Here is a 57,671-nt window from a genome sequence, read left to right as displayed (position 1 = left end):
AATCATAAACTGCGTACAAAAATTGTAGACCGCGGGTTTTTGAATGAGCAGGAGCTAAAGCGGATGTCCGAACACGTTTTTGAGGTGCAGCGGCTAAATACAGTCAGGGATATTTTTTTATTCAGCTGCTATACAGGTCTTGCTTATGTTGATGTACACAAGTTGAAAAGGCAGGAGCTGGTCTCCGGTTCTGATGGAGCACTCTGGGTGCATACTAAAAGGCAGAAGACCGATACGCCAAGCAAAATCCCGTTACTTCTGCCTGCGATGCAACTGATCAATAAGTACAAGGATCACCCGGTTTGTGAGGCCACAGGAAAAGTATTCCCTGTTTCCAGTAACCAGAAAATAAATGCGTACTTGAAGGAGATTGCGGACCTGTGCAGGATTGACAAGACGCTCACCTATCATATCGCAAGGCATACATTCGCAACAACAGTTACGCTTTTGAATGGAATCCCTATTGAAAGCGTTTCAAAAATGCTTGGACATACCAATATCAAGACCACCCAGCATTATGCTAAAATCTTAGACGTTAAAGTCGCAGCGGATATGGCAGGTCTGGATGAAAAATTGCGTGACAAGGGGCTGATTAATGTGGAAGTTAATGTGGGGGATCAGGAAAATGACAAGCCAGCGGATTTGGTCACCTCACCAGATCCTGCTAGTGAACCAGAAGATAAACCGGAACCGAGGATTATCAGGTTGTACGCCTAGTTGAATATGCTAACTATTAAAAATCAAACCATGACAGATTCTGTATTACCAGAGAAAATTATTATAAATAACATCTATTCTATCAGGGGACTCAAAGTAATGTTTGGCGCTTATAGCTGAAACATCAGCAAGCAAATCAACAATATTTTTTGAGTCTAAGGAATTAGATAAAGATTCAACTGTTCGGAATTTCCGAACAGTTCGGCAGGAAGGTAGAAGAAGGTGTAAATGAGGGTGTAAATGAACCGGCATTTGTTAAGATGAGACACCTTTCCTGCTGGTGCTATTGCTACCAGAGAGGGTATAAAAGAGCTTGTAACTATTCTGGCCATTCGATAGATAGAAATAAATAAAAATCAATGATGCTATTTTAATAATATTAATGGTCATGATGTGGCGAGAGCATATAAATCTGTAAACCTTACTGAAAGCCAGCAAATATTTATCAAAGCATTGGATGAATATATGAAATTGATATATTTTCTATTYYCWWCMKWKMKWASTGATAGAACTGAAAGTTGATAACCTCAACGAAGTATTGGAGAATCTTGTTGACAAAAATCTTTTAACTCGAATTGAACGAGGAAAATATTGTCGATCTACTTTCAAAAGATGAAAATGTTATTGGTTGCCATCTCGTTTCTGATGGGACAGTGGTCTGGTCGGCAATGAATTTACACGGTCTGACAGAACAATTCCCCAATACAATAGTAATGCGTTTCTTAAGACGGTGATTCTTTCCATTTTTGCTTTCTTGCTTCTGTTTGTTGGAAATCCAATTACTATATTATTGGCCTGGCAAATGTGCTGTTGGTGTTCCTTTTAAGGCTTGATGAACCAATTGAGCCAGAAATTTTGCAAACATGGTGATATCCTGTTCGGCACTGGCAAGCTCTAAGGCTTTCATATATTCTTCTCTTGATTCAACAGGTATTACGGTCCATGGGTAGCCACCTGAAGCTAACATCACATTCATTAAGAATCTGCCTATCCGGCCGTTGCCATCCATGTATGGGTGAATGAAGACAAAAATAAAATGACCCAATACTGCTCTGACGGAAGCTTCTTCCTCTTGTTCCAGGAGTTCAAAAAGTACCGGCATTGCATCTCTCATCGCATCAACATTTAATGGAACATGTTTGGATCCTCCAATATAGACTTGGTGATTCCTGTAGCCAGCGAGATCCTGCGCCTTTATGAGTTCAGCCTCAACACTAGGTGCGAATAATTGCTGGTACCATGTGCTGTGATCCCTGTCAGCTGTAACTCCGGAATTGCCGCCTTTCAAGATGGTTTCGATACTCTGTTTGACACTTTGAAAGGCCAACCAGTATCCCCTTGCAGCCATTGCATCCCTATGTCTTTTGTCTTCTTCATTTCCTTTTTTATCCCATTGCCCACTGCGTACACGTTGGATTAATTCCGGGGTCACTCTATAGCGCTCTATGGATAGGGAATGATAAGCATCTGTAACATAAATTTCTTCAACCTTTGAAAGGTAGGTCTGGTGATCTGCTGATATGCCAGGCATTGCTGGGAATAAAGAAACGACAGTAGGCCTCATATCCTCCCACATCATTCTTAGCCTTACAACATATGGAGATCGTTCTCTAGGGAAAGCTACATCCAGTTTGTCCTCAAATGGATCGATTTCCCGAACATCATATTGAGCAGTTTTCATTGCTTTTAGGATGTCATCGGCAATTCTTTCCCTGCCGACATTTCTAAAAGCCCCCGCTAAACGTCCCGCAATGGAACTGTGTCCATTTTCCAATGTTATGGCTAAAATTTCTGAAGCATCTCTTATCATTAGTAATGCTGTGCGTACATCAATAGCATTATGTTTAAATAATCCAGGCGAACAAGAAACTAAACTGGCAGCAAGGTTATACATTCTTATGCCTCTCTCTTCTGTTAATAAGGTCGATGGCGGTAGTTCCCCCTTTAAATTGAATAATGAAGTATTATGGGGTAGTGATAATAAGGAATTCTTAGCTTTTGGTGATTTGACAATGAGTTGGGAAGGGACCGTCCAATTCCCTGAATGCCTAAGGACGGATTGATCCGCAGATATACACCATTGATTTCCATATTTTTCCTGTAGATATCCGGCACAGTACTCCCAGTACGACATGTACCACGGAGTGGTGTCCCCAGGTCTTTGGTCTGGCATCGTTGGGATATACCAACCACGGGATACCTCGGTTATAAATCCGTTTCTGATCAAAGTTTCCCTGATCTGCCTGGTGGGGATTTCCTGGCTTTTTATTGCGATTGTCCCATTTTCCTGTAGCTTGTGTAGTACTTCAAGTGCTGCCGCAAGCTTTTCTCGTGGTGTTGCCATAGCTTTTATTTTGCGCGATTGCAATAACTTGATGTTGTGCAGTCGCAATAAATTAATGCCGTGCAATTGCAATAAATTAGTGTTGTGCAATTGCAATAAATTAATGCAATGTATGGAGTTTTTTTCTGATCTAAGATAATGTGGTACAATTTTATCCCACGAATTCTATGATTTGTCCTAATATATGCTGCCCGGTTTCAGGCAATGTTTTTAAACAGACAGCTGAAACGATAGGGATGCGGAAATCCGGAGCGTTTCCATGGTGGTTTTATGTTTGGTAAAAATAAATCAACAATTTCAAGGCACCTTAGTAACATATACAAGGAAGAAGAATTGGATCAAGAAGCAACTGTTGCAAAAAAGGCAACAGTTCAAATAGAAGGAAATAGAAAGGTAGAAAGAGAAATTGAATATTATAATCTTGATGCAATAATTTCTGTTGATGATTGTACTTGTCAAGTATATCCAGTGCATATGCATAATCGGTTACTACTCTCAGTTGCCCAGTAGCTTCATCTGTATTTAATACCTTGCTTTCAAGTATATTGCTTAATAAGCTTACTGTTTCCTTGAGGTCTGTAAGTTGTTGCTGTTGACGTTTAGCCTGTTCATTGTTTATGGAATATCCCTTCAGTAAATATTCTTTTAACACTTGGTTTGCCCGGATTATAAACTGTGTACCTCTTTGTGATTTAACGCGGTAGCAAACGGAGATAATGACATCTAAGGAGTGAAAGTCCAGTTTCCTTTTGACTGTTCGGGTTCATTCTTTTTGAGCTGTCAAGGATTCCTTGACAGTTGCGGATTTAGCCAATTCATTTTCTTTGAAAATATTATTAACATGCAGGCTTATGTTCTGTTTAGTTAAATATGTCCTGCATTTGAGCTTTACACTGTGTGAAAAGAGTAGCCAAAAAACGTATAAAAGAAATTGCAAATTAATAATGCTTAGCATATATTTTAATTATTTTACCATCTAGAAGACTTGCGTATATTTAAGAGTAAGCGGCTATTTTACAGACTCCTATTATGACACGACATTTTATTGCAACAATACTGACCCTAATAACTTTGACAACGACAGCACAAAATAAAATGCGACCAGTTGACGAACTAATAAATAAGACCGACTCAGGTTGGACACTTGTAAAAGATTGGATTAAATCTGCCAAAAACAAAGTTGAAATTTTGGCGGTTGATACAGTAAAAGCAAAAGACGCTTTGTATAAAACGCAAGTGACAACACGTTCGCCAATGGGTGCAGTTGTTTATATGACAGGTGGGCTTTTAATTGATGATGGTTGGATTAGAATTCTTGGTTCGGGCAATGCAAAACTTGGTCGGACACTTCCAGATTGGAACAAAGGAAAATCATTTAAAGAGTTTGGAGAAATACCATCATTTTTGCTTATCGCTGACGACGCTGTTGGCGGACTTTACCTTTTGAACGGCGGTGGGCTTGGCAAAGACTTTGGAAAAATCTATTATTTTTCGCCTGACAATTTAGAGTATGAATCGCTTGACATTACATATACAGAATTTCTACAATTTTGTTTTAACAACGACTTAGACAAATTTTATAAAGGCAACCGGTGGACAAAATGGAGAGACGAAGTTTCAAAGTTAGACGGCGACAAAGTTTTTAGTTTTTATCCATTTCTTTGGACAAAGGAGGGTAAAGACATAAATAAAAATACACGAAAAGCAGTTTCGGTTGAAGAGCAATACAGTTTAAACCTTGATATGCGGAAACAACTTGGGCTTGATAAATAAAAACAGCCGCTTCATTAAAAAAGGCATATATTTCAAAAAGGCTGAATTTGTGTTAAGTTGTGGAGGGACTAATGGTTACCAACCCGACATCAGGTATGTTTATGACAGACATTCTAAAAGGTGGCAATATAAAAACGGACTAAATAAAACTACACCTAACAGCTTTAAGTTACGCCTGGGGCGATGTGAGACTTTGTTCTTCTGATACCACGACGTAGTAAAGTTTTATGTGGATGGCGACAATGAAATCTATTCGATGCCAACTGCGGATTTTAAGGAAATTGTAATTGGATGGAAAGATTTCCTATTAACTCAACCATTGAATGGAACACGGGTTTAAGTAAAATCGCTTTGTATTTATAATTACTAAGAATAAATAAGCCATGCCAACTACAAAAGCCGTAACCAAAAGATACTGTCCCGCTTTATCAGAAATGATCACAGTGGACGATTTGCCAGAGTTTTTACATTTTGCAGAGAATGGATTAAACTTCCTAGAATATTTCCTGATAAATAACAATATCAAAATTCTTTTTTGCTAAATTGAATTTACTTAGGTTAGTTGAACCACTTAAACATGCTTTGAAAAGGCATGTGGCCTAGGTAATTACCAGAGCAGATCGTCTTTTCTGTAGGCAATTTATCGATGTTTTTGTATTTTATCAGTAGTTATCCTTTTGAAGGAATATCAGCTCATTTCGATCTGATAAGATAAAAAGGTAATACAACTTAAAATTAAACTCCGTCTTGTTTCTGCGGTTGATTTTTTGCTTTTTCTGGATCGTAATTCAGGCCTGGCGATAGCCAATATAAAAGAATTATCCTCGAGTATCTATAATTAAATGGTGAAAATAGGAGGACGCCAACCATTAATATGATCACATAATACCATAAATTTTCATAGGTCAAAGGCAGACCAAGAACATATGCCGCAACACTGATTGAAATCATCTGTGCGACATTCATCGCATAGCTAACAAACATTGCGACATAAAAGTAGCCGGGTTCACGTTCAAATTTTAAATTACAATGGGGACAACGTTCATGCATTTTTTGGATCTTAAATCCGTATGCTGGTCCGGAAAAGACCTTTCCTACACGACACCTTGGGCACCTCGAGTGAGTTACGCCATACCATTGGGTAACGTAAGGCGGTTGTTCTGATAAAGAATTATTGATATTCATAATTGAAGTGTTAAGAAATTATTATCTATAACATCCCGGAGTTTTAATTTATTTTTCCGGGCTATCTAAGGATTCAATAAACGAGATTGTTTGCTATCTCGTTTATTGAAAGTTCCAGCTAGAGACGACGATCATTCTGGCTGATTTCAACATCATTAATCTGGGCGAACCTTTTTTGCATTAAACCATGCTCATTGAATTCCCAGTTTTCATTGCCGTATGCCCTGAACCATTGCCCAGCTACATTGCGGTATTCATATTCAAACGTGACGGCGATACGATTGCCAGTAAATGCCCAAAGCTTCTTTTTTAACCTGTAGTCGAGCTCTCTATCCCATTTTCCTGATAGAAATTTAACCACATTTTCACGACCGTTAATAAATTCGGACCGATTACGCCATTCTGTGTCTATAGTGTAACCAAGGGAGACTCGCTGTGGATCCTGACTATTCCAGGCATCTTCCGCTAGTTGTACTTTTTGTATGGCGGTTTCTAATGTAAATGGTGGCAATGGTGGTTTTTGTTCCATGGTATTTTAATTTAAAAGTGAATTAACTATTGATTTGGCTGAATTAACGGGCCACTGATTTCTATAAAGTTTACTTTCTATCATAGCACTTTCAAATAGAAGATATAAGTGGTCTGGATGAAGATTGGTGCCTAGCAGGAGATCCTTAAACAAGGTACGAACCTCAATTTTATGGTCCATTATACAGCTCATTATCTTTTGGCTAACATAGTGAGTTTCAGATAATATATTTATAAAGGCACACCCGAGATAATTTTCCTTTTCATTCATATAATAAAGGAAATCAAAGAGTACCAATACTTTATTTTTTCGAGAGTTTGCAGACAAAATAAATGTTTTCAATTCATAAAACCAGTACTTGTGTCGTTCTTGGAGACATGTCGCCGCCAGTTCTTCCTTTGCGTGGAAATGTTGATATAAGCTTGATTTTGCAACGCCTGATTCCGCCACGATTTGGTTGATGCCGGTGGAGTGATATCCCTGCTTGTAAAATAATCTTGTTGCAGTTTCCAGTATCCTTTGTTTGGGTTTAATCTTATTGTGCTTCATTTCTCACAGAGTATAGACAGACAATTCTGTTTTTATTTCTTATACAAATTTAACGCTGGGATGTGGGTTATAATGGTATTAATCCTTGCTTTAATGGTATCAAATATTGTTAATGGAGAAAACTGGCTGGTTTTTTAAAAAAATAGAATTATTTTCACATTGATTTTACTTTTATGATTGAAGACATGCATTGCCCATGCTTGTCTATTAGTAAGATCTAAATTTATTTAATTATGGATAAGCACTCGAAATATATGGAACGGTGTATGGAACTTGCTGCAATATCGGCTGCAGAAGGTGAAAGCCCAGTCGGTAGTGTACTGGTTAAAGACGGGATCATTATAGGTGAGGCATCCGAAAAAAGTAAGCAACTCAATGATGTTACCCGCCATGCAGAAGTATTGGCAATTCTGGACGCGCTTCATAAACAAGAAAGCTGTGAAGGAGCAACTTTATACACTAATGTTGAACCCTGTATTCTTTGTTCTTATGTAATAAGACATCATAAGATTAGCGAGGTGGTATTTACAAAAAGCTGTGGTGAATTGGGTGGAACTGGAACACGGTTTAACTTATTATCTGCAAATGATATTTTAAGTTGGAAGGCCGCTCCTCTTGTGACCAGATATTCAATTAAAAAATAATGCATAACATGGAAATCTGTTTGTGGATATTGTTGTCAGTGAGATCAGTAGCTTTGATTTGAAAGAACCTGCCCAGTATTGTTGTTGGGACTTACTTGCATTATGTACTGACTATGATGGAGATCATTTTTACACACAGAACGATTACGTTTACCTCATACTCAGGGTGGTGGCCGGAGTTATTATCCTGCCGTATGGTTTACAGAAACTTTTTGGATGGTTTCCTCCATTAGGTGGTGGAATTGGAATTAGAGAAACTATAGCAGACTTTAAAGCAAAGAAACTTCCTAAATGTATTGCCTGGCTGGTAATCATTACACAAGCTTTCGGTAGTATAGGACTGATCATTGGCTGTCTTGGTCGGATTGCTGCGCTGGGTAACTTCATCATCTTTGCATTAGCAATTTTGATCCATGCCCCTGATGGATGGTCTATGAACTGGAACGGGAAGAAGAAGGGGGAGGGCATTGAATATTTTATATTGCTTTTGTCAATTTTGCTAATCATTATCCTAAAAGGAAGTGGGGCATGGTCGGTGGATTACTGGTTTTTCCATTGTATGCTCCCTTCAAAGAATTTCTGACTGAATGGATGAAATTAATCTTGGTTGTCCATTTTTTTACACCCCAAAAAAATGTGAATAAATACCATTATAACCTGATTTAGTACTATATCATAATATTCTTCCTGCGCTATCTTTGATAACATTAAGTGTGAATTTGATATATCTGCTATAATTAGTTAGTTTTTAAGTCATTACTTGGTCAGTATTCCGCATGCTTAATCTAGTTATGCCGATAAATTAATAAATAATGAAACTATTTGACGTATACCCTTTAAATGATATCACCATAGTTAAGGCCTTAGGGAGTAATGTATGGGATATAAATGGTCAGAAGTACCTTGATCTTTATGGCGGACATGCAGCAATTTCTATAGGACATACCCATCCTCATTATATTGAACGCTTAAATGAGCAGATAAAGAAGATAGGCTTTTATTCTAACTCAGTTAAAATCCCTTTACAGGTGATGCTTGCAGAGAAACTTGGAAGGCTTTCCCAGAAGCAGAATTATCAGTTGTTCCTGTGTAACTCAGGAGCTGAAGCGAATGAAAATGCATTTAAAATAGCCTCTTTTTACAATGGAAGAAAGAAAATAATTGCTTTTAAGGGCGCCTTTCATGGACGGACATCTTTAACTGTTGCAGCTACTGATAATCCGAAAATCATTGCGCCAGTAAATGAAACGGAGAATGTGATATTCCTTCCTTTTAATGATGAGACTGCTCTTCAGCAGGCTTTTATTGATTTTGAAAATGAAGTATGTGCCGTAATTGTAGAAGGTATCCAAGGAGTTGGTGGTATCAGGGAGGCCTCAATAAGTTTTCTTAAGCTTATTCGTGCACTGTGTGATCAATACAATGCAGTTTATATAGCAGACAGTGTTCAATGTGGATATGGTCGAACAGGGAAATTCTATGCTCATGATTGGGCAGAGGTAAACGCTGATATGTACACCATGGCCAAAGGAATGGGGAATGGATTTCCTGTTGCTGCCATATCTATCTCTCCTAAATTTAAGCCTTGGCATGCTATGCTCGGAACTACTTTTGGGGGCAATCATCTGGCTTGTGCAGCAGCTCTTTCAGTGCTGGAAATTATAGAAGAAGATAATCTGATGAAAAATGCATCAGATTTGGGTGAATATTTGATTACTGAATTAAGAAAGATTAGTGAAATTAAAGAAGTGAGAGGCCGTGGATTAATGATTGGTGTTGAGCTTCCAGATGGTTTACCCCATGCTAAAAAAGATTTGTTATTTAAACATTATATTTTTACGGGAGAGGCCAAACCTAATGTAATTAGATTGCTTCCTGCTCTTAATCTTAGCAAAGAACAGGCAGATCATTTTATAAATTGCCTTAAAGTTGTTTTAAGGCACCATTTTGGCTCCTCTAGCCAAAAATCCCGATAAATTTGTATGCTGATTTGTATATATAAATGATAGCAATGCATCTGGTTCTTCATTTAAATAGCTTTGTTCGGCCATATGTCAAGTTTTATGATTATTACTCCGGACTGGACCGTATCTAGGTTTATTTAATGACATTTTTTGTATAGCGTAACTATCGCTTGCTAAAAATCAGAATCTATTTTTTCTATATTCAATACTAATCAAACGAGGAAAAGTACCATTAAGGCTTTTCTAATCGGCATATTTTTGCGGATTATAATAAATGCGATTGCATTTATTTTTAAATGGTACTTAAATTAAATAATGGAAGAATATTTGCAATTCATCAATCAAAAAAATAATGTTGGCAGAAGTAGCTTTAAGGTAATTGATAATCAGCTTTGGTTTCATGGCATAAATCTCATGGAGATAATGGAAACCTACGGAACACCACTTAAATTTACATATCTTCCAGCAATTAGTGGGAAGATTAAGTCGATGCTTCGTTTGTTTCGCACGGCAATAGGTATCTCTAGTTACAGAGGGACCTATACTTATTGTTACGCTACAAAAAGCGCACACTTTAGTTACATTCTTGAGGAAGTCTTGAAGAATGAGATTGGATTGGAAATTTCATCTGCATTTGATGTTGCGGTCATACTTGCGCTGTCAGCCTCTGGTAAACTGAGTAATGGTACATTAATCGTCTGTAACGGTTTCAAAACAGATAGTTATAAAAATGGGATCGTTGAGCTGATTAATAAAGGATATAAGAATGTAATACCCATCCTAGATAATCGGGAGGAACTTAGGTATTATATTGATCATCTTCCACATGGTATTAGTATTGGGATAAGAGTGGCTTCTGAAGATAGACCCGAATCTGCATATTATACCTCAAGATTGGGGATTAGGAGAAATGATATCCTAGACTTTTATAAAAGCCATATTAAAGGCACAAAGATAAAGGTAACCATTTTGCACTTTTTTATAGATTCTGGCATCTCCGATAGTAGTTCGTATTGGATAGAATTTGAGAAAAACGTTGAATTGTACTGCCAGTTGGCGAGATTTAATCCGCACCTTCAAACCCTTGATATCGGTGGAGGTATGCCATTCAGGGATTCTTTTGAATTTAGCTTTGATTATAAAAGTTTTGTAAACCAGGTAATAAAAAGAATAAAGCGGATTTGCGCAAAATATCGAATTAAGGAACCTGATCTCATTACAGAATTCGGACGGTATACTGTGGCAGAATCCTCTGCAATCCTCTACAGAGTACTTGGAAGGAAACAACAGAATAATAAAGAAAAATGGCTGATGTTGGATGGCTCATTTATAACCAATCTTCCTGATACCTGGGCAAATAATCAAAAGTATCTTTTGATTCCCATTAATAATCTTGATGTGGCCCATGAACCTGTCTTTTTGGGGGGCATGACCTGTGACGGTGATGATTATTACGATTCAGGGTCTGAAATAGCAAGGTTGCCAAGGACACGAAAGACTCAATATCTGGGTTTTTTTCATACCGGTGCATATCAGGATGTGCTGAGTGGATATGGTGGAATCCATCATTGTCTTCTACCATCACCAAAGCAAATTGTTGTCGATAGAAATTTGGATGGAACATTGGATTTCAAAGTCTTCGCTGAGGAACAAAATAGCAAGCAGGCGCTTAAAATTTTGGGGTTCTAAGCATCTGGAAACCAGGAGTAGATTATTATACAATTTATACCATTATATCTAGAAATACTACCCTTTAGGAAATCGTTTAAGCTATAATTTTGATAATCAAATCAATAGCAGATGACTAACCTAACGGATGGGGATTTTGGCTCCAAAGCAACAATAACCGAAAATAAAGCTATCAGGCAAATCGTGGAAGCCGGTATTTTGCCACTATACTTTAATAAGGATATTGAGGTCATGAAATTTGTGCTTGATGTTTCCTATACTTCTGGAATTCGGGTATTTGAATTCATGAATAGAGGGGGAAATGCTTTAGACCTGTTTTCAAAACTGATAACTTATGTAAAATCGCACTTGCCGGGAATGTTGCTAGGAGTGGGGACGGTATGCGAAGCAGAATCTGCTGCCAAATATATCAATGCGGGAGCCCAGCTGATCATCGCTCCAAACCTTAATTTACAGGTAGGTGCGGTTTGCGAAATCTGTAATGTGCCCTGGATACCTGGGGTATTTACTCCGACAGAATTATATGAGGCGAAATCACACGGTGCTAAGATAGTTAAGTTGTTTCCCGCCAATCTCTCCTCTCCAGACTTTATTAAGTCTATGAAAGGGCCCTTTAGTGATATTGATTTTATCGCAACAGGTGGCATTACGCCCGATATTGAAAGTATTGGTGAATGGATTTCCGCAGGTGCCAGTGCTGTGGGAATTGGGAGCTCTTTATTTTCAGACAAAATACTATTAATGAAACAAAGTAATGATTTGGCTTCAATTATCATTTCATGCCTGGCCATGGTAAAAGTTGCGCGACAAAATATTAAATAACAATACATATATGGATACTAATAAGCAATTACGTTCGATCAAACATAACTTCGGGGCTGGCCCATGTTTACTCCCACCTGAAGTTTTCGCTGAGGCATCACAGGCCGTTTTGGATTTTAATGATACCGGACTGTCTATTCTGGAGATTTCCCATCGCTCAGAGGAATTTGAAGCGGTGATAGAGGAAGCTGAAGCTTTAGTACGTAGTTTACTTGACATCCCTAATGATTATTCGGTCATGTTCCTTCAAGGCGGAGGAAGTCAACAGTTTGCAATGATTCCATTGAATCTGTTAGCTGAGGATAAAACTGCTGCATACCTTGATACTGGGATTTGGGCGAAAAAAGCGATTCAGGAAGCGGCGAAAATAGGACATGCTGAGGTAATTGCTTCATCGGCAGGGGCAAGTTATAGCTATATTCCAAAGGACTTTATTGTTCCAACTGATGCAGCTTATTTACATTACACAAGTAACAATACTGTGTATGGTACAGAATGGTTTGAAACGCCTAAATCTTCTGTTCCCCTGGTGGCTGATATGTCTTCAGATATCATGAGTAAGCAAATTGATGTATCCGATTTTGGCTTGATATACGCCGGCGCGCAGAAAAATCTTGGTCCAGCTGGTGTAACGGTTGTGATCATGAAAAATGAGTTAGTTGGCTTATCCGGTAGAAGCATACCTAAGATTTTCGATTATAATGAACATATAAAAGCGAAATCACTTTATCATACACCACCTGTCTTTGCAATATACGTAATGTTATTAAACTTAAGATGGCTTAAACGGCTTGGAGGGATTGCTTATATCTCAAATAAAAATGCAATCAAAGCTGAAATGTTGTATGATGAAATAGATCAAAATCCATTGTTTATCGGGACATCTGCCAGGGAGGATCGCTCAAGAATGAACATTACCTTTTTAATGCGGGATAAAATGGGAGGAAGTGCATTTCTAAAGAAGGCCGATGATAAAAGCAGATTTTTGAAGTTGGTGGAAGACAATGGTATTGTTGGAATAAACGGGCATCGTAGTGCCGGAGGCTTTCGGGTATCCAATTACAATGCTTTACCGATATCGAGCATGAAGGTGCTGGTTGAGGTGATGCAAGAGTTTGCAAGGAAATATTAGTGAAATAAACATACTTATATGAAAACAGTATTAAGACTAAGTGACAGAATCAATGTTCTTGAGGAATCTGCAACTATAGCGATGTCAAAACTTTCAAGGGAACTGTTGGCTGGGGGTGAAGAAGTGATTAATCTCAGTCTTGGGGAACCTGATTTTGATACGCCTCAGTTCATCAAGGATACTGCTGTCAAGGCTTTAAAAGAGAACTTTACCCACTATAGTCCTGTTGCCGGATTTACGGATCTGAGGGAAGCAGTCGCTGATAAACTAAAAAGAGAGAATGGCCTGACTTACCATTCTTCCCAGATAATTGTTTCTACTGGAGCAAAGCAATCTTTGATGAATGCTATATTTTGTGTAGTAAATCCTGGAGATGAAGTACTTGTGCCTACACCATACTGGGGTTCCTATTCCGAAATGATAAAGCTTGCTGGGGGAATCCCGGTATTTATTCCGGGTGCGATGGAAAATAATTTTAAAATTACGGCTGAACAGCTAGAGTGTAAAATCACGGAGAGGACCAAGCTTTTCATGTTTTCATCGCCCAATAATCCAACAGGTAGTGTTTATACTAAAGAAGAATTAGCAGCTTTAGTTGTTGTATTTGAAAAATACCCGGCTATTTATATCCTGTCAGATGAAATTTACGAACACATCAATTATATTGGAAAGCACCATTCTATAGCACAATTTGAACAGGTAAAAGAACGTGTGCTGTTAATTAATGGCTTTTCCAAAGCTTATGCAATGACCGGATGGAGACTTGGATATATGGCTGCAAGTAGTATAGTGGTGGCTGCCGCGGAAAAATTGCAGGGACAAACTACCTCAGGGACTTCCTCAATTACGCAGAAAGCCGGCCTTGCTGCTTATTCTATGACCCAGAATAGTGTTCATGAAATGAGTCAGATATTTAAGAAACGACGAGATCTGGTCTATAGTTTATTATCTGAGATACCTGGATTGAAAACGAACAAACCAGAAGGGGCGTTTTATTTCTTCCCTGATGTAAGCGCATACTTTGGAAAGAAGACCATACACGGAAATGTAATAAACAATGCCAAAGATCTCGCTTATTATTTGCTGTTTATAGGGAATGTCGCTACGGTTTCTGGCGACTCATTTGGCAACGCAAATCACCTTAGAATATCTTATGCGGCTTCGGAACCAGATTTAGTAAACGGTTTAATCCAGATTAAAAGAGCTTTGCTAATTTTAATATAACGATCATGGAAAGTCCTATTCGATGGCTGACTATTTTTATTCCATTTCTTGTATTTGGTAAATTGATGATTCATAAATATTTTCGATTTACGGTGACTGCAAGAAAAAATCGGTCAGATGTGAGTCCGGGAAGTTTTACCAAACCATCACTAAGTTTTGGTAAAGTACTGGAATCAAGGATTTCAAGCCATTTTCGAGATGCATTGAATTACAAAGTAGTGGTGACTTCGAAAAACCAAACTCTGGAAGGTTATTTTAAACTATCTTCTGATGGGCATTTCATGTTCTACGGGGAAGATGATGTTAAGGTTGTAGAGCTTAAAAAGGATAAACTAGGATGGTCCCTGGTCAGAATTTGGGATGGTGATAACGGAAATCGGGAATTTATAATGCCACTGATCTTACATCTTGAAGCAAAGCTATTTAATTAGGCATAAAAAAGATGATCATATAATTAGTACAAATTAATCATTGAAAACCACCATACGTAGACATTATGTCTTTTTTATTTTTGAATTATGAATATTACGAATATAATACCAGCCGAACTTGAGCTAAAAGAGCATATAGACGATAAGGCAGTAAAAGATATACTTGAACTTAATCATAAAATTCAGCTCTTCCAATCAGGTAAACTCGACGGCGAAAGTTTCCGGGCATTTCGTCTGGCCCGTGGCGTTTATGGACAAAGACAGGATGGCGTTAATATGATCCGGATCAAACTCCCGTTTGGGAGAGTGACCCCAGAACAACTCTTGCGCATTGCTGACATCTCTGATCAATATGCAAGCAGTAATCTTCATGCAACGACAAGACAGGATATTCAGATACACTATGTAAAACTTGAGGACGCACCAAAGGTATGGGCAGATCTTGAAGAGAAGGGAATAACGCTTAGAGAAGCGTGCGGGAACACCATCAGGAACCTGACAGCGTCCCCATATGCAGGAATTGACCCAGACGAACTTTTCGATGTATCCCCATATGCAAATGCAATGTTCAAATACTTTTTAAGAAATCCTATTTGCCAAAATCTGGGTCGTAAATTTAAAATTGCATTTTCATCATCTGACAATGATGCAGCACTTACCTTTATTCATGATTTGGGTTTTATTCCCCGGATTAAAAATGAGAATGGTAAAAAAAATCGGGGTTTCAAAATTCTTTTGGCTGGTGGTCTTGGTGCACAACCCTTTGTTGCTCATCCAATTTTTGATTTTATGGAAGAAAATCAAATTATTCCATTTACAGAAGCCTGCTTAAGAATTTTTGATCGTTATGGTGAAAGAGCCAAGCGACATAAAGCGAGGCTAAAGTACCTAATCAATGATATAGGGGTTACTGAGTTTCTAAGACTGGTAGAGATCGAGCGCAAAGCAATTAGCTTACAGACTTACAATATCAATTTAAATGATTTTGAGAAATCTGAGATTCCCAGCCAATTTGAGCTAAAGGAACCCATTCCATGTGATGAAGTAAAATATAAAGCTTGGGTGAGTAAAAATGTTTTTCTTCAGAAACAGCAAGACTTTGTAGCAGTACGTATCAAACTGTCAACTGGAAACTTACATTCCCTTACTGCAAGAAAGCTCGCAGAGATCGCGAAAAAGTATGCTTCAGAGGATATGCGTATAACCATAAATCAAGGTATCTTACTAAAGTATATTCGACCTAACTTATTAAGCTCAGTATTTAATGAACTTGATGATGCAGGGCTTGCTGAACCCGGTTTTAACTCCCTTCATGACATCACTGCCTGTCCGGGAACAGATACCTGCAACCTTGGAATTGCAAGCTCGGTGGGCTTGGCAAAAGAATTGGAACGCGTGCTAGAAGGTGAATATAAAGATGTCATATATGATAATCTGATTCGCATAAAGATTTCCGGATGTATGAATGGATGCGCGCATCATGCGGTAGCTAATATTGGTTTTCATGGCATGTCAATGAAAATTGGTGGTTATATCCTGCCGGCAATGCAAGTACTTTTAGGAGGGGGAAGCAACGGAGCCGGAAATGGTTCTATGGCTGAGAAGGTCATTAAGTTACCCTCAAAAGTAATTCCTGATGCAGTAAGACTGTTGTTAAATTGTTTTGAAAATTCAGCTTTAGACGGCGAATATTTTAATGATTTCTATATCAGGCTGGGTAAAAATTACTTTTACAATTTGTTAAAACCCCTCGGTGAAATCGAGGATATATCTCAAGATTATCTGCTGGATTGGGGACAAGATCTTCAATACCAAACCAATATAGGGGTAGGTGAGTGTGCCGTTCCTATGATTGACATGGTGGGGGTTGTTTTTGAAGAAGTTTTAGAGACCATTGGAAAGGCTTCGGAGGCATTCGAAGCTGAACAATGGGTTGAATCAATATATTATAGCTATAGCGTGTATATCAATACGGCCAGGGCGCTGCTGTTAACGAAAGAGGTGCCATGCAATACACATAGTAGTGTTTTGAAGAATTTTGACACACATTTTATAACAAATAGTGATATTTCATTTGACGGTTCGTACAGTGATAAAGTGTTACAGATTAATAAAAATGAACCTTTAGAAGAGTTTGCTGCATCTTATAAAGCTGATGCTGAACAATTCTATATTAGGGCTACGGCACTTAGAAACGAACAATTTCAACAAAGCGCTAACTAGTTTATAGCCTTTTACTAGTATAAAGTTAATCACATCACGTAAGGTTAACTTTATACTTAATATGATTATATTGCATGTAGATTTTTTGATTTGTACAATTAGAATGTGTCTGGTTGTTTGTTCAGTAAAACTCGAATTCAGCCCATGCAAAAACTGATCCCTGTCCTTGATAGTTGTTCGCTTTCTGATCGAAAAGAAGACAAATTACTGGTCGATCATTTTGCTGAATATCTGAAAAAGCACAATTCACTTGTTTTTCCACATCGGCATAATTTCTACCATTTGGTTTTGTTTACAAGTGGGGGTGGGAAACATACCATTGACTTTAATCAGTTTGAGGTTAAACCCTGGCAAATGTACTTCATGACTCCAGGACAGGTCCATACATGGGCCTTTGACGATGATGTAGATGGTTATGTAATGAATTTCAGTAAGGATTTTTTTCAGTCTTTATTGTTAAGAACCGATTTTTTAGATTCATTTTCCTTTTTTGGCGGGCAACCTGATGAGGGTGTTATTGAATTACCTGAAGCCATCCGACAAGAGGCATTAGTGTTATTTGAGAAACTCTATCTAAAAGTAGCATCTGGGCAAGCCATACAATGGGATGCTGTTCGCATTACACTTTTATATTTACTTGTCCTGGTAGATCAAAATGCAGTTATTCAAAAGAAAAATTCAATTCCGGTGTATAACTATACAATTCTTCGCAATTTTCAAAATTTAATCGAAAAACACTACAGTACGGTCAGATTGCCTAAGGACTATGCGGACCTTTTATATATTACCCCAAATCATCTAAATGCTCTGTGTAAAGAGTATCTGGGAATGCAGGCTGGGGAGGTGATTAGAAACCGAGTGCTCCTGGAGGCAAAACGATTACTTGTAAGCCAGGATATGAGTATTTCTGAGATCGCATACGAGCTCAATTTTAATGACAATTCCTATTTCACAAAGTTTTTCAAAAAACTAGTTGGCGTTACGCCAGAGGAATTTAAAAAGAAAATAATAAAAGTAAATTCAGATCCATTCTAGACCTTACTTAGTATTTTTTGTTTTCTCACGAAACTGCAATCTATACCAATAATTCCTTTATCAGTACCATTTCAAACTTCCTAAATAGCTGATTTTTGTATCTGTAATGTAGATTTTTATAAGGCTTGTATGCGAGTAGGAATCATTAAGGAATCATTGAAATTTATGGAAAACACAGTTTCTTCGGCTCATGTTGAAAGTCATGAGCACAAACAATCTTTTTTAACAAAGTATATTTTTAGTACAGATCATAAGATGATCGCTAAGCAATTTTTAATTACGGCTATTGTAATGGCAGTGATTGCAATGGGAATGTCTGTGTTGTTTCGTTTGCAACTTGCCTGGCCAGATAAAGAATTTCCAATCTTAGAAGTTTTATTGGGAAAGTGGGCAGAAGGAGGAAGAATAAAGCCAGATTTTTACCTGGCAATGGTAACCATACATGGTACCATTATGATTTTCTTCGTATTAACGAGTGGACTGAGTGGGACTTTTAGTAATCTTTTAATTCCCTTACAAATCGGCGCAAGAGATATGGCTTCTCCACTACTGAATATGTTATCATACTGGTTTTTTCTTGTCGCTTCTTTAGTAATGTTGGGCTCGTGTTTTGTCGAAACTGGACCGGCAAGCGCGGGATGGACTGTCTACCCGCCATTATCTGCGTTACCTAAGGCAATGGCAGGTTCAGGATTAGGAATGACACTTTGGTTAATCAGTATTGTGATCTTCATCGCTTCAGGTGTGATGGGGAACATTAATTATATCAGTACAGTTTTAAATATGCGGACTAAAGGGATGACTATGTGGCGATTGCCACTAACCGTGTGGGCGTTGTTTCTTACAGCTGTGATGGCATTATTGGCCTTTCCGGTATTAACCGGAGCTGTGATTTTATTGATTTTTGATAGGAGTATGGGGACGAGTTTCTACTTGTCGGACATAGTGATTGGTACGCAAATACTGCCAAACGAAGGCGGATCGCCTATCATATGGCAACATTTGTTTTGGTTTCTTGGACACCCGGAGGTTTATATTGTGGTAATGCCGGCGTTAGGGATAACTTCAGAAGTTATCTCTAATCGTTCAAGAAAACCAATTTTTGGTTACCATGCAATGGTTTATTCCTTAATTGGGATAGTTGCATTGTCCTTCATAGTATGGGGACACCATATGTTCGTAACCGGGATGAATCCTTTCCTAGGTGGCGTATTTATGGTGACCACTTTAATTATAGCTGTCCCGTCGGCTGTTAAAACTTTTAATTTCTTAGCTACGCTATGGAGAGGAAACATTCACTTTACACCTGCAATGATGTTTGCAATAGGTTTAGTGTCATTTTTTATTTCAGGTGGTTTGACAGGTATTTACTTAGGTAACGCAGTTTTAGATATTAACCTGCACGATACCTATTTTGTTGTGGGGCACTTTCACCTTGTGATGGGATCTGCATCAGTTTTTGGCATGCTTGCTGGTGTGTACCATTGGTTTCCCAAGCTGTTCGGGCGAATGATGAATGAGAAACTTGGCTATTTACATTTCTGGATCACTTTCACATGTGCATACCTAGTATTTTTTCCGATGTATTTTCTAGGATTAGATGGCGTACCCAGACGCTACTATGCATTTACGGAATTCGAATTTATGCAAAAATGGGCTTCGGTAAATGTACTGATTACCTGGGCGGCTATAACTGCTGCAGTTGGCCAGGTCTCTTTTTTGTTTAATTTCTTTTATTCCATTTTTAAAGGAAAGCGGGCGACTCAAAATCCATGGAGTTCAAATACGTTGGAATGGACGACTCCGGTAGAACATCTGCATGGGAATTGGCCAGGCGAATTACCCGTGGTACATAGATGGGCTTATGATTATAGTAAGCCGGGCCATCATGAGGATTTTATTATGCAAACTGTTCCTTTTTCGGACACAATGGAGTCTAATCAGCACCACGATTTGAACGATGATCTTGAGCTCCTGGAGATTCAAATGAAATACGATGCTGATAGACAAAAGACAAATGATATAAATAACTGATTATGGCATTCGGAAAAATAAAAGTTGGTGTAGTMYAANCCACNTMCTSCWKNTMTTNNTGMTNTCKWKRWMNCARTKRNNGMATWRTWWKANAKCKRGAWWAAAAAGGCTCAGGAAGCTGGTTGCGAGTTATTATTGTTTCCTGAATCTTTTATTCCATGTTACCCCAGGGGACTGTCATTTGATGCAGTAATTGGACAAAGAAGCATTAAGAGCAGGAGTATGTGGTTAGACTACTGGAACAATAGTCTGGTAGAGGATTCTGAGTATACAGCACTTATTGGTGCTGCAATAAAAGAAGCTAATATGTTTGTAGCATTGGGCGTCACTGAAAAAGAAGCTGCAGGGGGTTCTCTTTTTTGTTCTTTATTTTACTTTAACTGCCGTGGACACCTAATTGGCAAGCACCGTAAACTTAAGCCCACAGGGTTAGAACGTTATATATGGGCAGAAGGTGGGAGCGATTCTCTTTTAACTTTTAACACTGATATTGGAAGAATAGGAGGGCTGATTTGCTGGGAGAATTACATGCCTCTGGCAAGAACAGCAATGTACCAAAAAGGTATTGAGATTTATCTTGCGCCTACTGCTGATACCCGCGCTTCTTGGCAGTCAACTATTCAGCATATTGCCTTGGAAGGCAGATGTTTTGTTCTGTCTGCTAACCAATATGTGACTAAAAGTGACTATCCTTCACGTTATCACGATGATGTGCAAAATCAACCGGAAATACTGAGCTCCGGAGGAAGTGTCATTGTAGGCCCTGATGGAGAAATATTGGCAGGTCCTTTGTGGAATGAAGAAGGGTTATTAACAGCGGAATTGGATTTTCAGGTGTTGTATAAATTCAAACTTGATTTTGATGTGGTTGGTCATTACTCCAGATCTGATATCTTCAAATTTAATGTCCCCGGACAACCGGATATATCAAAGGGATAGTGGATGCTGGATCGTTAAATTGTTACTTACATGATGCGGTGATATTAAATCAAGCGTTGATAAAAGATATAACACCGTTTACATAACGATAGGTTATAAAATTGTTTGTATTAAGTTTCAGTTTAATAGATGCTATTTTAGTAAGTAAACTTTTCATTTTTTGTCACTATTCAAGTGATATGCTATTCATAGATTATGAGTATATAGCACTTATTGGTGATGCAAGAATTTCCATCGCTTGCTTGCCGATATCTTTCACTATCCGTACATATGCCATCTCATAATCGTAAAAGCTTTTTATCTTATTCAACTCCTCTATCTCTAAGCAAACCAGTATACTTTTTTTAAGCACAAAGGAATAGAATGCTGGAGTTTAAAAAAGGAATAATGAGGGATATCCCTGAAATAAAATTAAAATCTAAGACAGCTTCGTATTGAAATTTTGATATTAGAAATCCCAATAATGACTACCTATAATAGGGAGAAATTAGTAAATAAACAATTACTCCTGTTAAGCTTACATATAACCAAATGGGCATTGTCCATCGTGTAATTCTTTTATGCAAATTTATTTCCATATTTAGACCTCGGCCGATTGATATCAACGCTAAAGGAACTGTAATAGTTGCAAAAATAATATGAGTAATTAAGATGAAAAAATAAATATATCTAATAATTCTAACCCTCCATACTTAGTTGAAGGCGTAGTAAAATGATAAAGTAAATAAGAAAATAAAAATATTGATGTATATACAAAAGCTGACAAAATGAAATTACGATGTCTTTTGATATTTTTATCCTTGATCGCAAAAAGAGCCAACAAGAGAAAAATAAAGGTAGAGCCGGTCAGTATTGCGTTTAATAGTGGTAAAAAAGAAAAGTCATACCCGATATGATTCTTTWTTTSRRAWAAAGAATGCGAAGAAAATGAGCCCACTTATTCCTAAAGTTAAAGCCCATATTAATGGTTTGTAATTTTTCACTGTATTTTGTGTTTTTTGTTCAAACAAAGAATTTTCTTTATACTATACTTCGCTCGGGATGGATTTGTGCATTTAATAAACGAAAAAAGCATCTTTGTAAAACCGAACAAAAGATGCTTGCAACGAATCTGAATAAGAATGAGCTTGCAGAGTTAAATTACAAAAGACTTTATTTCCTTGTCCGATTGTTCAAAACTTTGATTACACAATGTCACTTTTTTCTGGCTGCAGGATTATTTATCGCACCGTCTTATGATGTTGTGAAATGCAGTGGTTTAGGTTACGCATCTTTATTGGCTTAATACAAGGGCTATGGAAGAACACAATTCGATTGTCTCAGTTTTATTTCACAGGTTTAGGCTTTCAGTAGCGTCCAATTTTCTTCAAAAAATTGGAGCAAGCGGAAATTGGGCAGTACCCCTATTTTACCTTCCCAAGTTGTCACCAGGAGGGATTTGCTAATCTGGAAGGCAGAAAAGAAGAAATGACTGCTTTACAAGTCTCATCGACTGCTATTGTAAAAATGGAAGAAATGATGCGCCAGGGAGCGCCCTTGTTTCATGTCAATGAAACGCGTGAAGCGAACAGGGGGCGCATAATGGTATTTGTATAGATGTATTTTGTGGCGCTGGAGGGTTAAGCCTAGGGCTAGAGTGGGCTGGTATCATCAGTCAAAGGGAAGGCTAGATGAAAAAATCAAAGAGAAATTTTAGAAGAACTTTTATTTATCCCATATGGGATATATAGTGTTTTCGGCGCAGGAATTTTGTATTAACAAATTCAAAAAGAACAGTAGAGAACCAGATTACCAGTGCCCTGAAGCATTTAAGAGCAACATACCCTCAATCCGCGTATTCCCTTGCCTGTGCTGTTTTTTTATATGCCCTGCTGAAGTGACATCAGATTAGTTTTGCAACCTGGTAAAAGGAAATTTAGGTTGTCCTTTAAGAAAGTTGCCAGTAAAATTATTCTGGAAGACAATATAACGGTATTGCCAGCGACTGTAGGTATTGATGCCAAAATTTTATGAAATTGACTTAATATATTTAACGGAGGATGACATTTGATCTCTAAGTAATTTTATTGATCTTTATTCGGTAATAAATTAATAATCTTTAACAGAGAAAAATATACGATCGTGAAGATCAAGGGCGAATTTACCCACATCAAAAAAGGTGTATGCGCCAATTGCGATTATAGCTGCTCCTAGGCTCCACGATTAAGCTAAATCGAAAAGGGCCAGTAATTCATTGTCAGAACAAGGGTCTATTAATTTATTCGCATCATAATCTGAAACCAGAATCAGATAACGGACGACAAGAATAACTCAGCTCTAACTTTGATGCAGTCTAATCCTTGGCACTAAAATGTCTAAATACCCAAGAGGTATTTACACTAGCACAAAATTGATGTTAACAATCACTTAACCAAGAGTTAATATGTACTTGCTTTTAGCCCGCTACTTTTGTTGCGGATAAAAGCAAGCCGTCAATTATGATATTTAAGGGATTACCAGATCGGACATTGATCGATCATTGTAAACAGGGCAATTACAGGGCATTCAACGAGCTTTTCCGGAGATACTTTAATAAGCTGTATCAATTTTCATTAAAATATGTGAGGGATGAATCTGTTGCGGAGGGCCTGGTATTAGATCTTCTGCTAAAGATCTGGCAAAAAAGTGATCAGATCATGACCAACAGTGAAATTGCCCCTTATCTTTTTAGCGCGATGAAAAATACCCTGTTTAATCATATTCGTAAAAGACAGGAGGTTACTGTGCCAATAGATTCAATTGCCGAATCTTTAATAGGGGTTTCTTCACCCCTGCAGGATTTGGAAGCAAAAGAACTTCAGTTAGCTTACAGTCAAACCCTTTCCCAATTGAGTCCGCAACGCAAAAAGGTTTTTGTCATGAGCCGAGAGATGAACATGAACCACAAAGAGATTGCTGCTGAGCTGCAATTGTCTGTCAATACCGTTGAAAATCACATCGGTGCTTCGATCAGATTTCTACGACGGGAACTTCAAAAACATACGGATATAGCACTTCTGATGTTGCTCATGCTTTTTTTGTAAAATAATTTCTTTTCCATTAGTGGTTGCCTTCAGAAAATGTGTATTAACATTTAGAAGCATCTTGATAACGAAATGGAGCAACAGGTAAATAAGCAAGTCATCCGAAAATATCTTAAAGGAGAGTGTTCTCCGTCCGAATTGCAGATCATGAAATTGTTTCTGCAAAGGGAAGATGCGGAGCAACTTATCGACCAGGTTTGGGTTGAGGAATGGGCAGCATTTGAAGAAGCAGAGATTTCTGATCAGGATATAGCGATTTGGAAGAACCGCTTCACGGAGGAGCGACTACAAGAGAATTCTTTACCGATGAGTAGCGGAAATAAATTCTTCTTGCTTCGGTATGCGGCTGTCTGGTTAACGCTCATACTTGGAGTAGGGATATGGTACGGCATTACCAATTTAAAAAGGCAGGAAACTAAGATCGCGGCTGTGACCATGTTTGAACGTGTTAATGCCAATGGGCAGCGTGTTCAGGTACGGTTATCGGACAGTTCTATTGTTTATCTGGCAGGAGGGAGTACGTTGAGGTATCCATCACGGTTTGTTGGTAATACAAGGGAGATTATCCTACATGGCGAGGCTTTTTTTGAGGTCGCCAAAAATCCGAAAAAACCTTTTATTATTCATACTGGAGAGATCAGGACCCTTGTTGTAGGAACATCATTCCGGATCAACGCTTTTAAAAACAAACCATTCTTAGTAGAGGTAGCTAGCGGAAAAGTCCGGATAGCTCATGAACAAGGAAATCATGAAACCCCACTTGCCGTATTGATTCCAGGACAAAGCTTATCCTGGAAAAACAATCAGGCCATACTAGGGCAAATAAATGCAGATGATGTGTCGGAGTGGAAAAACGGAAGATTGGTTTTTAATAAGGCTACATTAAGGGAAATGGCTACAGTATTTGAGCGCTGGTACAATGTAGACTTCATTTTTAAACATCAGACAAAGGGGCAGCAGCATATGACCATCACACTCAGCGCAAAGGTTCCGCTGTCTGATATTATGGAGGTGCTTGCCCCCACCGGTAAATTCAGCTACAAAATTCAGGGAAGACAAGTGATCATTAATTAACAGAGTACGAACTAACAAAAAAAATATGTAAAAGAGAGATACTAAAAAAAACCGCTCCTGAAGTCAGGAACGGATTTAGACAAACAAGCCGCAAGTTTTCGACGACCATTGGGCTTAATGAATGATAACAGATTTACCGCCATAGGCGGGCAGACCCATTATTTAACAAAAATATGAAAAAAGGTTCAATCCTTCACTCAACAGTAAGAAACAAACTTATCTTTCTCATGAAATGCTCCTTTATTTTATTGGTTGCACTCCTTACTCTAACCAGTATGCTATTTGCCAGTGAAGCGAATAGCCAGAATCTGGACAGATTGAAAATCTCCCTGCGTCTGGAAAGAGCGGGAATCAAAGAGGGTTTACTAGCAGTTCAAAAACAGTCAAAATTACGTTTCTCCATACCGGATGATCTGATTAGCAAGTATCCGAGGAACATTGAGATCAATTCGGATGAAATCAGTGTAAAAAACGCAATAGAGGCAATATTAAAGCATACCAATCTCCAGTACCGGATAGTAAATAATTTTATCCTGATTGAAACCAAGCCGGTTCCTCAGCAGCCAGGTAGAATTAGTGGAAAAATAACAGATACCAAAGGGGAACCGCTGCCTGGTGCCAGCATAAGGATCATAGAGCTGAACAGAAGCTTTTCTAATAATAATGACGGATCATATACTGTAGACGTGAAACCCGGTATATACAGTGTCGAGGTTAAATATATGTCTTTTGCTACCCAACTTAAAACAGCTATTGTGGTGGAAGAAGGTAAAATTGTTACTGTAGATTTTGTGTTAAAAGAGGACACTGGTGTGCTTAATGAAGTTGTGGTGACTGCCCTGGGAATTAAAAAAGAGGTGAAAAAACTAGGCTATGCCGTGCAGGAAATTAAAAGCGATGCCATTAGCAAGGTACCTACAAACAATTTTGCTACACAATTGAGTGGCAAAGTCGCAGGTTTAACTGTATTCAATTCTCCTAATCTGATGCAGCAAACAAAAATTGAACTCAGGGGCAGGGAACCATTAATGGTAATTGACGGAATTCCTGTGAATTCCAATACCTATGATATCAATGCGCTGGACATCGAAAACATTTCTGTTTTAAAAGGAGCTACTGCAGCAGCGCTTTATGGATCTAAGGGGCAAAATGGTGCGATTCAAATTACCACGAAATCAGCTGGAAAAGGAACTTCTGTAGAGCTGAGCCAAAGGTCAATATTCCGCACCGGCTGGATCGTTTTTCCGGAAACTCAGACCCAGTACGGAAACGGCGAACAGGGTAAGTATGCTTATTTCGATGGAATGGGTAACGGAACATTTGACAATGATTTCGTATGGGGCCCGAAAATGGATGTAAAAGATCCTTCTACTGCCAGTGGATATTGGGAAACTCCTCAATGGGACAGTCCTTTAGATGCAAATGGGAAACGGATACCAACTCCATTTATTTCAAGGGGTAGAAACAACTTGAAAAACTTTTTAGAAACAGGGAGTACCATCAGCAATTATGCATCTATATCTTCCTCAAATGAGAAGACGAGTATGCGCTTAGGTTTAGGATATGATTATACTAATGGAGAAGTTCCTTCTACTGAGCTGAAAAATTATAATGCAACCTTGAATGTAACCTCTCAGGCTACTGATCGCCTGAAATTGTCATCGACACTTCAATTCAATAAACAGGATTCACCAAACTTTCCTCGTCTCAATTATGGCAATACCAATATCTTGTACGGGATGCTGATATGGGCAGGCGCTGATGTGGATATGCGTGGGTTTAAAGACTACTGGAAACCGGGAAAGGAGAATTATGAACAGTTGTATTTCAATTATTCCTGGATCAATAATCCTTACTATATGGCTTATGAGCAAACCCAGTCTCTAAGCAGGAATAAGTTTTTCGGTGTTGCCAGTGCCGACTACCAGATCTCCAAATTCTTCAGCGCAACTTTAAGGCAAAGTGCTGAGGTGTCTGGAACAACTAATGAAATGAAATACCCGTACGGATACATCGGTGCGAATGCGATAAAGGGAAATTACGAACTTACCGATGCAAATGTGTCTGAGTACAATACTGATGCATTTATTAAATATGGTTCAACGTTAGGGAAATTCGGCATCAATGCTTTTGTTGGAGGAAGTGTCAATTTCAAGCAGAATACGCTTCACAATTCAAAAACACAAGGCCTTCAGGTTCCGCAAATTTATAACCTTTCCAATTCCATAGGTTCAGTTTTGTCAACTAACTCACTTACACAGTATGCAAGAAACAGCTTATTTGCCTCAGCCGATCTGAGTTATGACGATGCCTATTTCCTGTCTTTAACAGAGCGTGTTGATGTGTCTTCTGCACTTCCTGAAAGCAATAACCAATACAGCTATCCATCGGTTTCAGGTTCGGTGATCTTGTCCAAATTGCTTCATATGCCAAGCTCAAGCTTTCTTAAAGTGAGAGGATCATGGGCAATGGTACGTGCAGACCTGGCACCTTACCAATATGCGAGCTATTATAACCCGTCTATCATCTATGATGGAAACAACTCGGTAACTTATTCCCCGGTTTTAGGGAATGAGCAGCTCAGACCTCAAAAAACTACAGGCTATGAACTGGGCACAAATGCATCCTTCTTTGGAGGAAAGCTGACAGTTGACCTTACGGCTTACAGGTATGTGGATTCAGAATCTATTTATGACCAGAATGCCTCACTTGCTTCAGGTTTCACCAGATATAAGATCAACGGCAACAGATTCAATCGCTTTGGTTATGAAGCCATTTTGGGAACCAATCTGGAGATCAGTAACAATGTAGAACTGACCTCTACGATTAACTGGAGTTTAAATAGGAATAAGCTTGCTGAAATTTATGGCGGGGCAGACAACCTGGGAGGTATCAGAGTTGGTGACCGGATGGATTTGTATATGACCAGCAATACCATGCAGAAAGCTCCCGACGGACAGCTGATCATTGGACCTAACGGACTTCCGGTTAAGGATACCGAGCTAAAAACATTAGGTCATATCGGACCAGACTGGACCGCCAGCTGGTTTAATAATTTTAAGCTTTTTAAACAGTTTAACGTCAGCTTCTTACTGGAAGGTCGCGTAGGGGGAATAGACCAGGCAAACCTTAATCAGCAGCTGTGGTATTCGGGAGCCCATCCTGATGCAGTAGGACCAGATCGTGAAGCTTATACCCGCGGAGAACCTTATATCGCAAAAGGGGTAAACCTGGTAAACGGCCAGTATGTTCCAAATACCTATAAAACGACATATAAAGATTTTTCTGAACAATACTGGTACCGCATGAACGGTGAATCCAATGTGTTTGATCTGACTTTTCTTAAGCTTAGGGAAGTGTCCATCGGATATGATCTGCCAAAATCATTACTTGACAAGTTCAAATTGAACATTAAAGGTGCTTCCTTTAGTGTGGTAGGTTCAAATTTATTTATCGCTTCTGCTTTCCCGCTATCTGATCCAGATATCGGTAATGGTGGCAGCAACGGCAATTTACTTCAATTCCCTTCTGCAAGAAATGTTGGATTTAATTTAAACGTGAAATTTTAACACCTGAACAGATGACTAAGAAACTTATATACCTGATGGTAAGTGTGATCCTGATGCTTACCGCTTGCAAACAAGAAAAATACAACAAGGATCCTAACCGCCCTACAGAAGTAGGTGCACAGGCAATTCTGCCAAACGTCATATTTAACAGCTTTAAAAATCGTTATCCATGGCAACCCGGATTGGCTGTAAGACATGCGACAGCTACTTCCGACAGGCAGGCATATCAAACCTATGAATGGGCAAACGGAGACTGGGCAGAATTTAATATACTTCGTGATGTGACCAAGATGATGGAAAGTGCCGCAGGTGCAAAGGAATACCTGGCGATCGGAAAAATTTTAAGGGCCCATAATTTCTTCTTTCTGACCAGAATGTACGGCGCGGTTCCTTACAGCGAGGCCCTTAATGGACAACAGTCTAACAATTATCAGCCCAAGTATGATAGTCAGAAACAGGTTATGCTCGGCATACTCCAGGAACTGGAAGAGGCGAATCAATTATTGAGTACCCCTGGAGCTGCAATTACCGGAGATATTTTATACAACGGTGATCTTAAAAAGTGGCGTAAACTTGCAAATTCCTATAAATTAAGGGTATTGCTCATGCTCAGTAAAAAGGAAAGTGATACCGATTTACAAATAGCTAAAAGATTTAATGACATCGTCTCGAGTCCAACCTTATATCCAATCTTTGAGGGCGATGAGGATGAAGCAAAGATAAGTTACAGGGATTATGAAAACATACGATACCCACTTTATATGGATTTTAATGTCCGTAACAAACGTTTTATAGGGAAAACCCTTGCTGATATTTTAAAGAAGCTGGAAGATCCACGTCTGTTCTACTTCGCTACTCCATTTTTAAATGCTGCTGCACAAGGTAAGAGGGGTTTCGATGCTTATCAGGGGATCGATGCTTCAAAATCCCTTACTGCGGCTACTGAAGATGGAGCTTCAGGGAATTACAGCCGTGTCAACGGTCATAATTATACCGAACTCCCTATAGGAAAACCATCACTAGGATTTAGCTATGCTGAATTGATGTTAGCTATGGCTGAAGCAGCTGAAAGAGGATGGATACAGGCAAATGCAAGTACCTTTTACGAACATGCTGTTCAATCCTCGTTTAAGTTTTATGACCTCGCTGGATCAGACCAGGCTTACCTGGTCAGAAACCCTCTTTCATCGGTTAAAGAGATTGCTTTGAGCCAGATATATGAACAGCGTTATATTTTATTTAATGCTCAGTCGGATTTTGAGGTGTTCTTTCATTATCACCGTACAAACTTCCCTGTAATTGTTTCTGGCCAGGGGCAGGCTACCGCTGTTGTTCCATTCCGTTTCCTTTACCCTACTGATGAACAAAGAGTAAATGCAGCAAATTATCAGGATGCCCTTAAGACACAAGGCTTCACCTCTGATAATATCCTGATGAAACCATGGTTGTACCAATAATTTAATGTCATGAAAAGATTGATCTTAATTGTAATCGCATTAGTATGTCTGCAGGAATTGTCTAATGCTCAAAATAAAAAGCCAATCCCTGCCTGGAAGGCAGGCAACCTGGATATTATCATTTTTAAAACCGGGAGAGGAGATGCCATATTTACTATTATGCCCGACGGCACTACAATGCTGTCCGATCCGGGAGAGTTGGATCTGACAGATCCCAGAACAGAATCAGACCGTAATTCCAGGGCATATCCAAATGCCTCAAGATTTGCCGATGAATGGATTTCCACTTATATACGTCAGGTTAGTCCCTCAAAAAAGCCTTCATTTGTAGATTATGCATTTATTACGCACTTCCATGATGATCACTATGGACTGATTTATGAAGGTGCCAGAAAATCCAGGAACGGTGACTACTATCTTTCCGGCATGACAGGGGTGGGTGATCAGATTAGCTTTGGGAAAATTCTGGACCGGGGTTATCCAAACTACAATACACCTGTAGATATCAGAACACAGCTTAAAAAGAGAAATGAAATCAAGGAATACAATACCCTGTTAAATTACATTCGTTATGCCGAAGAGAAAAAAAAGAAGGATGGCACAAAGATCGAGCAATTCGAAGTGGGAAGTGATAAACAAATTGTGTTGAATAATAATCCTAAAGCTTATCCTAATTTTTCAGTCCGGAATATACAGGGGAATGGCTGGGTTTGGAATAAGGACACAGGAAAGAACTTCTACGTGTACCCGGATACTACAAAATATATTCCCTCAGAAAATGGTTTGAGCCTAGGTTACTTGATTACGTATGGTAATTTTAAATTTTATCATGGGGGCGATATTCCCGGGGTTGTTACTATCGGGAATCCTGAATATTATGATGTAGAATCCAAAATGGCATCCTCGATAGGGAGAGTGGATGTTGCAATTGCCAATCATCATGGCGGGCGTGATGTTTTGAATCCTTTATTTATTAAAACCCTGCAGCCCAGAGTTTGGTTTGAGGTGGTTTGGTCAAGCGACCAGCCATCCCACGAGACTTTAACGCGCATGCTCTCCAGATCTATTTATACAGGAGAGCGTGATTTGTTTGCAACAGATATCTTACCGGCAAACAAAGTGGTGATTGGGGATCTTATTGATAATTCTTATAAATCCACTAGTGGGCACATCTGGCTGCAGGTAAAACCCGATGGAAGCTATACGGTATCAACGCTTGAAACTGTGGACAATATGCTGCGCCTGAAAAATTCTTATGGCCCTTATTACAGTGAGAAAAAATAAAAGCCTTAATAAGCTGTACTAAATTTTAATTAACCACTAAATCATTATTGTGAGAAAATTAATTCTTCTTTTCGTCGCTGTCAGCATGTTTGGACAGCTGCGCGCACAAAATATCAAAACCAAAAATATAATCATTGTTACCCTTGATGGCTTTCGCTGGCAAGAGCTTTACCGTGGGGCCGACTCAGCCCTGATCAATTCAAAGTTTACTAAGGATAAAGAGGAAGTGACGAAAAAATTCTGGGGCCCGGATGTATCTACCCGTCGAAAGTTACTGCTGCCATTTTTTTGGAATGTGATGGCGGAAAAGGGACAGCTTTATGGTAACAGGGACGTGGGAAATAAAAGTGAAGTCGCCAACCCATATCATTTTTCCTACCCCGGATATAATGAAATCTTTACCGGTTTTCCGGATGTAAGGGTAAATTCTAACGATCCTGTTCCTAACCCCAATACAAACATTCTTGAATATTTAAATAAGCAAAAGGGGTTTGAAGGTAAGGTTGCTGCATTTACCTCATGGCACATCTTTCCTGCCATATTGAATGAAAAGCGCTCCGGGTTAAAGGTAAACCCGGGGTACTCCGACTTTAAAGATGCAAAAGCCAGTGAAAGACTGAAGTTTTTGAACGAAATTCAACACAAAGTGCCTGAGATCCTTGGGCCCGATATACGTCTTGACTTTTTGACCTTTGAGTTTGGCAAAGAATACCTTAAGCAATATAAACCACGTGTCTTATATCTGGGTTTTGCTGAAACAGATGATTTAGCACATGAAGGAAGTTATAAATACTATTTACAGTCGGCGAATAAAGAAGATGGTTTTTTGAAGGAACTGTGGCAATATCTGCAAACAGACCCACAGTATAAAGATAAAACCACCTTAATCATTACCAGTGATCACGGACGGGGAGAGGCACCCCTGGAAAAATGGATGGGTCATGGAACAGATACTCCCAATTCTGAGCAAAGCTGGGTTGCTGTAATAGGTCCTGATACACCACCAAAAGGTGTAATAAAAACCCAAACGAGCATTTATCATAAGCAACTGGCCCAGACTATCGCCAATTTACTTGGTCTTGATTTCAAAGCTGCTGCAGGACATGAAGTCGGTGATGCGATAAGCAGTATCACAGGTAAATAAACATTTCTAAATTATATCTTTTGCTAAGCCATGAATTTCAACTTTTTCAAGTTAAAGTTCATGGCTTGAATTCATTATCGATGGTAGAGCAATTTCCAAATCGCCATGCCATACAGTGTTCAAAATCATTAAGAGGGGAACCGTATGCAACCAATAGAAAGCTGCTTGGTTTGGTTTATTTCAGACCACTAGTTAACCATTTTAGGAAACGCATAATTACAAAGATTCAACATCTTCCATTAAGTCTTCGACGATAGCTTTACATGTTTTGATATCCCTGATCAGCCCCAGACTACTCGAAAACGTGTCGATGCCTAGTTCAGTATTGCCCTGCAGCATTCCATATTGTACCCTCCCCTGCGTAAGCCTTTCGATCAATCTCCTCACCCTTAGCTCCAGCCGCTTCTAGTGCCTTAAGTTCCAGCGCCAGTTTATTGGGTGTTGACCGCTGATAAGAATATGAGGTTAGATATAATACCAGGTTTTCAGTGCTATATCTGATCATTTCTTAGACACCTTCAGCCCCAAGCGCAAAAGCAGCATTCACCGTTCTTTTATCCACAATTCCTGCTGCCGCTACTACCGGAAGACCGACTGCATGAACAAGCATTCTAACGATAGTCATTGTTCCAACCTGATAACAGGAATGCGGCCTGGGAAACTAGTTCAGAGGCTTTTTTATGATCAGGATGCCGATCATGAATGGCATTGGCCAGAATGATTTTTGGTCTGTAACGCCGGATTAACCTAATGACTTCCATTTGGTTCTTCTGATTGTTCTCAAGATTTCCATCTCCTAAATCCAGCTGTACACGGTCTTGCAGGCCAAGTAGTTTAGCTGCAAGAGTTGATTCCCGCTCACGTGAATGCTGATCACCGAATGTTCCCAGTTCACCTCTGCTGAGGTCTGATATGACCACTTTTCCGCCAAGAGCGGTTGTACTAATCACTACTCCGCCAGCGGCACATTCTACATCATCAGGATGGGCTCCGAATGCGAGTATGTCAATGTTCATGTTCTTTCCTTGTTTGTGTTGTGCTTATTTGCTATACATGTATTATTTGCCGAACAGTTTTTCCTTTAGAGACTTAACTTCCTGTTCCAGGGTTTTGATATACTGTTTTTGCGGTTCAAACAGTTCCTGTATTTCCTCGATACTATATTTTGGCGTAATATGCTGGGGGCAGTTCCAGTCGTAAGCTTTTATGTGGAAGATCATCATTCTTTCAGGCTTGAACTTATAGTCCTGAGGGCGCAAATCCTCATAAAGCTCATGATTTTCGTCGATTTCTATAATTTCAGCCTCTGCATATATTTTCAATCTGGCACGAAGCGGGTAGGAGAGTAAAATAAGGGAAACTTTGGGATCCCTGGATATGTTACCTACGGAAATATACTGGCGGTTTCCCGTAAAATCAACGATGCCAATGGTCATTTTGTCGATGATTTTAATGAAACCTTTGGGACCACCCCGATGCTGGATGTAAGGGAACCCGTTTTCACCAAATGAAGACATGTAAAAACTATCCAGGTGACTTATGAATTCCGTTTCATTATCTGTTAATCCATCAACATAAGTCATTTTCTGCATCCGTTCATAGGCTGCCCGGCTGCCCAGTCTTTCCTGAATTTTTTTGATTGCATCGGTAAATGCCAGTTCTGAGTAGTTCATTACATTGCGTTTAGATTTTCACCATTGAAATAAGACTTATCATGAGGACTATAACGACTGAATTTGCCTGATCATCTGATTGGTAAATCCCCATTCATTGTCATACCATGCCATCACCTTTACCAGATCTCCATCAACTACCCGGGTCATCTCCAGGTCTACAACAGCAGCGAATGGACTTTTAATGATATCTGTTGATACCAAAGGTTCATCGGTTACCGCTATGACTTTATAATACCTTGCCGTCAGAGCCTCTTCTGTCAGCACTGCATTGATTTCTTCTGCACTAGTTGCACGTTCGGCGATAAAGGTGATGTCGGAAATTGAACCTACAGGTACAGGCACCCTGATGGCCACACCATCAAACTTGCCTGCGTATTGTGGTAAAGCTTTCGTGGTAGCTATTGCAGCGCCTGTAGCAGCAGGAGCAAGGTTAATCCCGGCAGCCCTCCCCATTCTTGGTTCCTTATTGGAGGGTGAATCTACCAGACTTTGTGAGGCGGTATAGGCATGTGTAGTATTGAGTATCGCTTTTTTGATGCCGATTCTGCGGCCTAATATTTCAATGATCGGACTGATGTTATTGGTCGTACAGCTTGCACATGAAAATACCGATACTTTACCGTCCTCAGTGTTCACGCCATGTACGACAGTGGGGGTATCTTTAGTCGGCCCTGAGATGACCACAAAGCGCGCGCCGGCCTGAAGATGTTTTTCAGCATCGTTCTTATTGGTGAATACGCCAGTACTCTCCACAACTACATCTACCTCAAGTGCTTTCCAGGGCAGATCAGTCAACTCTCTGATCGCAGTATATCTTATCGCTTTACCATCGATATAAATCAGATCGCCCTGGTAGCTTACACTTTTTTCATAGCCACCGTAAATACTATCATGCTTTAATAAATACACTGCATTTTCGATGGTCATTAAATCGTTTATCCCTACCACTTCCAGATCTTGGGTTTGTAAGATGATTTTCAAGGTTGCCCTGCCTATCCTGCCAAATCCGTTGATTGCTATTCTTTTCATTTTCTTTAGTTTAAAAACTGTGATTTTAAAACAGAAATACCTGCTGCAAGAGAAATTGTAGCAAGTATCACTTTAAGTATTATTTTACTACTTTTCTGGCAAGGAAGTCGCCGATTAATGTTGCGATTTCTGTTCCATGGCTCTCCAAAGCGAAGTGTCCGGTTTCAAAAAGATGGAACTCCAGATTTTTCAAATCTTTTTTGAATGCTTCGGCGCCTGATCCGGGAAAGATGTAATCGTTTTTACCGTATACGATCAGGGTTTGTGGCTGATGATCCCTGAAATATTGCTGCCATTTTGGGTACAGCGGCACATTGGTTTGATAGTCGTAGAACAACGCCAGCTGAATGTCACCATTTTCCGGTCTTTCCAGGTGTCTTAAGTCGATTTCCCAGTTGTCCGGTGAGATGGCCCTCACATCGGGTACGCTGTGTGTATATTGCCATTTTAATCCATTTTCATCATGGAATCCCCTTAAGCTGGTCTCCGCCTCTTTATCATTTATGTTTTTCCAGTAAGCTTTAATTGGATCCCAGAAGGCCTCTAATCCTTCTTCGTACGCACATCCGTTCTGAATGATCAGTGAATCTACTTTTTCGGGATTTGCACTGGCAATCCTGAACCCAACAGGAGCCCCGTAATCCATCAGGTATAGGCTGTATTTCTGGATATCAAGCTCAGCCAATAGGGTCGTAACGATTTTGGCATAGTTATCAAAGGTGTATTCAAATGAGGCAATGGGTGGCTGTTCGCTTCTGCCGTATCCGGGGTAATCCGGAGCGATTAAATGGTATTGGTCTGAGAGGTCATTAATTAGGTTCCTGTACATGTGTGATGAAGTAGGGTAGCCATGCAGCAGTACCAGTGTTGGTTTGTTTTTGTCGCCCGCTTCTCTGTAGAAAATTTCCACTCCCTGGATTTTTCTGGTATTGTAAGTTGTTTTCATAGAGGGTTTTTATTAATTTTTTTGAATTGGTGTAAGTTTTGGGAAATCGATGTCCGTTCCGGCGACGATATTCAGGTAATTAGTGTAAATACTTAGGGAGACTTTAGCTACGATTTCAACGATTTGTGTATCATTGTATCCGGCCGCTTTAATGTCCTCAAATGCAGTGTCTGAAACGTGACCCCTGCTATTCAGAATCGCTTTCACAAAGACAAGAGCTGCATTTATTTTCGGGTCGGCGGATGTCCCGGATCTGGCCTGCTCTATTGCCGCTGCATCAAGGCCAATTTTATCTCCGATGTAGCTATGGGCTGAATTGCAATAGTTACAGCCATTTTCACCAGCCACGGTTAGTGCAATCAGTTCTCCAAGCCTGCCGCCAATGGATGCACTGTTCAAAGCCGCATTGAATCCCAGGTAGGCATTCAGCGCTGCAGGAGAGTTTCCCATTGTCCTCATCATGTTTGGAACCATCCCCATTTTGCTATTGACCACATCAAATAGTTCTTTTGTTTTGCCGGTAGCTTCTTCCGGATTTAAAGCTTTTAAGCGTGCCATATCAGTTTTGATTAAATTTTAAAAAAATGTTTTTTATATTTTTGATACCCCAAAGTTGCAGGTTAAAAGCAGGCGCCTGATAGACACGTTTTCCCGAAGAGTTGGCATTTATTCCTGAAAAGCAAMWAAYTMNNTRTKRNTWTSCYYKCGNTGWNACNTAAANNAGGCATGGCATGGCCATGGAAAATTTAGTACACGCGGGGAAATAACAGGGAGTTAGTTCTGTAGTTGGCTGAATTTTTCCCGGTACTGGATAGGGGAGATACCTTCTTTGTTTTTAAAGAAACGGCTGAAGGTCTGGATATCTTCATAGCCCAATTCATAGGCGATTTCCTTGATGGAAAGATTGGTGTAGTTGATTTGCCGACGTGCGTGAACCATGATACGGTCATGAATGATGTTCAGCGGGGCACGTTCGGAAATGACCGAGAATAGATTGGAAAGTGTTTTAGGTGATTTGTTAAGCTTTGAGGCATAAAAAGCCACATCATGATGTTTGGAAAAATGGCCCTCTACCAGGTAATTAAATTCCCTGATAATGTCGGCCTGGCTTTTTTCGAGCTTATGCAGGTTGCTGGACTTTCTCAGTACCCTTACCGAAAGGATCAGCATTCTTTTCAGCATGGTCTGGAGCATGTCCCTTTGAAGTATATCGGTCTGACGCATTTCCGCGCAGAAAATCTCCCAGGAGATTTCGAAATCTCTGGCCATACTTTCGTCAATGCTCACGATTGGTACGCCTGTTGCCCCGAAAAACAGTAAGCCTTTACTTCCAACTTCATTGTCATGGTTGATGATACAGTAGAATGGTTGATTAAAACGGACCATTCTTGCCGAAGTCAAGTCAATGCAGTCGATTTTATGAAACTCGGTCAGGAAAATGATTTGGTTGTGTGATAGCTGATAAGGTACTTTATCTATCTTTATGGTCATTTGTGCTCCGGTATTCCAGATGAAGGTCATGTCCGTTTCACAAATCTCAAAAACGATGTCACTGTTTTCTTTGTTCAATTCGATTAAACTAAGGGTTTCTTTTGACTCGTTTTTAAAAATCATGTCTTATGTCAATAGCTAAGTTCAAATATACCTTTGTTTTAAGAAGTAAACAAGGAGGAGGTTATACAATTGGTTATCAATTTAGCGGTTGATTGTTGTTATACAGGTGGTTGCATATTTCCTTTACACTTTATTACACGGACATTACACTGGAGGACTCTGCGCTGCCGCAATATTTAAGTCAGATTAACCTTAATCTTTGTTGCGCAATTTTGCAGGCGGCACCTAAATTATCGAGTAAGTTGATAGCAGTGTGCCGAAATGCAATGCTTCCGGAATACCTGAAATACCATTTTGAAATTGACTGTGTCGGAGGAAATGCGTTGTTGGCGTCGTTTTGCAGGATATAATGAATGTTTAAATCAAGAATTAAATAAAGTTGTCGCCAGGATGGCAAGTAGCGGAAAGTTTTTCCAGCTTCACGATTTTCCTGACGACGCCACGCCGCGGGAGATGACTGTTTATCTTGATAGGACAAGCCGAATTGAAGTGTCATTCTTCCGGTTTCGTTAAGAAGTAGTGGATTGAAAGAAGTAATTTTTTCCAGAGCCAGAATTCGTTATAGAAACCTCAATCCTGCATTTATCTTTTATTCAGTAGCGGGGGACAATTTTGTAACGTTATTTTGTGCGATGGCCTAGTCAATCTTGAGGTTTTTTTTGTAATAGTTTAAATGATAGTGTGTTGTTACTGTTGGTGGTGGCGATTCTGGGCCATCTATTATCATCTATCTGGGTGACTAAACTGGCCCAATGATGTAATATCTTTGACTTAAATAAATCATAAAAATCATGGAAAATACATTTAAAATCCCTCAATTACTTTTAAGATTTGCATTAGGCATCACATTTTTAACACCTGTATTAGACAGGTTGGGTATCTTAGGTGAACCAGGAATTGGAAACATTGAATGGGGTAACTGGGAAAATTTCATTAAGTATACCACTACGCTGATGCCAATATTTGACAGACCAATGGTTAATATAATGGGGATGGTCGCGACCATTTCCGAGATGACGGTTGGCGTGTGTCTGATCTTAGGGCTTAAAACGAAATATTCAGCATTAGGTGCGGCACTTATTACCTTCACCTTTATTGTATTTATGACGATCTCACTCGGTATACAAAAGCCAATCAATTACGGGGTCTTCACTGCATCTGCTGCCAGCTTATTATTGTCCTTTGTTCCAAAGTACAGTTGGAGTCTGGATAATTTGCTAAATAAAAAAAAGGAGAATTAATTCAATATACTGTTGTTTCCCCTGAGTGATTTTACTCAGGGCTCGGTACCCTCATCAAGCCTCTTATCTCGACCTTGCCTGAGGGTGCAGTTTTGAAGGATACAAATAGTTAGCCACACCTGTACATTGTGAGCTCAGAACAGAAGTTGCAGCGGTTATGTGTTATAAATGCAGCTTCTAAATTCCCACCGTCCGAGATTGACTCATATTGATGAGCTAAGATGGCGGAACAGATTTCGCCTAAGCTCTGGACCATCCTTTCTTTCTCGTCTGGCGTGCAATCAGCATTCAGTCTTGTCATACTTTAGCAAAAAAATAAATTAGCATTTAATCGCATTTAAAAATGAATAAACAGTCAAATAACTCAACGCAGGATACGCTGAACCAATACTTTTTGTATGTTTCGGAAAACAACATTGATGGAATAATTAGTCTTCTAGCAGATGATATCGATTGGTACATCGCCAAATCAGAGCAGCTATCGTGGACCGGCAGGCTGGACAATAAATCAGAAATTGCAAAGGCGCTACAGATGATTTTTGATGCGCATGTGGAGCAAACAGCCCGTTTTGATGTGGACCATATCTTTATTGATGGCGGTGAAGCCGCAGTATTTGGGATGATCTCCAGGCAGGTAAAGGCAACAGGAAAGACATTCACTGCCAGCGTATGTCAGCGTTTCACCATAACCGAAGGCAAGATTACGCGGTTACTGATGCTTGAAGATGCATCCGAGATCTTAAAAGCGTTCTAACTGAAAAATTTCAAAAGTACTTTAGCTAAGATTACGATAATACCTCGTATAGGACGTGTTAACCATTCAATTAACTTCACAGGACTAACACTTCTCCAAGTACACTGTTCAGCTGCTTCACTTTAAATGAAGCAGCTTTTATTTTTATTTAAATGGTTTTTTCTGAAGTAGCTGGTGTTAATTTGTTGCCTATCTAGTCGCTGGAATTGCTTGGAGATTTCTGCTTATAGTCAGGACCTGCAACTAGGAGAGCTACATCTGCAGGCTAATTCCAATCATGGTTCTGGCTACTTTTTGCTCGTGGTCGTAAGCAGGCATGATCCAGATTGTTGTTGCCAATTTGGGCACGGTATACCTAAATTCGGGTCCCAGTCCATGGTAGCGCCAGTCCATGACCCCCAAACTAATCTTTTCAGAAAATTGATGAAAGATATTGACTTTGTAGAGATAATTCTGGTATCCGCTCCCCAACTCGCCTAGAGCTAAAAAGGTATTTGGCCCCCTTTTTAACCAAACACTTGCAGAGTATCTGGCTGAATGGGTGCCATGTTCTAAGCCCGCGCTGGCCGAGAAAGCCAAATTTGGTGTAGGCAGGTAGGAGGCTCCGATCAAAGCCTGGCTCCATTTCTGTCTTACCAATCCGAAAAAGATCACGGCAAATTTACTCCCTATCTTCTTGCTGCCATTGTAATTGATAACGGGCTCAACCGATCCGTCCTTATTAAATTTTCCGTACAGTTCCAGTTGCGCCTGCACTGATAAAGGCTTCATTAGCATCAGCATACCAGCAAGGCAAATACTTAATCTGATTAACATTATTTTTGTGTATCCGTTTGAGCGTATAGCGTTTTTCGTTTCCATTGATCTTTATCTATTTGGCCGATTCATTTAATTGAACCTAGTGTAAAATTAGGCTAGTTGAATCTCAATAGTCTCCCCCAGATTTGAGAAAAGGGATGTCCCAGCGTCTTGCAATGGGAATTATTATTCCATGTTGCACCTCTTTCGCGGACCTGGACTTATATTACGGCCCAAAGGATTCTTCCCCACTCATATCGTTGAAATCAGTAAGAAATTGATTGAAAAGGTGCTGTTATAGACTTTACATGAAGTCTTGTCTGCCGGATCAGATCAATGAGGTTATCTTTATCTTCCTGAATGGCTACCACTTTATAGCCCAGGAACTCAACCATTTTTTCGTCTTGCCCTATAACGATAATCCCGCCTCAGGCTCCAGTAGAATCTGAATTGGGCTTTAATTATTAAAGTTTTATATGGTTTGTTTACAGTGCTTTAGGTAGATTTGAATCTGTATTTCWWYKNTAKGAKTTAAAACTAAAATAACGATGAAAAGGGAGAAAATTTATTGCTGCGACGCTAGCTACCGCAGTACTCCCTTTAATTGGAAAATCTTTTGGTATGCTGAATCAGGCAGAAGTCGGCAAAGGGCTTAAAGTTAATAGAGGTGAAGGAAGGTTGCATGGTCATATTAAATTGAGAGGTGTAAATGCAAATGTCCTTGATGTTAAAGTCTCGGGAACTGACACTGGTGGAAATCTTGCTGTCTTTGAACAGACTAGTGTCTCACAAGGAAAAGGAACACCTTTACATATTCACCAACTACAGGACGAAATGTTTTATGTGTTAGAAGGTGAATATTTTTTCAAAGTGGGTGATGATAAATTTCATCTTGCCGCCGGAGACAGTATCTTCTTGCCAATGAGAGTTCCACATGCATGGACGCAAATATCAGAAAAAGGAAAAATGACCGTTATTTTTCAACCCGCAGGCAAGATGGAAAACTTCTTTGTTACCCTGGCAGGATTGGATCACACACCTGATCCTGAGGAACTGATTAGCATTTTCGCAGATCATGAAATGAAGGTAGTGGGGCCGCCATTGCAGCTTGAGTAGCTATGGAAACCAATGTAATTTTGGGGTATTCAATAACCCTGGTATGTTTCCATGTCGTCCTTGTGTTCCGCTAATCTCGTTGCTTTCTTCCTTTTGAATCCTTCAATGGAAGCAAGTCAATACCTTTCTGTGTAAGCTTATTCTTATCTACCCGATGAATTCCTGCAGTATGAATAACTGCATCGAAAATTCCCAGAAAAGTAACTTGGTACTTTACAAATAAACGAAGGTATTCGTGTAAGCCATCAATTAGTACCACTTGAACCGCTCTGTTTTTAAAATTTTGAGCCCATCCTTACCGGTATACGCCTGAAATACCTTAAAACTTTCCAGTTCAATGACCCGTGCCATAAGATTACATAGTTTTTTTTCGTCGTCTATGATCAGAACAGTGTCTTGCATTTGCAGGGCTGGTTTATCTTTCTGTGAAAGATTCGGGAATATGGATTTCAAAAGATTGATGTGCTTGATTTATACTATTTTGTAAATAAATAGAAATAAAAATGTAACTTAAACTATAATATAAATATATATGAAAAAGACTACGATCTCCATTAGTGCGGCCGTGCTTGGCCTTGCGTTTTCCTWRWRCCWRKCAAGCTGCAGCGAAGGAAAAAAAGAAGCGGCTGCTACCGATAGCACATCTGTAGAAACAGATACAATGATGATGGATTCTACTTCAGCACCGTCGTCTTCCCGTATGACTGATACTACCGATACAGGTGGCAGAAACTCCCAGGCTCCGCGACCAAAAAACTAAGTTGTTTCTTCTGGTTCGTCGATGGTTTTTTCTGGCGTTACTTTTTCCACCGCCTTTTGGTGGATCTGTGAATGATGTTCGTGGATCTTACTCAGCTTTTTGATTAGCCAAACTTCAATTTTATGATGTGTAGGTGTGAGCAGGGAAGCAATGATGACAAAGACGATGATCTCTATAATGGGAGAATGATGCGATTTTTCCGCTACAAAGGGGTGAATGAACAAAGTAAGGTATTCAAATAACATCAACAGTGAGATGATGCCTGAATACTCAATCACTTTTTTGTTCACTCTTTTCTGACTGAGGAAGATGCTGAAGAAAAACAGAATAGGAATTAAAATACCTATCGCGAGCAACTGCAGTTTTTGTGTTCTTTCTTCTGCTTCCCGATGCTGTTCTTCTGCTATTTCTTTTTGACGGAATTCTTCAGCGATCGTAATATTTTGCACTTCCTTCGCCCTTTCTTTACTGTCTACCGAATCCGTCAGCTTGATCAAAACTTCCTGATAGCGAAAGGCGCTGTCTATTTTACCCTGTTTCTTATATAGTTGAGCCAAAAACGCGCTGGCATCAGCGGCACGACTAAGGAATTCATTGCTACTGGCTCCATCGTATACCTTCTTAGCATAATATACAGCGGAATCTCTTTTCCCGTGGTGATCATATATTTTGGCCAGACCCAGATTGCATTCAGCTAAGGTATTGTAGTCTTCCATAGCTTCCAGGTAGGGTATACTCTTCGTAAAATAGGTATAGGCTGTTGCGTAATCTGCTTTTTTTAGATAGATATTTCCCAGATTATTTAACGACGTTCCGGTGATCAGATCGTCTTTCTGAACCAAGGACAATTCATAAGCCTGTTTAGTATAAGCCATTGCCTGGTTTAGCTGATTCGCCTTCTCATAAATATCGCCAATATTCAGTTTGCTGAACAAAGCCAGTTCGGGAAGTTTGTGTTCTTTTGCAATGTCATCTGCCTTAAAAGCATAAGACAGCGCCTTTTTTGTGTCACGCTCACTGTTATACACCAACGCAATATTTAAATAAGTACTGCCCATATTCTCTGGAATGCTGCGTTTTTCTTCAATTTTGAGTTGCTCTATAAAATATTCAATTGCTTTCGGATAGTTATGGAGTGCATGAAAGGCATTGGCCATACTGTTTAGCGCCCAGGATTCTCCTCTTAGAAATTTATTTTTTTTAGAAAGCTCATAGGCTTGCCTGCCCAAGATCAAAGCAGAATCCGGCTTGTATAGGTGATAATTATAACTCAGGTTATAAAGGATAATTGCCTTTCCAGTATCGGTTGTCTGACGCATCAGGTCTTTTCGCAGACTATCGATCACTTTATTTTGCGAATGAACGGAACAGCAAATAAAAAAGGCAGCAAAGGATAATGCTATAAGTTTCATTATTAATTATTTATATTTATAGTAAAGGGGAGGGATCATGTACAAAATGGCAATAATTTTGTTGTCTTTCATTTTTTATTTTCAAATAATACCTGGTAAGGCACAAAGTAAGTACGCCCTGCTGATAGGCGTAAATGAATATTATGAGAAGCCGGGCGTAACAGGCGGACATAGTTTAAAGGGATGTGTAAACGATGCCCTCAGCATGCAGTCTTTTTTGATGAACAGGTTTGGCTTTACCCCGACAAACATCACCACCTTGCTGAATGCTAGGGCTACGCAGGCAAACATGACCGTTGCGCTTCAAAACATTTTGCAAAAGGGTAAGGCAGGGGATGCCGTAGTATTCTATTTCTGCGGACATGGCATTTACATGAAAAACGCTGCTAATTTAAGTGATACGTTAAAGAAAGGCTACAATCAGGCACTATGCATGAGCAACCTATACGCACCAAATTTAGATTGCCTGGTGAAAGACAATACGCTTAAAAAATGGTTTAACCAGTTTGTAGGTAAAAAAATGATCCTGACGGCATTGTTCGATTGCTGCTTCAGCGGGCAATTGGCCATGTCGCCCAGTCAGGAATACCTGACATTCACTCCCCCGGCCACAACGGATAAGTCTATTGTTTTTGAAGCAGTGGACAGCGCCAGCCGTAGCTTTAACATGAGTGAGACACCGATCATCGCAGATTACTCCAGGATTCCAAGACCTTCAGAAACACCAAATTCAAAGTTCGCTTCCATATCGGCCTGTACTGACAACGAAATTGCCCTGGAGATCTATGATGAATCCGGGGTTCCTCATGGTGCATTCACCAAGACGCTCCTGAATATTTATGAAAAGAACAAATCGGACCTGCCGCTGGCTCAGGTACTACAAGAAATCACCCTGCAAATGAATTACGTACAACAGTATGTTCAAAAGCCAACCTACTATTACGATACACAAAGAACTCAAATGAACCTGATTGGATTGCCGGTGGGGACCGGGGCGGCTAAACCTTATGTGGCGACTTGCATTCGATATGCCAATAAAACGGTTACTTTAAATGCGGGCTGGAATGACGGACTTGCACGGGGAAATACGTTTAGTAATAAAGCTAAAAAATTAAGTTTCCGGTTGACCAGGGTATATGCTGATAGTGCCATTGGTGTGATCAAAGGCAATACAGTAGTCGGCAAGGGCGACCGTTTCGAGCTCATCGACCGCTACCGGAGTTCTGATCCTTTTGTAAAAATTTATGTTCCGGAGTTAAATATGAGCACTGAGGCTTTTTTGCCTGTTTTTAACAAACAAATTCTTCCCCTGACGAAATCAACGAAATACATTGATTACTACACCTCGGCATCTAAATCAGAGAGTTTCAATTATGTGTTTACCAATGAGCCGGATGAAGCAAAAGCGTTCTCAACGATACCAAAAGACTTACATTATTCGATTGTTTTCCCGCTGCCATCCGACATTGCCGTTGCGATCAGGAAAAAACTGGCAAAAGATCAAAACGTAAAGCTGGTGAATGCACCTGAAGCAGCAGACGTATTACTCTACCTTAATTATGCGGTAGCTTCTCCTTTTCATGAGCAGCCATCTTTTGTGTTTACCTACCGGCCTCCGTCCAACGGGCCTGTGATTGCTATTGGAGGTCCTACTTTTTTTATCCCTAACTTGAGTGTGGACAAATTGGAGATCAGCCAAAAAGCACTGAACACGTTGACTGCAGGCATCCAGGCGATTACTCGTGAACTAACGAGAGGCAAAACTACCTGGTGGCTAAACGGATATGCAAGGAAGTAGCATGAAGCTACTTTTCCAATACCAGAGCATCTGAACAACTTAGTTGAATCAAAGTTATAACTATGACAATATTCCTATTATTTCTAGATTATCTATCAATTTATCAACTAGTGCTACAGGGAAAGATATTGGAGCAGATAAGGAGTTATCGCAAACGAATTTCGTATGAAATATTATATCTTAGTAAATTGCAAACACCGTCCATGCGCTTGAAACAAAAATTACCTGTAACCTATCTGCTATTTACTTTTAACAGCCGTTTATCAAAAGGGACTTTTTGGATGGCTTCCTTCCCGATCAAACTTTCCTAACTTATCCAGAGTGGTTCTTGGTATTTAGCCCGGCTGAACAAGCGGACTATTTTAAAATTCGTACCTCAACCACTTTTCCGTATATGAAGCATGTTGATCAAATGTGGGGTGGTTATGAAGTTATATATGATCAGATAAAAGACAATTTTCCTTTTAACACAGGCTACCACTTAATGATCATGGTGATAGCTGGGAGCACCACCGTTGAATATAGTATTAAATCATTTTACGAAACTATTATTGGCCGGATAACAGATACAGATCCTAATGAAGAAATGACTTTCGAGGATAAATTTAACGCTGATTATGAGCATAACTACGTGAAATTTATTGAAGCCTTACCCTGGTATCAGTATGATTTTAACCATCAGCTTAAAACGCTATGGAGCAACAGCTCTTTATCTGGTCCGCATTTGCTTCGTAAACTAGAACGACGCTATTATTTGACTACTGAACTATTGGTTAAAAGCAGTTATGGTTGGCTGATTGGTCTCGCCACTAAATCAGCTTATGAGACAGCTTCATTACAAACGGCAGTTGTGATGGATAATCTGCCCGCTGGACTAGATACCTCCGGCTTTGTTTACAACCTTAAGGAATTGTCAAACGGTATGGTACTGGCCAACTTACCTCGTTATGCCGAATTCAATACTTCAGTTAATAAACTAGCGAAAGAAGGGGTTTGTTTTAAAGAAATTGCAGGTAATAAAGGAGCTATTATGCTCACTGTTTTAGCGAGTAAGCCTCCACTAAGTTTGAACGGAGATTTCAAAGTGTTGTTCGTTCAGCCTATTGTTACTAAAACTGGTTTAAATAGAATAGCGATAGTAACAACGGTAACCAATTTGGTTACCACTTTAAAAATGCTTTCATTCGATAACATTACCATTGAACACGTGTATGATTATTAATGTGAACTTCTTCTTACTAATATGTTAGAGGGGTTAAAGTTTATAATTCGCTACTAGTTCCCGGAAGTGCCAAACCCGCCAATAACCTCAAATCATGCAGAAAAAGGGTCGAAATAAGTACAGAAAAGACGGCTTCGCAGGACTTAATTACTTAGGTGCTATAAAAGTTCCATATTATCTTGTTGACTTAAGTATTTTTTCTAAATGAATCTAGAGATGTTATTCCCGATAAAAATAAATCTGGGGACACTCAAACAGATAGACCCATCTTCTATGTTTAAAAAGTCACTGGGATTTCGTAAAAGGAGTAGATACTTCAATTTCGAGCTTTCCTAAAAATCAGTTGCCAAAAGGCAAGATGGATTGCAGGGAACATCCGAGGATTTACTGGATAAGTATGTCAATTGAAATAAAAAATTAACGAATAACTGTTATTTCTGAATAGAGAGCTGCACTGCTGAGCAGCGCAATATGTAGTTTAAAATGCCCGTAATCAAACATAAATCTTGACAAAATATGCTTGAAGTCGATCTTGTTGGGAACAGAACCCTCGGACCTATTTTTTTGATCTGAAAATGCAGGAATGTTAATTGGTTATTTGTCAGTGTGTTAAGTTTTGTTTTTTGATTTTTTTTATTAWWWWYNNTAMATAKTAYNNGCWGMWYASMARTSMAGMWMTYRCGGTGAGCAGTAGGTCAGTAGTCTGAAATCAAGCTTGTAAAGTGCTGTTTAAGAGTGTTTTATGAGTGAGGTTCGAATCCCTCTTCCAGTAACCAGAAAGTAAACGCTTACCTTAAGGAGATTGCGGATCTGTGCAGGATTGATAAGACGCTCACCTATCATATCGCAAGACACACGTTTGCGACAACAGTTACGCTTTTGAATGGAATCCCTATTGAAAGCGTCTCAAAAATGCTTGGACATACCAATATCAAGACCACCCAGCATTATGCTAAAATCTTAGACATTCAAGTCGTTCAGGACATGGCAGGGACAAAAAGTTGCGTGACAAGGGGGCTGATTAATGTGGAAGCTAATATTTGGGATCAAGGAAATGACAAGGCCTCTGAACTGATCAGCTCGCCAGACACCGACAGTGAACCGTTAGGTAAGCAGGAACCGAGGATTATTAAGTTGTTCGCTTAGTTGATTATGTTAACTTAATTATATCCTCAATTACCTCCCCATTCTAAAAATCTACTTAGCTTAGTAATATGGACATGCAATCTGATCAAATTGTTATTTATCAAACACCTGACGTTGAAACAGGAATTGATGTTAAAGTTGAATATGAAACAATTTGGCTTACCCAAAACCAGATTGTCGACTCGTTTCAATCTAGCAAAGCTAACATCAGCGAGCATATCAAAAACATTTTTGAGTCTAAGGAATTAGATAAAGATTCAACTGTTCGGAATTTTCGAACAGTTCGGCAGGAAGGCAAAAGAAAAGTATCCAGAGATCTGGAACATTATAATTTGGACCTGATCATTTCAGTAGGTTATCGAGTCAATTCATTGAGAGGCACACAGCCTCCTAAGAGTCTACAWAAAATWWRYWWATTTTTTGGGTTGAGGATATTATGCACGATTTAGGCCAACCCCTTAGAGATATTGGCCACTTAGCGCCTTCCTCCCTAATCCATTCACTAATGAGAGTCCCATCAGCTTGAAAAGATACTAAGAAATTTCTAGGATGGGTACCGGCAATAACATTCCAGTACGTTCGCAGCGAATTACGCGTCGCTCGTAATGGCGGTATAACGCGCTCGCCGCAAAATGCTAACACAACCTATTGCGCATCCACCCTGCAAAATCAAAGTACTGAAACACCTTTGCTTGAGATAGGGAAGCTTCGGTCGTATCCAGTCCTTCCTGCACCTTTTGTGCCAGGCGCCGGTTGGAGGCTATGCTGTTTCTTTTCACGTCCGCTAGCATCACCTCAAACAGAAACTTCTCAAAGGGAATAACCTTGCCCTTTCCGTGGAAAGCGCGCTTATAAGCCCGAATTTCATAAGCGATAAACTCATTGTTGCCCAATTCCGCGTGCAACACCAAATGGAACAACCGGCATGCCCTGAAAATTAATAGGTCCGTTTGATACCGCCCGATGTTAATCGCTTTCAAGATATTCTCATTCGCAAGTTTTAGCTTCCTGCACTGAAGATAAGCAATAGAAACCTGGAGCTGATAAGCGATATATTTCTCGGGACTAATGGCAATATCATTAAAGCGCCCCATCGATTTGTTTACTTCATGAATCTTTACCGCCTCCACATAATTATTTTCCCCTATCAGGCAGCTCATTTGAAATGTGACCAGTGTTTGATTCGCCATATTTAAAAAATGCTCAGGATAAGGCTTGGAGGCCAGTCCCGCTATCTTACTGATGAAGTATTGCATCTCGTCAAAATAATTAATTTGAAGCAGGCTGTTCAGGATCCCTTCAAGAGTGTCCAAGTAATCATAAGGAGGAAAATCAAGAATCGATTCATTGAGCTCCATCAAGGTATTCAGCTTTTTGAAGAGTGCCAACGCAGCGCCATATTCACTCTTGTGAATAAAGAAATACGCCTGGAACAAAAGGTGGAGCTTTCGGGATTCAAAGCGATGGTTCGATCCCCGTGTGATAATCCCCAGCTCACTTAAAACCAAATCGTCCAGATTATCCTCATCATTTAAGGTGATGCCTCTGTTTAACAACTTATGGCTCAATATTTCATACAAGGAATGGTGTTCATGGGTTTGCCGGAGCACCTGCAACGTTTGTTTGCCTTTCATTTGAAAAGCAATCAATTCTTGCTGATCCATATTGGCGAAACCCGTTCTCACCAATTGAGAAAGTTCCATCCGGGCACATAAATACAACAGCAGATGATCTTCAGCATCCTCCGCTTGCCGCTGCGTTTTCCTAAGTTCCTTTAATGCGCGGTCCGGTAAGGAACGCTCAGTAAACAACTTTGCCTTCATCACACTAAAAAGCTGCCCAAACCAGGCATCCTGCTGAATCCTGCCCATGGTAAGCATCTCCGTCAGCACCTTAAAAAGATATGCAGCTGTATTATCGAACGACGTGCCCGGATGGCTTAGTCGGAAAACCTCTGCCGGAGGGGCTTCCCCCGGTATTGCAGACAGGTAAATCTCGAAAAGTTGGGCATATTTCCCTTCCCCGGTATGCTGCCTGCAATATATCCTGAAGCTTTTCTTTTCTGTAGCGGATAAAGAAGAGATTAATTTTTCCAGATCAGCCTTCAACATGATTCATGTTTTTTATTATTTGTGATTTATTTAAATGATTTATTTTGAGTGTATTACGTATTTAAATTTCTAGTAAAATTAGCTTGACAATTCATAAATATACGAATATTTGGTAGTGAAAAGGCTAAATCCTCTTCTATATTTGACCTTCACAAACCAAATATTAATGAATCTTATGTCAGTAGAAATTATTGTTACTGGAAGTATGAATATGGATATGGTGGTAAAAACCCATCACATTCCACAGCCGGGAGAAACAGTTCTTGGAGGAACATTCTTTATGAACCCTGGGGGTAAAGGTGCAAATCAGGCGGTCGCCGTTGCCCGTCTTGGTGGTCAGGTAGCCTTCATCGGAAAAATTGGAGACGATATTTTTGGCCGCCAGTCCAGTCAGCTTTTTGATGAGGAGGGGGTTGACATCCAGGGACTCATTGCAGATGTAGATCAGCCTTCAGGGATCGCAATGATTACTGTGGATGAGAAAGGGGAAAACAGCATCGTAGTAGCACCTGGTGCCAATGCCAGGCTTTATTCACAGGATGTAGAAACTTCTTTTAAGCTTTACCCAGAAGCAAAGATTCTGTTGGTACAACTGGAGATCCCTTTTGAAGCGGTGCAATATGCTTCTAAACTTGCAAGGGAGCAGAGTATGACGGTTATATTGAACCCAGCGCCGGCAAATGAATCCATTCCCAACCTATATAGCCTGGTCGACATTATTACTCCCAATCTAACGGAGGCAGAAATGCTTACGGGTGTTAAAATTACAGGTACGGAAACTGCGCAGCAGGCCGCAAAGGTACTACAGTCTTTAGGCATTGCCACGGTGATCATTACACTTGGTAGTGAGGGCGCGTTGCTTCTTGATGGCGATGCATTTCACCATATCCCGGCACCGCAGGTCACTACAATAGATACCACTGCCGCAGGCGATGTTTTCAATGGCGCATTAGCAGTTGCACTTTCGGAAGGTAAAACATTAGTAGAAGCGACCACTTTCGCTTGCCAGGCAGCCTCCATTGCCGTTACCAGGCTCGGTGCACAAGATTCCATTCCATATAGGAACGAAATTCTTCTTACCCTCATGTAATTAATAGAACCACTTAAACTGAAACTCTTATGTTTATCGTAGAAAATTATACCACCGCGGTGATCTGTTGCTTCGTCACCATGCTTTGCTGGGGTTCTTGGGCCAACACACAAAAATTAACGCAGCAAAAATGGCGGTTCGAACTCTTTTATTGGGACTATGTCATTGGCATTTTCCTTTTTTCCCTCGTAGGTGCCTTCACTATGGGCAGCATGGGAAATAATGGCCGCTCTTTTTTAACCGATCTCCAACAGGCAGACTTCGGAAATATTTTGAGCGCCGCGGTCGGTGGACTTGTTTTTAACCTCGCCAACATCTTACTTACAGCCGCCATTGCCGGTGCGGGCATGGCAGTTGCCTTTCCAATTGGTATTGGCTTGGCACTCATTATTGGAGTCGTGCTTAACTATGCCCTTGCACAAAAAGGCGATCCCATGTTAATCGCATTGGGCGTTATTGCCGTTACCGCAGCCATCCTGCTCAATGCCTTTGCCTACCGCAAACATGCAGGCAAAAACAGTCCGGATAAATCTGTTGGGAAATGGATTACCATCTCAATTGTAGCAGGAATCCTGATGTCTACCTTTTATCCCTTCATCGCCGCAGGAATGGACCTCCAGAATTTTAGTAGCCCCGACATAGGGAAAATGACCCCTTACACGGCCTTTTTCGTGTTTGCAACTGGTATCCTCCTAAGTAATTTTATATTCAATACCATTCTGATGCGCAAACCCCTGGAAGGTACGCCCCTTAACTATGCGGCATACTTCAGCGGAAAACTAAAATATCATGGCGTGGGCCTGTTAGGTGGTTGCATTTGGGGACTTGGAAACCTTTTTAATTTGATTGCCGCCGGAAAAGCAGGGCCAGCTGTATCCTACGGACTTGGCCAAGGCGCTACGTTAGTTGCTGCTTTCTGGGGGGTCATCATCTGGAAAGAATTTAAAGGCAGCAGCCCAGGTGTAAACCTCTATATCACACTCATGTTCATGCTCTTCATTATAGGCATCGCCCTAATCATCATTGCAGGAAACAACTAAACCCATACTCAACCAAGTATAAACAATATAATCATGAAATATATCTTAATCCTGATATTTCTTATCGTGCAGTCTGCGGTTGCACAAGACAATCCCACCATTAAAGGAAAGGTATCCGACGCTGCCGGAAACCCACTTCCCGGTGTATCCATAAGAGAAAAAAATGGCAATAAAAATGGTGCTGTAAGCGGAACTGGCGGAAATTTCAGCCTTCAAGTAGCGCCTGATGCAACACTTATATTTTCCATTGTTGGCTATCAAAATCAGGAAGTTAATATTAAAGGGGATGCAAATATTGAAGTGGTCATGAAAGAAGCGGAAAATAAATTGAATGAAGTCGTGGTTATCGGCTACGGTTCTACTACAAAGAAAGAAGTAACCAGTGCCATAACATCTTTAAAACCCGAAGACTTTAATAAGGGTAACGTCTCCAATCCCATCGGCTTGATACAGGGTAGGGTAGCGGGCGTAAATATCACCCGGCCTGCGGGCGGAGACGTAAACGGAGGTTTCGATATCCAGTTGCGTGGCCTCACCACCCTTTCCGGCGGACAAGGCCCCTTATTTGTCATCGATGGTGTAATCGGCGGCGATTTAAATAGTGTAAATATTGAGGAAATTGCCTCCATAGACATCCTTAAGGACGGTTCGGCAGCAGCGATATATGGAACGCGTGGAACTAACGGGGTAATCATCATCACCACAAAACAGGCCAAAGCGGGACAACAATCACTGGAGTTCTCTACCTATGTGTCTACTCAAAGTGTAGCCAATAAGCTTAGAAATCTTACCGCAACTGAATTCAGGGATGCGATCAGTACACAATTTCCCGGTAGAGAAAAAGAATTTGATTTCGGGGCAAACACCGATTGGTTCGAAGAAGTGACCAGAAAGCCTGTTGATCAATATTATGACCTTTCTTTAGCTGGCGGCACAGAACACTTCAGCTACCGCGCTGCGCTAAACTACAGGGGAAGCCAGGGGCTGGTTAAAGACAATGAAAATAACCGGCTTCAGGCTAAATTGGCAGTCAACCAAAAAGAGTTTAACGACAAGCTAAATATCAGCTATAATTTCCTCTATACACAGACCAAAAGAGATTATACAGACCAGAATGTTTTACAGCAGGCCTTTCGCCGAAATCCCACAGAGCCGGTGTATGACCCAAACAATCTGCTCGCAGGAGGGTACTACCGCAACACCGGGCCTTTTGATTATTATAACCCGGTGGCGATGCTTTCTGAGGAAGTCAACAGCGGCGATCAGCAAATGTTTACCGGAAGCGCCAGGGCCTCCTACAGCATTTTTGATGGACTAAACGCCATCGTATTTGGTTCCATACAAAGAGAAAACTATAAAGACAGCAATTATTTTACCCGCTTTTATCCAATTGCTTTAGGTAACAATGGTGTGGCCAACCTGGCAACCGGACAAAACAGCAACAACCTGGTAGAAGCCAGTATGGATTATAAGAAGAAATTCGGTGATCATGATTTCCAAGCCATCGTCGGTTATTCCTTCCAGCAAGGGATCCATGAACGGTTTTCCGGTTCAAACAACAACTTTGATACGGATTTGTACCAATACAACAATATTGGTGCTGGTGCAGGCCTGGCGCAAGGGCAGGCAGTACTCAATAGCTATAAAGAATCCAACCGGTTAATCGCATTTTTTGGCCGTGTAACTTATAATTACAAAGAGAAGTACCTGTTGCAGGCTTCCCTTCGTCGTGAAGGTTCTTCAAGATTCGGAGTAAACCACAAATGGGGAAATTTCCCAGCGGTAAGTGCCGGCTGGAGAATAAATAAAGAAGATTTCCTTTCAAGTGCATCCTGGTTGTCGGACCTTAAATTAAGAGCAGGCTTCGGCGTCACCGGAAACCAGGACATTGGCAATTACCTTTCCCTTTCTTTGCTCGCAGTGGGCGGAAAAACCTTGTATAACGGCCAATGGATTAATACGTATCCGCCGGCCAGCAACCCAAATCCCGACTTAAAGTGGGAGCGAAAGGAAGAGATGAACCTTGGTTTAGATTACGCCGTGCTCGATAGCCGGCTTAGCGGAAGCATAGACTACTATGTACGAAACACCAATGATTTGCTTTGGACGTATAATGTGCCCGTTCCTCCAAACTTGTACAACCAATTATATACCAATGTAGGCAAGATGAGAAACAGTGGGGTGGAAGTAACGATCAATGCCACCCCAATAAAGAACGATAACTTCTCCTGGAATACCACCCTACTTTACAGTAGAAACAGAAATAAACTGGTTTCTTTCTCAGATGCGGGCAGAGGATTCGAACTGACCGACTTAAAAGAAGGCTGGCTGGGAACCGATCTGGCCACCTGGACCCACCAAATTGTAGAAGGGGGATCGGTGGGTAATTTCGTGGCCCTTGTGTTCGAAGGTATAGACGACAAGGGCAATTCGATTTATAAAGACACCAACCAGGACGGCGCGATTACAGACCTGGACAGGCAGATCGTCGGCAATGCCTATCCTAAATTCCAAATGTCTTTTAGCAATGCATTCAACTATAAAAACATTGATCTGTCCTTTCTTATCCGTGGGTCCTACGGCAATAAGATGTTGAATGTGCACCGGATTTATTACGAAAATTTCGGGTACCTGGGTGGCAAAAACATATTGCTTTCTGCGCTTGATTATCCAAATTTTAAAGGAAAGGCAGAATATTCTTCGAGGTTTGTCGAGGATGCTTCCTTCATCAAACTGGACAATGTTTCCCTGGGATATACTTTAAAGCTTAAAAAAGGCTTCTTGAAACAAATGCGCATCTATGCAACCGGCCAGCAGTTGCTTACCATAACAAAATATAAAGGTGTAGATCCTGAAGTAAATTTATCGGGTCTTGCGCCTGGGTTTGACAGCTTCTATTTTTATCCGCGCACGCATACCTACACCTTCGGCACCAACATCACATTCTAACATGATTTTAAAAAGAACTGAAATGAAAAATTCAATCTATAAAATAGTAGTTGTACTTGTGCTTTTTGGCACGGGGTCTTCCTGCACAAAATTAGATGAGGAGGTATTTTCTTCCATTCCTTCTGATAAGTTTTTTACAAATGAGTACGAAGCAATGACCAATGTAGGTAGGGTCTATGCCCACATGCGCAAAATTACCGATCGGTGGGGCGCAGGTACATTAGACCTGGTCACTACGGATGAGTGTATCATCCCGTTCAGGGAAACCAACCTTTGGTGGGACAACGGCCTTTGGATCGATTTCCACCGCCATCAGTTTACGTCCGTAAATAGCGTTATCGGTGGTGCCTGGAGTTTCTGCTTTGACGGCATTTCCATGAGCAACCAGATTATTTATCAATTGGAGAAATCTCCGGTTGATTTCGAGGCTAAAGCCAAAGTTTTAGCAGAAGTTAAAATGGCACGTGCGTTTTTTTATTATAAGGCTCTGGACTGGTTCGGCAATATCCCGATCACGACAGATTTTAAAGAGGTAACCCTTCCGGCACAGCGAAGTCGTAAGGACGTATTTGCGTTTGTGCTTAATGAAATTACAACGAATCTTCCTGCACTTGATGCTACTGCAAATGCCAATAACTACGGCAGGTTTACCCAGGCTGGTGCAAATATGATGCTTGCTAAGATGTATATAAACGCGGAGTCCTGGATTGGCACCCCAATGTGGGACGAAACCATTTCCGCCACTAACGCCATCATAGCCAAGGGACAATATAGCCTGCCTGCCGATTATTTTTCAAACTTCAAAATAGACAACCAGGGTTCCTCAGAGAATATTTTTGTAGTTCCTTATGATAAAATCAATACCAGCAGCGCACAGCTTCAACTCCATTTATGGACCCTGCACAACTTAAGTCAGCAAACTTTTAACATCCTTGCTTTTTGCTGGGATGGCTATGCGGCAATGGAAGATTTTTACAAATCGTATGATAAGGATGACGAAAGGATCAAATCCTGGCTGGAGGGCCCTCAATTTAGTTCTACCGGCATGCCGCTGATGTTGGGTCCTTCCCGGCAGCTAACCTACCGCCCAAAAATAACTTCCTTGTACAGTACCAGTAATCCTGCCTTGCTTGATGATGGCGTACGCTTTCAAAAATACGAATATGAAGCGGGCCTGCGCGACGGGCAAAGTATGAGCAATGACTGGGTGGTATTCCGGTATGCAGATGCACTCCTGATGAAAGCTGAGGCTGAGATGAGAAAAAATGGCAATACCGCAAACAGCACTGCGCTTGACCTTGTTAACCAAGTTCGATTCAGGGCTTATGGGAATTATGACCATGATTATACAATGAGTACCTTAACGATGAAGGAGTTGTTGGCAGAACGAGGCCGCGAATTCTCCTGGGAGTTTCACAGAAGGCAAGACCTGATCCGCTTCGGGGAATGGACTAAGGCTTGGTTTGAGAAGGCAGCTGGAGACAGTCATGAAAACTTATTTCCGATACCATCCTGGGCGCTTGATTTAAACCGTAACCTAAACCAAAATGATGGTTATCCGCGATAAATTGAACCAAATATGGTTAAAAACAATATTATTTTAAACTAGATATGAAAAAACTTAAAATTTCAATACCTGCTATGCTTGGGCTGTCATTGCTTTCCCTGAACAGTTACTCACAAGTTATCCCTTTGTCTACACTAAAAGACAAAATCAAAGGCGGCTGGGTGGGACAAACCATTGGGGTAAGTTTCGGCAGCTACACTGAATTTAAATACAATGGGACCTTTATACAAGATGAACAGACCATCCCCTGGGAAAATGGTTACGTGAAAAAATTGATGATCGAATGGCCGGATTTATTTGACGACATTTATATGGACCTCACCTTCGTAGACGTGCTGGAAAAACAGGGCATGGATGCCCCGGTTGATTCTTTTGCAAATGCGTTCGCACATGCACCCTATAATCTTTGGCATGCCAATCAGGCGGCACGCTATAACATCCTTAACGGGATAAAGGCGCCGGCAAGTGGACATTGGCGGAATAACCCGCATTCAGACGATATCGACTACCAGATAGAAGCTGATTTTGCAGGACTGATGAATCCTGGGATGCCCAATTCTGCCAGCCAGATGAGTGAC

The 57,671-nt window shown here is 40.2% G+C and carries 50 protein-coding genes and 5 pseudogenes (2 of these 55 running past the window's edge); 36 read left to right on the top strand and 19 right to left on the bottom strand.

Annotated elements, in window-relative coordinates; translation table 11 throughout:
- Nucleotides 1–717 carry the 3' portion of a site-specific integrase gene (locus N824_RS18080; protein WP_084498388.1) on the top strand. It extends 630 nt beyond the left edge of the window, so only the last 717 of its 1,347 coding nucleotides appear in the window; its start codon lies beyond the left edge, outside the window; its stop codon occupies nt 715–717.
- Nucleotides 718–1,504: 787 nt separating this feature from the next.
- Here N824_RS18080 and N824_RS18075 read toward each other — a convergent pair.
- On the bottom strand, nt 1,505–3,061 hold the full coding sequence (locus tag N824_RS18075) for a Fic family protein (protein ID WP_048906556.1): 1,557 nt from the start codon (nt 3,059–3,061) through the stop codon (nt 1,505–1,507).
- A gap of 270 nt (nt 3,062–3,331) precedes the next feature.
- On the opposite strand from N824_RS18075, the gene N824_RS34420 reads away from it, so the two are divergent.
- Entirely contained in the window at nt 3,332–3,571 is a 240-nt protein-coding gene (locus N824_RS34420; protein ID WP_235207188.1) for a hypothetical protein, read from the top strand.
- 43 nt (nt 3,572–3,614) lie between these two features.
- Here N824_RS34420 and rhuM read toward each other — a convergent pair.
- Nucleotides 3,615–3,809, bottom strand: a pseudogene (gene rhuM, locus N824_RS35595) (RhuM family protein); the annotation flags it as partial.
- Between the two features lie 281 nt (nt 3,810–4,090).
- On the opposite strand from rhuM, the gene N824_RS18065 reads away from it, so the two are divergent.
- A complete protein-coding gene (locus N824_RS18065) occupies nt 4,091–4,834 on the top strand; it encodes a DUF2625 domain-containing protein (protein ID WP_200869907.1) in 744 nt (247 codons plus the stop codon).
- Nucleotides 4,835–5,569: 735 nt separating this feature from the next.
- On the opposite strand, the gene N824_RS18060 is transcribed toward N824_RS18065, so the two are convergent.
- The 3 genes from N824_RS18060 to N824_RS36495 all read right to left on the bottom strand — a co-directional run bounded on the left by N824_RS18060 (nt 5,570) and on the right by N824_RS36495 (nt 7,097).
- On the bottom strand, nt 5,570–6,019 hold the full coding sequence (locus tag N824_RS18060; protein WP_048906554.1) for a DUF983 domain-containing protein: 450 nt from the start codon (nt 6,017–6,019) through the stop codon (nt 5,570–5,572).
- A 118-nt stretch (nt 6,020–6,137) separates the two neighbouring features.
- Nucleotides 6,138–6,548, bottom strand: coding sequence for a nuclear transport factor 2 family protein (locus tag N824_RS18055; protein WP_048906553.1), 411 nt, complete (start codon nt 6,546–6,548; stop codon nt 6,138–6,140).
- A 6-nt stretch (nt 6,549–6,554) separates the two neighbouring features.
- On the bottom strand, nt 6,555–7,097 hold the full coding sequence (locus tag N824_RS36495; protein ID WP_048906552.1) for a TetR/AcrR family transcriptional regulator: 543 nt from the start codon (nt 7,095–7,097) through the stop codon (nt 6,555–6,557).
- 233 nt (nt 7,098–7,330) lie between these two features.
- Here N824_RS36495 and N824_RS18045 point away from each other — a divergent pair, with 233 nt between their 5' ends.
- The 12 genes and pseudogenes from N824_RS18045 to N824_RS17990 form a co-directional block, all read left to right on the top strand.
- The gene (locus N824_RS18045; protein ID WP_084498387.1) at nt 7,331–7,741 is read left to right on the top strand and encodes a nucleoside deaminase; all 411 of its coding nucleotides are present in this window, start codon (nt 7,331–7,333) and stop codon (nt 7,739–7,741) included.
- Between the two features lie 22 nt (nt 7,742–7,763).
- On the top strand, nt 7,764–8,324 hold the full coding sequence (locus tag N824_RS18040; protein ID WP_048906550.1) for a DoxX family protein: 561 nt from the start codon (nt 7,764–7,766) through the stop codon (nt 8,322–8,324).
- A gap of 229 nt (nt 8,325–8,553) precedes the next feature.
- Entirely contained in the window at nt 8,554–9,717 is a 1,164-nt protein-coding gene (locus tag N824_RS18035) for an aspartate aminotransferase family protein (RefSeq protein WP_048906549.1), read from the top strand.
- A gap of 303 nt (nt 9,718–10,020) precedes the next feature.
- The gene (locus N824_RS18030; RefSeq protein ID WP_048906548.1) at nt 10,021–11,394 is read left to right on the top strand and encodes a decarboxylase; all 1,374 of its coding nucleotides are present in this window, start codon (nt 10,021–10,023) and stop codon (nt 11,392–11,394) included.
- Nucleotides 11,395–11,505: 111 nt separating this feature from the next.
- On the top strand, nt 11,506–12,216 hold the full coding sequence (locus N824_RS18025) for a hypothetical protein (protein ID WP_048906547.1): 711 nt from the start codon (nt 11,506–11,508) through the stop codon (nt 12,214–12,216).
- Nucleotides 12,217–12,253: 37 nt separating this feature from the next.
- Entirely contained in the window at nt 12,254–13,348 is a 1,095-nt protein-coding gene (serC, locus tag N824_RS18020) for a 3-phosphoserine/phosphohydroxythreonine transaminase (protein WP_048906760.1), read from the top strand.
- 18 nt (nt 13,349–13,366) lie between these two features.
- Nucleotides 13,367–14,572 (top strand): pyridoxal phosphate-dependent aminotransferase, encoded by a 1,206-nt coding sequence (locus N824_RS18015; RefSeq protein ID WP_235207187.1) that lies wholly within the window; start codon nt 13,367–13,369, stop codon nt 14,570–14,572.
- 5 nt (nt 14,573–14,577) lie between these two features.
- On the top strand, nt 14,578–15,003 hold the full coding sequence (locus tag N824_RS18010) for a hypothetical protein (protein WP_048906546.1): 426 nt from the start codon (nt 14,578–14,580) through the stop codon (nt 15,001–15,003).
- A gap of 87 nt (nt 15,004–15,090) precedes the next feature.
- Entirely contained in the window at nt 15,091–17,226 is a 2,136-nt protein-coding gene (locus N824_RS18005; protein ID WP_048906545.1) for a nitrite reductase, read from the top strand.
- A gap of 144 nt (nt 17,227–17,370) precedes the next feature.
- Entirely contained in the window at nt 17,371–18,261 is an 891-nt protein-coding gene (locus N824_RS18000; protein WP_048906544.1) for an AraC family transcriptional regulator, read from the top strand.
- Between the two features lie 255 nt (nt 18,262–18,516).
- Entirely contained in the window at nt 18,517–20,295 is a 1,779-nt protein-coding gene (locus N824_RS17995; protein WP_048906758.1) for a cbb3-type cytochrome c oxidase subunit I, read from the top strand.
- Between the two features lie 114 nt (nt 20,296–20,409).
- Nucleotides 20,410–21,234 (top strand): annotated as a pseudogene (locus N824_RS17990) (carbon-nitrogen hydrolase family protein); the annotation flags it as partial.
- Nucleotides 21,235–21,701: 467 nt separating this feature from the next.
- Here N824_RS17990 and N824_RS38515 read toward each other — a convergent pair.
- Nucleotides 21,702–22,171, bottom strand: a pseudogene (locus N824_RS38515) (DUF420 domain-containing protein).
- A 159-nt stretch (nt 22,172–22,330) separates the two neighbouring features.
- On the opposite strand from N824_RS38515, the gene N824_RS29200 reads away from it, so the two are divergent.
- From N824_RS29200 to N824_RS17950, 8 genes are all read left to right on the top strand, one after another.
- On the top strand, nt 22,331–22,519 hold the full coding sequence (locus tag N824_RS29200) for a hypothetical protein (protein WP_084498384.1): 189 nt from the start codon (nt 22,331–22,333) through the stop codon (nt 22,517–22,519).
- 89 nt (nt 22,520–22,608) lie between these two features.
- Nucleotides 22,609–22,830 (top strand): hypothetical protein, encoded by a 222-nt coding sequence (locus N824_RS31380; protein ID WP_048906541.1) that lies wholly within the window; start codon nt 22,609–22,611, stop codon nt 22,828–22,830.
- An 881-nt stretch (nt 22,831–23,711) separates the two neighbouring features.
- Entirely contained in the window at nt 23,712–24,296 is a 585-nt protein-coding gene (locus N824_RS17975) for an RNA polymerase sigma-70 factor (RefSeq protein ID WP_048906540.1), read from the top strand.
- Between the two features lie 72 nt (nt 24,297–24,368).
- Nucleotides 24,369–25,370, top strand: coding sequence for a FecR family protein (locus N824_RS17970; RefSeq protein ID WP_048906539.1), 1,002 nt, complete (start codon nt 24,369–24,371; stop codon nt 25,368–25,370).
- A 227-nt stretch (nt 25,371–25,597) separates the two neighbouring features.
- Nucleotides 25,598–28,939 carry a SusC/RagA family TonB-linked outer membrane protein gene (locus tag N824_RS17965; RefSeq protein ID WP_161662335.1) on the top strand — a complete coding sequence of 1,114 codons (3,342 nt, stop codon included), beginning with the start codon at nt 25,598–25,600 and terminating at the stop codon, nt 28,937–28,939.
- Nucleotides 28,940–28,950: 11 nt separating this feature from the next.
- Entirely contained in the window at nt 28,951–30,396 is a 1,446-nt protein-coding gene (locus N824_RS17960) for a SusD/RagB family nutrient-binding outer membrane lipoprotein (RefSeq protein ID WP_048906537.1), read from the top strand.
- A gap of 9 nt (nt 30,397–30,405) precedes the next feature.
- The gene (locus N824_RS17955; protein ID WP_048906536.1) at nt 30,406–31,680 is read left to right on the top strand and encodes a hypothetical protein; all 1,275 of its coding nucleotides are present in this window, start codon (nt 30,406–30,408) and stop codon (nt 31,678–31,680) included.
- 49 nt (nt 31,681–31,729) lie between these two features.
- The gene (locus N824_RS17950; protein WP_084498383.1) at nt 31,730–32,824 is read left to right on the top strand and encodes an alkaline phosphatase family protein; all 1,095 of its coding nucleotides are present in this window, start codon (nt 31,730–31,732) and stop codon (nt 32,822–32,824) included.
- 319 nt (nt 32,825–33,143) lie between these two features.
- On the opposite strand, the gene N824_RS17945 is transcribed toward N824_RS17950, so the two are convergent.
- From N824_RS17945 to N824_RS17910, 8 genes are all read right to left on the bottom strand, one after another.
- The gene (locus N824_RS17945; RefSeq protein ID WP_048906534.1) at nt 33,144–33,329 is read right to left on the bottom strand and encodes a hypothetical protein; all 186 of its coding nucleotides are present in this window, start codon (nt 33,327–33,329) and stop codon (nt 33,144–33,146) included.
- Between the two features lie 3 nt (nt 33,330–33,332).
- Nucleotides 33,333–33,449 (bottom strand): nitronate monooxygenase, encoded by a 117-nt coding sequence (locus N824_RS29195; protein ID WP_084498382.1) that lies wholly within the window; start codon nt 33,447–33,449, stop codon nt 33,333–33,335.
- On the bottom strand, nt 33,436–33,840 hold the full coding sequence (locus N824_RS17940) for a PIG-L family deacetylase (RefSeq protein ID WP_052334205.1): 405 nt from the start codon (nt 33,838–33,840) through the stop codon (nt 33,436–33,438). Before N824_RS17940 ends, N824_RS29195 begins: the two co-directional genes overlap by 14 nt.
- Nucleotides 33,841–33,882: 42 nt before the next feature.
- Nucleotides 33,883–34,497 (bottom strand): pyridoxamine 5'-phosphate oxidase family protein, encoded by a 615-nt coding sequence (locus N824_RS17935; protein WP_048906533.1) that lies wholly within the window; start codon nt 34,495–34,497, stop codon nt 33,883–33,885.
- Between the two features lie 48 nt (nt 34,498–34,545).
- The gene (locus N824_RS17930) at nt 34,546–35,529 is read right to left on the bottom strand and encodes a type I glyceraldehyde-3-phosphate dehydrogenase (RefSeq protein WP_048906532.1); all 984 of its coding nucleotides are present in this window, start codon (nt 35,527–35,529) and stop codon (nt 34,546–34,548) included.
- Nucleotides 35,530–35,608: 79 nt separating this feature from the next.
- Nucleotides 35,609–36,475 carry an alpha/beta fold hydrolase gene (locus N824_RS17925; protein ID WP_048906531.1) on the bottom strand — a complete coding sequence of 289 codons (867 nt, stop codon included), beginning with the start codon at nt 36,473–36,475 and terminating at the stop codon, nt 35,609–35,611.
- A 12-nt stretch (nt 36,476–36,487) separates the two neighbouring features.
- Nucleotides 36,488–37,033 carry a carboxymuconolactone decarboxylase family protein gene (locus N824_RS17920; RefSeq protein ID WP_048906530.1) on the bottom strand — a complete coding sequence of 182 codons (546 nt, stop codon included), beginning with the start codon at nt 37,031–37,033 and terminating at the stop codon, nt 36,488–36,490.
- Between the two features lie 216 nt (nt 37,034–37,249).
- Complete coding sequence (locus N824_RS17910; protein ID WP_048906528.1) at nt 37,250–38,089, bottom strand: AraC family transcriptional regulator; 840 nt, start codon at nt 38,087–38,089, stop codon at nt 37,250–37,252.
- Between the two features lie 791 nt (nt 38,090–38,880).
- Here N824_RS17910 and N824_RS17900 point away from each other — a divergent pair.
- Entirely contained in the window at nt 38,881–39,330 is a 450-nt protein-coding gene (locus N824_RS17900) for a DoxX family protein (RefSeq protein ID WP_048906526.1), read from the top strand.
- Nucleotides 39,331–39,673: 343 nt separating this feature from the next.
- On the top strand, nt 39,674–40,084 hold the full coding sequence (locus N824_RS17895; RefSeq protein WP_048906525.1) for a nuclear transport factor 2 family protein: 411 nt from the start codon (nt 39,674–39,676) through the stop codon (nt 40,082–40,084).
- Between the two features lie 252 nt (nt 40,085–40,336).
- Here N824_RS17895 and N824_RS17890 read toward each other — a convergent pair whose 3' ends face one another.
- A complete protein-coding gene (locus N824_RS17890) occupies nt 40,337–40,945 on the bottom strand; it encodes a hypothetical protein (protein ID WP_048906524.1) in 609 nt (202 codons plus the stop codon).
- 558 nt (nt 40,946–41,503) lie between these two features.
- Here N824_RS17890 and N824_RS17885 point away from each other — a divergent pair.
- A complete protein-coding gene (locus tag N824_RS17885) occupies nt 41,504–41,998 on the top strand; it encodes a cupin domain-containing protein (RefSeq protein ID WP_084498381.1) in 495 nt (164 codons plus the stop codon).
- 70 nt (nt 41,999–42,068) lie between these two features.
- Here the strand turns inward: N824_RS17885 and N824_RS17880 are convergent, their stop codons facing one another.
- Nucleotides 42,069–42,257 (bottom strand): hypothetical protein, encoded by a 189-nt coding sequence (locus tag N824_RS17880; RefSeq protein ID WP_048906522.1) that lies wholly within the window; start codon nt 42,255–42,257, stop codon nt 42,069–42,071.
- The gene (locus N824_RS17875) at nt 42,248–42,400 is read right to left on the bottom strand and encodes a response regulator (RefSeq protein WP_152542372.1); all 153 of its coding nucleotides are present in this window, start codon (nt 42,398–42,400) and stop codon (nt 42,248–42,250) included. The genes N824_RS17880 and N824_RS17875 overlap by 10 nt, the downstream gene beginning before the upstream one ends.
- A gap of 130 nt (nt 42,401–42,530) precedes the next feature.
- Between N824_RS17875 and N824_RS17870 the strand changes: the two are divergent.
- A pseudogene (locus N824_RS17870) lies at nt 42,531–42,758 on the top strand (hypothetical protein).
- Here N824_RS17870 and N824_RS17865 read toward each other — a convergent pair.
- Nucleotides 42,755–44,170, bottom strand: a complete 1,416-nt coding sequence (locus N824_RS17865) for a lipopolysaccharide assembly protein LapB (protein WP_048906519.1) — start codon at nt 44,168–44,170, stop codon at nt 42,755–42,757. The pseudogene N824_RS17870 and the gene N824_RS17865 sit on opposite strands and share 4 nt — an antisense overlap.
- Nucleotides 44,171–44,231: 61 nt before the next feature.
- Between N824_RS17865 and N824_RS17860 the strand changes: the two genes are divergently transcribed.
- From N824_RS17860 to N824_RS38510, 4 genes and pseudogenes are all read left to right on the top strand, one after another.
- The gene (locus N824_RS17860) at nt 44,232–45,968 is read left to right on the top strand and encodes a caspase family protein (RefSeq protein WP_161662334.1); all 1,737 of its coding nucleotides are present in this window, start codon (nt 44,232–44,234) and stop codon (nt 45,966–45,968) included.
- Nucleotides 45,969–46,245: 277 nt separating this feature from the next.
- Nucleotides 46,246–47,190: a hypothetical protein gene (locus tag N824_RS17855; RefSeq protein WP_048906517.1), complete on the top strand. Its 945-nt coding sequence runs from the start codon at nt 46,246–46,248 to the stop codon at nt 47,188–47,190.
- A gap of 759 nt (nt 47,191–47,949) precedes the next feature.
- Nucleotides 47,950–48,177, top strand: a pseudogene (locus tag N824_RS34405) (tyrosine-type recombinase/integrase); the annotation flags it as partial.
- Nucleotides 48,178–48,404: 227 nt separating this feature from the next.
- A complete protein-coding gene (locus N824_RS38510) occupies nt 48,405–48,785 on the top strand; it encodes a virulence RhuM family protein (protein ID WP_052334202.1) in 381 nt (126 codons plus the stop codon).
- Between the two features lie 186 nt (nt 48,786–48,971).
- Here the strand turns inward: N824_RS38510 and N824_RS17840 are convergent, their stop codons facing one another.
- A complete protein-coding gene (locus N824_RS17840; protein ID WP_048906515.1) occupies nt 48,972–50,447 on the bottom strand; it encodes a hypothetical protein in 1,476 nt (491 codons plus the stop codon).
- Nucleotides 50,448–50,613: 166 nt separating this feature from the next.
- On the opposite strand from N824_RS17840, the gene rbsK reads away from it, so the two are divergent.
- The 5 genes in view from rbsK to N824_RS17815 are tightly spaced (at most 44 nt apart) and all read left to right on the top strand, a layout consistent with a single transcriptional unit that may run on beyond the window.
- Nucleotides 50,614–51,537 carry a ribokinase gene (rbsK, locus tag N824_RS17835; protein WP_048906514.1) on the top strand — a complete coding sequence of 308 codons (924 nt, stop codon included), beginning with the start codon at nt 50,614–50,616 and terminating at the stop codon, nt 51,535–51,537.
- Between the two features lie 29 nt (nt 51,538–51,566).
- The gene (locus N824_RS17830) at nt 51,567–52,577 is read left to right on the top strand and encodes a GRP family sugar transporter (protein ID WP_048906513.1); all 1,011 of its coding nucleotides are present in this window, start codon (nt 51,567–51,569) and stop codon (nt 52,575–52,577) included.
- Between the two features lie 33 nt (nt 52,578–52,610).
- Entirely contained in the window at nt 52,611–55,526 is a 2,916-nt protein-coding gene (locus N824_RS17825; protein WP_048906512.1) for a TonB-dependent receptor, read from the top strand.
- A gap of 22 nt (nt 55,527–55,548) precedes the next feature.
- Nucleotides 55,549–57,093: a RagB/SusD family nutrient uptake outer membrane protein gene (locus N824_RS17820; protein WP_048906511.1), complete on the top strand. Its 1,545-nt coding sequence runs from the start codon at nt 55,549–55,551 to the stop codon at nt 57,091–57,093.
- Between the two features lie 44 nt (nt 57,094–57,137).
- Nucleotides 57,138–57,671 carry the 5' portion of an ADP-ribosylglycohydrolase family protein gene (locus N824_RS17815; RefSeq protein ID WP_048906510.1) on the top strand. It continues 1,002 nt past the right edge of the window, so only the first 534 of its 1,536 coding nucleotides appear in the window; the start codon lies at nt 57,138–57,140; its stop codon lies off the right edge, out of view.

This window comes from Pedobacter sp. V48 (assembly GCF_000523515.1).
Lineage (GTDB): Bacteria > Bacteroidota > Bacteroidia > Sphingobacteriales > Sphingobacteriaceae > Pedobacter.
Note: the sequence above shows the minus strand (reverse complement) of the source record. Positions and strands in the feature narration are given on the sequence as shown.

Coding starts and splice junctions, on each gene's coding strand:
- N824_RS18075 (WP_048906556.1), bottom strand. CDS start 3,061: ATGGCAACACCACGAGAAAAGCTTGCGGCAGCACTTGAAGTACTACAC.
- N824_RS34420 (WP_235207188.1), top strand. CDS start 3,332: ATGTTTGGTAAAAATAAATCAACAATTTCAAGGCACCTTAGTAACATA.
- N824_RS18065 (WP_200869907.1), top strand. CDS start 4,091: ATGACACGACATTTTATTGCAACAATACTGACCCTAATAACTTTGACA.
- N824_RS18060 (WP_048906554.1), bottom strand. CDS start 6,019: ATGAATATCAATAATTCTTTATCAGAACAACCGCCTTACGTTACCCAA.
- N824_RS18055 (WP_048906553.1), bottom strand. CDS start 6,548: ATGGAACAAAAACCACCATTGCCACCATTTACATTAGAAACCGCCATA.
- N824_RS36495 (WP_048906552.1), bottom strand. CDS start 7,097: ATGAAGCACAATAAGATTAAACCCAAACAAAGGATACTGGAAACTGCA.
- N824_RS18045 (WP_084498387.1), top strand. CDS start 7,331: ATGGATAAGCACTCGAAATATATGGAACGGTGTATGGAACTTGCTGCA.
- N824_RS18035 (WP_048906549.1), top strand. CDS start 8,554: ATGAAACTATTTGACGTATACCCTTTAAATGATATCACCATAGTTAAG.
- N824_RS18030 (WP_048906548.1), top strand. CDS start 10,021: ATGGAAGAATATTTGCAATTCATCAATCAAAAAAATAATGTTGGCAGA.
- N824_RS18025 (WP_048906547.1), top strand. CDS start 11,506: ATGACTAACCTAACGGATGGGGATTTTGGCTCCAAAGCAACAATAACC.
- N824_RS18015 (WP_235207187.1), top strand. CDS start 13,367: ATGAAAACAGTATTAAGACTAAGTGACAGAATCAATGTTCTTGAGGAA.
- N824_RS18010 (WP_048906546.1), top strand. CDS start 14,578: ATGGAAAGTCCTATTCGATGGCTGACTATTTTTATTCCATTTCTTGTA.
- N824_RS18005 (WP_048906545.1), top strand. CDS start 15,091: ATGAATATTACGAATATAATACCAGCCGAACTTGAGCTAAAAGAGCAT.
- N824_RS18000 (WP_048906544.1), top strand. CDS start 17,371: ATGCAAAAACTGATCCCTGTCCTTGATAGTTGTTCGCTTTCTGATCGA.
- N824_RS17995 (WP_048906758.1), top strand. CDS start 18,517: ATGATCGCTAAGCAATTTTTAATTACGGCTATTGTAATGGCAGTGATT.
- N824_RS29200 (WP_084498384.1), top strand. CDS start 22,331: ATGCTTGCAACGAATCTGAATAAGAATGAGCTTGCAGAGTTAAATTAC.
- N824_RS17975 (WP_048906540.1), top strand. CDS start 23,712: ATGATATTTAAGGGATTACCAGATCGGACATTGATCGATCATTGTAAA.
- N824_RS17970 (WP_048906539.1), top strand. CDS start 24,369: ATGGAGCAACAGGTAAATAAGCAAGTCATCCGAAAATATCTTAAAGGA.
- N824_RS17965 (WP_161662335.1), top strand. CDS start 25,598: ATGAAATGCTCCTTTATTTTATTGGTTGCACTCCTTACTCTAACCAGT.
- N824_RS17960 (WP_048906537.1), top strand. CDS start 28,951: ATGACTAAGAAACTTATATACCTGATGGTAAGTGTGATCCTGATGCTT.
- N824_RS17955 (WP_048906536.1), top strand. CDS start 30,406: ATGAAAAGATTGATCTTAATTGTAATCGCATTAGTATGTCTGCAGGAA.
- N824_RS17945 (WP_048906534.1), bottom strand. CDS start 33,329: ATGATCAGATATAGCACTGAAAACCTGGTATTATATCTAACCTCATAT.
- N824_RS29195 (WP_084498382.1), bottom strand. CDS start 33,449: ATGACTATCGTTAGAATGCTTGTTCATGCAGTCGGTCTTCCGGTAGTA.
- N824_RS17940 (WP_052334205.1), bottom strand. CDS start 33,840: ATGAACATTGACATACTCGCATTCGGAGCCCATCCTGATGATGTAGAA.
- N824_RS17935 (WP_048906533.1), bottom strand. CDS start 34,497: ATGAACTACTCAGAACTGGCATTTACCGATGCAATCAAAAAAATTCAG.
- N824_RS17930 (WP_048906532.1), bottom strand. CDS start 35,529: ATGAAAAGAATAGCAATCAACGGATTTGGCAGGATAGGCAGGGCAACC.
- N824_RS17925 (WP_048906531.1), bottom strand. CDS start 36,475: ATGAAAACAACTTACAATACCAGAAAAATCCAGGGAGTGGAAATTTTC.
- N824_RS17920 (WP_048906530.1), bottom strand. CDS start 37,033: ATGGCACGCTTAAAAGCTTTAAATCCGGAAGAAGCTACCGGCAAAACA.
- N824_RS17910 (WP_048906528.1), bottom strand. CDS start 38,089: ATGATTTTTAAAAACGAGTCAAAAGAAACCCTTAGTTTAATCGAATTG.
- N824_RS17900 (WP_048906526.1), top strand. CDS start 38,881: ATGGAAAATACATTTAAAATCCCTCAATTACTTTTAAGATTTGCATTA.
- N824_RS17895 (WP_048906525.1), top strand. CDS start 39,674: ATGAATAAACAGTCAAATAACTCAACGCAGGATACGCTGAACCAATAC.
- N824_RS17890 (WP_048906524.1), bottom strand. CDS start 40,945: ATGGAAACGAAAAACGCTATACGCTCAAACGGATACACAAAAATAATG.
- N824_RS17885 (WP_084498381.1), top strand. CDS start 41,504: ATGCTGAATCAGGCAGAAGTCGGCAAAGGGCTTAAAGTTAATAGAGGT.
- N824_RS17875 (WP_152542372.1), bottom strand. CDS start 42,400: ATGCAAGACACTGTTCTGATCATAGACGACGAAAAAAAACTATGTAAT.
- N824_RS17865 (WP_048906519.1), bottom strand. CDS start 44,170: ATGAAACTTATAGCATTATCCTTTGCTGCCTTTTTTATTTGCTGTTCC.
- N824_RS17840 (WP_048906515.1), bottom strand. CDS start 50,447: ATGTTGAAGGCTGATCTGGAAAAATTAATCTCTTCTTTATCCGCTACA.
- rbsK (WP_048906514.1), top strand. CDS start 50,614: ATGAATCTTATGTCAGTAGAAATTATTGTTACTGGAAGTATGAATATG.
- N824_RS17830 (WP_048906513.1), top strand. CDS start 51,567: ATGTTTATCGTAGAAAATTATACCACCGCGGTGATCTGTTGCTTCGTC.
- N824_RS17825 (WP_048906512.1), top strand. CDS start 52,611: ATGAAATATATCTTAATCCTGATATTTCTTATCGTGCAGTCTGCGGTT.
- N824_RS17820 (WP_048906511.1), top strand. CDS start 55,549: ATGAAAAATTCAATCTATAAAATAGTAGTTGTACTTGTGCTTTTTGGC.